43 protein-coding genes (1 of these 43 cut by a window edge) are annotated in these 41,807 nt (G+C 42.1%); 29 read left to right on the top strand and 14 right to left on the bottom strand.

The window, feature by feature from the left end; translation table 11 throughout:
• Positions 1-439 precede the first annotated feature (439 nt).
• The 11 genes from cccB to ACH0BF_RS12235 all read left to right on the top strand — a co-directional run bounded on the left by cccB (position 440) and on the right by ACH0BF_RS12235 (position 10,916).
• The gene (gene cccB / locus ACH0BF_RS12285) at positions 440-778 is read left to right on the top strand and encodes a cytochrome c551 (RefSeq protein WP_120034782.1); all 339 of its coding nucleotides are present in this window, start codon (positions 440-442) and stop codon (positions 776-778) included.
• A 520-nt stretch (positions 779-1,298) separates the two neighbouring features.
• Entirely contained in the window at positions 1,299-1,985 is a 687-nt protein-coding gene (gene ftsE / locus ACH0BF_RS12280; protein ID WP_406909422.1) for a cell division ATP-binding protein FtsE, read from the top strand.
• On the top strand, positions 1,975-2,859 hold the full coding sequence (gene ftsX / locus ACH0BF_RS12275; protein WP_120034778.1) for a permease-like cell division protein FtsX: 885 nt from the start codon (positions 1,975-1,977) through the stop codon (positions 2,857-2,859). Before ftsE ends, ftsX begins: the two co-directional genes overlap by 11 nt.
• Before the next feature lie 74 nt (positions 2,860-2,933).
• Complete coding sequence (locus ACH0BF_RS12270; protein WP_340852307.1) at positions 2,934-4,274, top strand: murein hydrolase activator EnvC family protein; 1,341 nt, start codon at positions 2,934-2,936, stop codon at positions 4,272-4,274.
• A gap of 153 nt (positions 4,275-4,427) precedes the next feature.
• Positions 4,428-4,532, top strand: coding sequence for a YjcZ family sporulation protein (locus ACH0BF_RS12265; protein ID WP_120034774.1), 105 nt, complete (start codon positions 4,428-4,430; stop codon positions 4,530-4,532).
• Between the two features lie 181 nt (positions 4,533-4,713).
• Complete coding sequence (locus ACH0BF_RS12260; protein ID WP_340852309.1) at positions 4,714-5,298, top strand: hypothetical protein; 585 nt, start codon at positions 4,714-4,716, stop codon at positions 5,296-5,298.
• Positions 5,291-5,872, top strand: coding sequence for a peroxiredoxin family protein (locus ACH0BF_RS12255; RefSeq protein ID WP_340852310.1), 582 nt, complete (start codon positions 5,291-5,293; stop codon positions 5,870-5,872). Before ACH0BF_RS12260 ends, ACH0BF_RS12255 begins: the two co-directional genes overlap by 8 nt.
• A 285-nt stretch (positions 5,873-6,157) precedes the next feature.
• The gene (locus tag ACH0BF_RS12250; RefSeq protein ID WP_340852312.1) at positions 6,158-7,306 is read left to right on the top strand and encodes a trans-sulfuration enzyme family protein; all 1,149 of its coding nucleotides are present in this window, start codon (positions 6,158-6,160) and stop codon (positions 7,304-7,306) included.
• A 157-nt stretch (positions 7,307-7,463) separates the two neighbouring features.
• Entirely contained in the window at positions 7,464-8,909 is a 1,446-nt protein-coding gene (locus ACH0BF_RS12245; protein WP_182917158.1) for a S41 family peptidase, read from the top strand.
• A gap of 159 nt (positions 8,910-9,068) precedes the next feature.
• Entirely contained in the window at positions 9,069-10,250 is a 1,182-nt protein-coding gene (locus ACH0BF_RS12240) for a PDZ domain-containing protein (RefSeq protein WP_340852313.1), read from the top strand.
• A gap of 120 nt (positions 10,251-10,370) precedes the next feature.
• The gene (locus ACH0BF_RS12235) at positions 10,371-10,916 is read left to right on the top strand and encodes a TVP38/TMEM64 family protein (RefSeq protein WP_340852315.1); all 546 of its coding nucleotides are present in this window, start codon (positions 10,371-10,373) and stop codon (positions 10,914-10,916) included.
• 128 nt (positions 10,917-11,044) lie between these two features.
• Here the strand turns inward: ACH0BF_RS12235 and ACH0BF_RS12230 are convergent, their stop codons facing one another.
• The 5 genes from ACH0BF_RS12230 to ACH0BF_RS12210 form a co-directional block, all read right to left on the bottom strand.
• The gene (locus tag ACH0BF_RS12230) at positions 11,045-11,665 is read right to left on the bottom strand and encodes a DUF2238 domain-containing protein (RefSeq protein ID WP_120034761.1); all 621 of its coding nucleotides are present in this window, start codon (positions 11,663-11,665) and stop codon (positions 11,045-11,047) included.
• Positions 11,666-11,894: 229 nt separating this feature from the next.
• Positions 11,895-12,110 carry a hypothetical protein gene (locus ACH0BF_RS12225; protein WP_120034759.1) on the bottom strand — a complete coding sequence of 72 codons (216 nt, stop codon included), beginning with the start codon at positions 12,108-12,110 and terminating at the stop codon, positions 11,895-11,897.
• Between the two features lie 197 nt (positions 12,111-12,307).
• On the bottom strand, positions 12,308-13,075 hold the full coding sequence (locus ACH0BF_RS12220; RefSeq protein WP_120034757.1) for a sulfite exporter TauE/SafE family protein: 768 nt from the start codon (positions 13,073-13,075) through the stop codon (positions 12,308-12,310).
• Between the two features lie 243 nt (positions 13,076-13,318).
• The gene (locus tag ACH0BF_RS12215; RefSeq protein WP_120034755.1) at positions 13,319-13,603 is read right to left on the bottom strand and encodes a hypothetical protein; all 285 of its coding nucleotides are present in this window, start codon (positions 13,601-13,603) and stop codon (positions 13,319-13,321) included.
• Positions 13,604-13,617: 14 nt separating this feature from the next.
• Positions 13,618-14,841, bottom strand: coding sequence for an MFS transporter (locus ACH0BF_RS12210; RefSeq protein WP_340856331.1), 1,224 nt, complete (start codon positions 14,839-14,841; stop codon positions 13,618-13,620).
• A 191-nt stretch (positions 14,842-15,032) separates the two neighbouring features.
• Between ACH0BF_RS12210 and ACH0BF_RS12205 the strand changes: the two genes are divergently transcribed.
• From ACH0BF_RS12205 to cysC, 5 genes are read left to right on the top strand one after another with little or no spacing between them, the layout of a single operon-like run.
• The gene (locus ACH0BF_RS12205) at positions 15,033-15,803 is read left to right on the top strand and encodes a phosphosulfolactate synthase (RefSeq protein WP_120034753.1); all 771 of its coding nucleotides are present in this window, start codon (positions 15,033-15,035) and stop codon (positions 15,801-15,803) included.
• The gene (locus ACH0BF_RS12200; RefSeq protein WP_406909421.1) at positions 15,785-16,318 is read left to right on the top strand and encodes a histidine phosphatase family protein; all 534 of its coding nucleotides are present in this window, start codon (positions 15,785-15,787) and stop codon (positions 16,316-16,318) included. Before ACH0BF_RS12205 ends, ACH0BF_RS12200 begins: the two co-directional genes overlap by 19 nt.
• Before the next feature lie 32 nt (positions 16,319-16,350).
• Positions 16,351-17,061 (top strand): phosphoadenylyl-sulfate reductase, encoded by a 711-nt coding sequence (locus ACH0BF_RS12195; protein WP_120034749.1) that lies wholly within the window; start codon positions 16,351-16,353, stop codon positions 17,059-17,061.
• A gap of 41 nt (positions 17,062-17,102) precedes the next feature.
• The gene (sat, locus tag ACH0BF_RS12190; RefSeq protein ID WP_340852320.1) at positions 17,103-18,251 is read left to right on the top strand and encodes a sulfate adenylyltransferase; all 1,149 of its coding nucleotides are present in this window, start codon (positions 17,103-17,105) and stop codon (positions 18,249-18,251) included.
• 12 nt (positions 18,252-18,263) lie between these two features.
• Complete coding sequence (gene cysC, locus ACH0BF_RS12185) at positions 18,264-18,863, top strand: adenylyl-sulfate kinase (RefSeq protein ID WP_120034745.1); 600 nt, start codon at positions 18,264-18,266, stop codon at positions 18,861-18,863.
• Between the two features lie 14 nt (positions 18,864-18,877).
• Here cysC and ACH0BF_RS12180 read toward each other — a convergent pair whose 3' ends face one another.
• The 5 genes from ACH0BF_RS12180 to ACH0BF_RS12160 form a co-directional block, all read right to left on the bottom strand.
• Positions 18,878-19,495, bottom strand: coding sequence for a YitT family protein (locus tag ACH0BF_RS12180; protein WP_120034743.1), 618 nt, complete (start codon positions 19,493-19,495; stop codon positions 18,878-18,880).
• Between the two features lie 228 nt (positions 19,496-19,723).
• Complete coding sequence (locus tag ACH0BF_RS12175) at positions 19,724-21,730, bottom strand: ABC transporter permease (protein WP_340852322.1); 2,007 nt, start codon at positions 21,728-21,730, stop codon at positions 19,724-19,726.
• Positions 21,720-22,487, bottom strand: coding sequence for an ABC transporter ATP-binding protein (locus ACH0BF_RS12170; protein ID WP_120034739.1), 768 nt, complete (start codon positions 22,485-22,487; stop codon positions 21,720-21,722). The genes ACH0BF_RS12175 and ACH0BF_RS12170 overlap by 11 nt, the downstream gene beginning before the upstream one ends.
• A 161-nt stretch (positions 22,488-22,648) precedes the next feature.
• Positions 22,649-23,665 (bottom strand): sensor histidine kinase, encoded by a 1,017-nt coding sequence (locus ACH0BF_RS12165; RefSeq protein ID WP_120034737.1) that lies wholly within the window; start codon positions 23,663-23,665, stop codon positions 22,649-22,651.
• Positions 23,662-24,327, bottom strand: coding sequence for a response regulator transcription factor (locus ACH0BF_RS12160; RefSeq protein WP_340856332.1), 666 nt, complete (start codon positions 24,325-24,327; stop codon positions 23,662-23,664). Before ACH0BF_RS12160 ends, ACH0BF_RS12165 begins: the two co-directional genes overlap by 4 nt.
• Before the next feature lie 230 nt (positions 24,328-24,557).
• Between ACH0BF_RS12160 and ACH0BF_RS12155 the strand changes: the two genes are divergently transcribed.
• The 4 genes from ACH0BF_RS12155 to ACH0BF_RS12140 all read left to right on the top strand — a co-directional run bounded on the left by ACH0BF_RS12155 (position 24,558) and on the right by ACH0BF_RS12140 (position 29,487).
• Positions 24,558-24,728, top strand: coding sequence for a hypothetical protein (locus ACH0BF_RS12155; RefSeq protein ID WP_182917022.1), 171 nt, complete (start codon positions 24,558-24,560; stop codon positions 24,726-24,728).
• A 398-nt stretch (positions 24,729-25,126) separates the two neighbouring features.
• Positions 25,127-26,470, top strand: coding sequence for a hemolysin family protein (locus ACH0BF_RS12150; protein WP_340852324.1), 1,344 nt, complete (start codon positions 25,127-25,129; stop codon positions 26,468-26,470).
• A 401-nt stretch (positions 26,471-26,871) separates the two neighbouring features.
• The gene (gene nhaC, locus ACH0BF_RS12145; RefSeq protein WP_340852325.1) at positions 26,872-28,308 is read left to right on the top strand and encodes a Na+/H+ antiporter NhaC; all 1,437 of its coding nucleotides are present in this window, start codon (positions 26,872-26,874) and stop codon (positions 28,306-28,308) included.
• 21 nt (positions 28,309-28,329) lie between these two features.
• Positions 28,330-29,487 carry a Glu/Leu/Phe/Val dehydrogenase dimerization domain-containing protein gene (locus ACH0BF_RS12140; RefSeq protein ID WP_340852326.1) on the top strand — a complete coding sequence of 386 codons (1,158 nt, stop codon included), beginning with the start codon at positions 28,330-28,332 and terminating at the stop codon, positions 29,485-29,487.
• A gap of 145 nt (positions 29,488-29,632) precedes the next feature.
• Here the strand turns inward: ACH0BF_RS12140 and ACH0BF_RS12135 are convergent, their stop codons facing one another.
• The 4 genes from ACH0BF_RS12135 to ACH0BF_RS12120 all read right to left on the bottom strand — a co-directional run bounded on the left by ACH0BF_RS12135 (position 29,633) and on the right by ACH0BF_RS12120 (position 34,074).
• Positions 29,633-30,889, bottom strand: coding sequence for a dihydrolipoamide acetyltransferase family protein (locus ACH0BF_RS12135; RefSeq protein ID WP_406909420.1), 1,257 nt, complete (start codon positions 30,887-30,889; stop codon positions 29,633-29,635).
• An 11-nt stretch (positions 30,890-30,900) separates the two neighbouring features.
• Entirely contained in the window at positions 30,901-31,896 is a 996-nt protein-coding gene (locus tag ACH0BF_RS12130) for an alpha-ketoacid dehydrogenase subunit beta (RefSeq protein WP_120034731.1), read from the bottom strand.
• Position 31,897: 1 nt separating this feature from the next.
• A complete protein-coding gene (pdhA, locus tag ACH0BF_RS12125) occupies positions 31,898-32,941 on the bottom strand; it encodes a pyruvate dehydrogenase (acetyl-transferring) E1 component subunit alpha (RefSeq protein WP_340856333.1) in 1,044 nt (347 codons plus the stop codon).
• Between the two features lie 302 nt (positions 32,942-33,243).
• On the bottom strand, positions 33,244-34,074 hold the full coding sequence (locus ACH0BF_RS12120) for an undecaprenyl-diphosphate phosphatase (protein WP_340852329.1): 831 nt from the start codon (positions 34,072-34,074) through the stop codon (positions 33,244-33,246).
• Between the two features lie 136 nt (positions 34,075-34,210).
• Between ACH0BF_RS12120 and ACH0BF_RS12115 the strand changes: the two genes are divergently transcribed.
• The 9 genes from ACH0BF_RS12115 to uvrA form a co-directional block, all read left to right on the top strand.
• A complete protein-coding gene (locus ACH0BF_RS12115) occupies positions 34,211-34,855 on the top strand; it encodes a YfbR-like 5'-deoxynucleotidase (protein ID WP_340852332.1) in 645 nt (214 codons plus the stop codon).
• 84 nt (positions 34,856-34,939) lie between these two features.
• Complete coding sequence (locus ACH0BF_RS12110; protein WP_120034724.1) at positions 34,940-35,173, top strand: CsbA family protein; 234 nt, start codon at positions 34,940-34,942, stop codon at positions 35,171-35,173.
• A 159-nt stretch (positions 35,174-35,332) separates the two neighbouring features.
• Entirely contained in the window at positions 35,333-36,745 is a 1,413-nt protein-coding gene (locus tag ACH0BF_RS12105; RefSeq protein ID WP_340852335.1) for a rhodanese-like domain-containing protein, read from the top strand.
• 15 nt (positions 36,746-36,760) lie between these two features.
• On the top strand, positions 36,761-36,991 hold the full coding sequence (locus ACH0BF_RS12100) for a glutaredoxin family protein (RefSeq protein WP_120034719.1): 231 nt from the start codon (positions 36,761-36,763) through the stop codon (positions 36,989-36,991).
• A gap of 155 nt (positions 36,992-37,146) precedes the next feature.
• On the top strand, positions 37,147-37,407 hold the full coding sequence (locus ACH0BF_RS12095; RefSeq protein ID WP_406909419.1) for a metal-sensitive transcriptional regulator: 261 nt from the start codon (positions 37,147-37,149) through the stop codon (positions 37,405-37,407).
• Positions 37,408-37,452: 45 nt separating this feature from the next.
• Positions 37,453-37,812, top strand: coding sequence for a rhodanese-like domain-containing protein (locus tag ACH0BF_RS12090; protein WP_340852340.1), 360 nt, complete (start codon positions 37,453-37,455; stop codon positions 37,810-37,812).
• A 26-nt stretch (positions 37,813-37,838) separates the two neighbouring features.
• On the top strand, positions 37,839-38,624 hold the full coding sequence (locus ACH0BF_RS12085) for a sulfite exporter TauE/SafE family protein (protein WP_120034713.1): 786 nt from the start codon (positions 37,839-37,841) through the stop codon (positions 38,622-38,624).
• A 201-nt stretch (positions 38,625-38,825) separates the two neighbouring features.
• Positions 38,826-40,805, top strand: coding sequence for an excinuclease ABC subunit UvrB (uvrB, locus tag ACH0BF_RS12080; protein ID WP_120034711.1), 1,980 nt, complete (start codon positions 38,826-38,828; stop codon positions 40,803-40,805).
• Between the two features lie 7 nt (positions 40,806-40,812).
• Positions 40,813-41,807 carry the 5' end (the start) of an excinuclease ABC subunit UvrA gene (gene uvrA / locus ACH0BF_RS12075; RefSeq protein ID WP_340852344.1) on the top strand. 1,858 nt of this gene lie beyond the right edge of the window, so only the first 995 of its 2,853 coding nucleotides appear in the window; its start codon is at positions 40,813-40,815; its stop codon lies beyond the right edge, outside the window.

Below are 41,807 nucleotides of genomic sequence, written 5' to 3'. Positions count from 1 at the left end.
CCAGCCACCGGTCAAATATCGGCAGCTGGCTGCTTAAAGGTGTTTTGATCCCTGTCTCAAAAATAGGGGTCAGTCCCGATCCCATATCAGTAAAGGGCTTTTTGAATCTCTTTCAAGCATAGGCTTCCAGCCTTAAAAAGGTTTAAAGAGACTAAAAACGGTTATCATAATAACTATATGCAGCTGGTTGGATACATAAAATTTGCTCCTATGCAGCAAAATAAATTCAATGCCAGATGGAGGAATACCGAGCAGCTTTCACTTGTGTAAACAGCCGGATGAATAAAGTTCAAAAAGTGTATACAATTGTCAAAAGTGATTGATCTGGCTGGATTGGCCGTTGCTTTTGTTCACCTTGCAGTGCTCGGCCTTGTTTCAAATTATAGCGGCTTTGGTATACTTAACATGCATTGTTTATTTTTTCCTAGGAGGAGAGAACATGGAATTTAAAAAATCATTAATGGCTTTGTTAATCGGTTCATCCGTAGCGCTTGCGGCATGCGGCGGCGGGAATGACAAATCAAACGAAGACAATAACGGCGGCGGGAAAGAAACAGCTAGCGCAGAAGGAGAGCAAGTGTACAAGCAGAACTGCCTTAGCTGTCACGGAGAAAACCTGGAAGGGCAAGTTGGACCGGCGTTAGACAAAATAGGAAGCAAGTATAGCAAGGACGAAATTTTAAATATCATTAAAAACGGTAAAGGGCAGATGCCTCCGAATGTTGTTCAAGGGGCCGATGCTGAAGCAGTCGCTGATTGGTTAGCTACAAAGAAATAAGTCAAAACAAGAATGTAGCCGTGTGCTGCATTCTTTTTAGAATGCCGGCGGTTTAGCACAACTGCTGCCAGATGGATGGCAAATAATTATTTTACGCTTTAAAAATTTTACTCGTAGGGAAGTAAAAGGAAAGGTGCCATGCCGTCTCGGCAAGCGAGCCATAGAGAAAGCAAGCCTCTTCAACAGGCTGTAAGAATGCAGTAGTATATACTACTGCATTCTTTATTTTTTCCCTTCTCATTTCCTCTCCTGTTAATCGACAAAATATTTTTGCTTGCTTGTTACAAAATATTTCATTTTTTTCACCTTGTGTATCAGCGAGTTTATGCAAAAAAAGCGATCATTTCTTTGAAAGCGCTATAAAAACCATCGGATATATTACGATATGAAACGAAAATGTAATTAAATTAACCATTAATAAGGGTTTAATCAGTGATATAATGAATCTGGATTTGAGGAGAAAAAGCTGAATTTTTTCAGCTTTTTCTTTTATAACTGACAAAAGATGACAGGTGATTCGATGATAGAAATGAAGGACGTGACAAAGAAATACCCGAATGGGGTCCTCGCTTTGCGAAACATTGACATTTCCATTAAACAAGGGGAATTTGTTTACGTTGTTGGGCCAAGTGGAGCAGGCAAATCAACTTTTATAAAGCTGATGTATAGGGAAGAAAAACCGACAGGCGGCCGTATTATCGTAAACGGAGTAAACTTGTCGACGTTAAAAGATAGATCTGTTCCATTGATTCGCCGGCAAATCGGTGTAGTATTTCAAGATTTCAAACTGCTGCCGACTCTTACAGTATATGAAAATGTGGCGTTTGCAATGGAAGTAATTGAAGAAAGTCCAGTTATTATTAAAAAACGGGTCATGGAAGTGCTGGATCTTGTTGGGTTGAAAAACAAAGCAAGAATGCTTCCAGAAGAATTATCTGGCGGAGAGCAGCAGCGTGTATCGATTGCTCGCTCTATTGTTAATCAGCCAAAGGTCGTTATTGCAGATGAACCAACAGGGAACCTTGATCCGGATACCGCATGGGATATTATGGACATATTTGAAAAAATTAATGCTCGGGGTACCACACTAGTGATGGCTACTCATAATAAGGAAATCGTGAATACGATCCGCCGCCGGGTAGTTGCGATTGAAGGCGGTCGAATCGTTCGAGATGAGCAGCGGGGGGATTACGGTTATGAAATCTAGAACATTCCGCCGCCACTTCAGAGAAAGCTTTAAAAATCTAAGCCGCAACGGGTGGATGACATTTGCGGCTGTTTCAGCTGTGACGGTAACTTTGTTATTAGTTGGAGTTTTTCTTACTGTTTTACTAAATTTAAACAAAGCCGCAACCGATATAGAAAATGATGTCGAAGTACGTGTGCTAATTAAACTGGATGCTACGGAAGCAGAGCAGCAAGAGCTGAAAGAGCAATTGCTCGATCTGCCTGAAGTAGCCAAGGTTACTTATTCTCCAAAAGAGAAAGAATTGCAGAATTTAATAAAGGATATGGGTGAGGACTTTGCTCTGTTTAAGCAAAACAATCCGCTTTATGACGTGTTCGTGGTGAAAACAAAGCATCCTACAGATACACCAAAAGCAGCGAAGAAAATTAAAAAGCTGGATTATACAGAGGATGCTGTTTACGGCGAGAAAAAAGTCGAAAGGCTGTTTAGCTTTTTAAAGACGAGCCGCAACGTTGGACTAGTTCTTAGTTTAGGCTTGCTGTTTACAGCTATGTTCCTTATTTCCAATACGATTAAAATGACTATTTTTGCTAGGCGAAAAGAAATTGAGATTATGAGATTAGTTGGGGCCACTAACTGGTTTATCCGCTGGCCGTTCTTATTAGAAGGGCTTTGGCTTGGACTGCTCGGTTCATTGCTGCCGGTTGCTGCGGTCGTGATCGGTTATTCCTATGTAGTCAAGGCAATCACCACTCATATGCAAGGCCACTTCATTCAGCCGCTCGCCTATTATCCATTTGCATGGCAAATCAGCGGAATTATTTTGCTAATTGGAGCATTTATCGGCATGTGGGGAAGCTTTATGGCTGTTCGCCGATTTTTGAAAGTGTAATCAACGATCATTTTATCTGGCTAATAGATAGGTAAACTGGAGATTTTCAGGGGAACAGAGAGGAGAATTGGAGTTTGAAGAAACGTATAGGACTTACAGTTGCTTTAACGGCATCTCTTGGCTTTGGGGGCACATTAGGAATGACAAAAGAAGCGTTTGCTTCCAAGTTATCCGACCTGGAGAGCCGCCAGCATCAAATTGAAAACAAACAATCAGATATCAAACAAAATATTAACGAGAAAAGCAAGAAAATTAACGAACTGCAAAGCAAGCAGGCAAAGCTCTCTTCAGAAATTGAACAGTTGGATCAGTCTATTACTAAAGCAGAAAAGCAAATCCGCGAAAAGCAAGCAGCAGTTGCGGAGACAAAGAAGGAAATAAAGAAGCTTCGAAAAGAAATAGAGGACTTGAAAAAGCGCATTGCTGAGAGAAATCTCGTTCTGCAAGATCGGGCCCGTTCTTTGCAACAAAGCGGCGGATCAGCAAGCTATATTGATGTGCTGCTTGGTTCAGAAAGCTTTACTGATTTTATTAATCGAGCCAGCGCTGTGACTACATTAGTAAATGCTGATAAAGATATTTTGCAGGAACAAGAGGCAGATAAAAATAAATTAGAAAAAAGCGAGCAGCAGCTAAAAACTAAATTAGCTAACTTAGAAAGCATGCTTGCTGATTTAAAAGAATTGAAAGCCGGCCTGGATAAGAAAAAAGCAGCAAAAGACAAAGTTATGCAGCAGCTTGCCAGTGAAGAAGATCACGCACACAATCAAAAACTAAGTTTAGAAGAAGAGCAGGAGTTGCTTTCTTCTCAAGAAAAAGCAATCAAAGCGGCTATTTCATCTGAACAATCCCGTCTTGCAAAGGAAGAACAAGCACGCAAGGAACAAGAAAAGCTTGCACGTGAAAGAGAGAAGCAAGCTGCAGAAAGTCAAAAGAGAAACAGCAGCAGTCGCCAGCCAGCAGCTCCTAAGGAAGAGTCCGTCTCAGCCGATCGTTCAAACGATACGCCAGCTGTTTCAGGCGGATCATTTATGCGCCCAGCTCAAGGGCATGTATCTTCTGGATTCGGGACAAGGAGCTTGGGAGACCATAAAGGTATCGACATTGCAAACAGCGCCAGCGTGCCGATTGTAGCGGCGGCGGACGGAGAAGTAATCCGTTCCTATTATTCAGCTTCCTATGGAAATTGCATCTTCATCTCTCACTCTATTAATGGGAAAGTGTTCACTACTGTTTATGCTCATATGTCAGAGCGTGTGGCCCAAGGCGGAAGCGTCTCAAAAGGGCAGGTTATTGGCTATATGGGTAATACAGGCCGTTCGTTTGGCCAGCATTTGCATTTTGAAATTCATGAAGGTCCTTGGACATTGTCTAAAGAAAATGCGGTTGATCCGCGTAAATATGTCAATTTTTAATAGAAAGCCATCCTTAAAAGCCTATATCAGGCATTCAAGGATGGCTTTTGTTTTTGCGGTTACTGGTCTAAAGCATCTATTCTGGGCGTTCGCCCGCGCAATCTTTCCCCTTTTGAATAGTCTGTAATTGTAAGTGAAGGGGAGGTGTAAAGTATGAGCGGTGGCGGATACGGATACGGAGGCGGCTTTGCTTTGATCGTTGTCTTGTTTATCCTCTTGATTATTGTTGGGGCAGCTTACATTGGCTGGGGTTACTAATAAATAAAAGAGGAGAAGAGGGCTGATCTATTAGGGCAGCCCTCTTTTGCTTATAATAAAAGAAGATGGACGGAGAAGGTATTTTTGTGTAGGCTTATACCTATGATAGTATATAAAAGAAATAGCCGTTTTTTAAAGAGAATACAAAAGCAATATTTTTGAGTAAAGGAATACAATAAAAATGAACTGGTTTACAATAGGCTCTTTGACTGTCCCGGCAGCCCAGCTGGCTATTCTAGCTGCTTTCATCATTGGCGCTTTAGTCATTTGGCTAAAAAAAGACAAGGTTTTTTTGGAACTTTATGTGAATGCTGTCTTTTTATTTGTTGCTGTGTGGAAGGTAAGTGTGCTTTTGTTCAGCTTTATGCTTGTAGTAAAGTCACCTTTGTCGCTGGTGTATTTTAATGGCGGCTGGAAAGGCATTTGGCTCGGCCTGATCGCTGTATGCATCTATCTGCTGTGGAAGACCCCTGCGGAAAAGCGGCCGCAAATTATTTGGACGTGGATGATAGTGATAATTTCTTTTGAATGGATGCTGTCCTTATTAAGAGGACAAGCTGGCTTGTTGGCATGGATTCAGCTTGCGGGAGGTGTAGCCCAGCTAGCTGTTCCTCTTAGACAAGCAGCCGGCACCATCTGGTTATTTACGTTATGGCAGTTGTTGTTTGAATCGCTCACTGCTGATTTATTCTCCCTGCATAGCTTGTTCTATATAGGGGCAGCGCTGTTCTTTACTTTCATTGTCAGGAGGGATCCGATTGAATAAAAAATGGTTTGGCATTTTGCTGCTCGTTTTACTAGCTGGAATTGCAGCAGTAAATGTAGTAAAAGATAAAAAGGAAATCACAAAAATTGAAAATCCCGGTATGGAAGTGGCTGATCAGGAAGCTGTTTCAGGAATGGCTTCTGGTATTGGCCTGGGCGATCAAGCGCCAGACTTTACTCTCCAAACATTAGATGGGAAAAAAGTGTCTTTGTCGGACTACCGGGGCAAGAAAGTAATGTTAAACTTTTGGGCCACCTGGTGCCCGCCTTGTAAAGCAGAGATGCCTCATATGCAAAGCTTTTACAAAAAAGAAGCAGAGAAAAGTAACATGGAAATTTTAGCAGTAAACTTAACAAGCGAGGATAGAGGAAAAGCAGCGGTTGTTGAATTTGCCAAACAATATGACTTAACTTTTCCGATCCTTCTTGATAAAGAAGGAACAATTGGGCCGCAATATCAGGTAGCTACAATCCCAACCACGTATGTTCTTAACACAGACGGGACCATTCATCAAAAAATTATTGGTCCAATGGATGAACAAATGATGAAAAAACTTGTTAGCGAGCTGAAATAGTGAATGTTTGTATGTGGATAGAGACAAGCAATAGTTTTTGCCAAGAGGTACTACCGATGCTTGTCTCTTTTATCCGCTAAATAATCATGCCTTCACACTTAAGACCTTTCTTTGCCTGTCGCTAAGCCTATCTGTTTTCTCCTGAACATTATATATTGAATATTCCGGATAAGCAGGTGTACAGTATGTATATAAAGGAATGAGCATGAATAGCCGGGAAAAGATTATCTGAAGCAACCAACAGCTCCTTAATAGGTGAGTTGGCAATGGAAGGAAGATGGGAACATGAAGGATCAGTCATTTAGAACGAAAGCCGTACACAGCGGATTATCAAAAACAGGGGATATTAAAAGTAAATCTACCCCTATTTATCAGACGTCCGTTTTTTCGTTTAATAGTTTAGAAGAGTTAGAAGGGTATTTTGAGGGCGAAACTCCCTATTTATACACGAGAAATGGCAACCCGAATACGGATGAGCTCGCGAAAGCAGTGGCAGCACTGGAAGGAGCTCCGGAGGGAGTAGCGGCTTCCTCAGGCCTTGGGGCTATTCTTGCGGGAATTTTGGCTGCGGCTCAAAGCGGAGATCATGTCGTGGCGGCGAGCGACCTTTATGGCGGTACTTATCATTTAATTAAGGAAGAGCTGCAGGCGTTTGGCATTGCTGCCTCATTTGTCGATTTTAGCGATCATCAGGCAGTTGAAGCAGCTATTCAGCCGAACACAAAGCTGTTGTACTCAGAAACAATTTCCAATCCTTTCTTGCGGGTAGAAAACATAGAGAAGCTGACGGAAATAGCTAAAAAGCATGGTCTTTCTGTGATGATGGATAATACATTTGCTACGCCTTATTTGCTGCAGCCGTTTGCACAAGGTGTGGATCTAGTCGTTCACAGTGCGACCAAGTACATCGGCGGGCATAGCGACGTTACAGCCGGAGTGCTGGTCGGCAGCAAGGAGCTCATTGAAAAGAGCCGAAGCCGGATCGTTAACATGGGAATGAATCTAAGTCCATTTGAATCGTGGCTTGCTTACCGCGGATTAAAAACATTAGCGATTCGCATGGAATGTCAGACGAAAAATGCCCAGGAGCTCGCTGATTTTCTTCAAGCGCACAGGGGAGTCAAAAAAACATATTACCCTAAATATGTGTCAGAGCAAGGTAACGGGGCTATGGTTAGCATTGAATTAAATGAAGGGGTGGATATGAATCGCTTTTTCTCCTCACTCGGATGGATTAAGATTGTTCCTTCTCTTGCAGGGGTTGAAACGACTGTTTCATATCCGCTTGGCACTTCTCACCGCTCGTTAACAGAAGACGAAAAAAGTGCCCTTGGCATTAATGAGCGGGTTGTTCGTATTTCTGTTGGCATTGAAGAACCAGCTGATATTATTAATCAGATCGAACAGGCCATTCATACAGCATTCGTGCGTTAATATTACAATAGGCAGCTCCTTGGCAAAAGGGCTGCCTATTTTTTCAAAGAGCTATTCATAACTTGTCCATTCCTTTCATAAAGTGGGAGAAAGGGCTGTCCGTGCGGTAGTGAGCCGGGCGGCTTTTTTAGCTTTCCAAATTGGAGGGGGCGGAATGGTGAAAAGAAAATGGGTGGCGGTGCTGACGGTGTCTTCTTTTATAATAGGGGCCGGAGGAATGTATGGGGGGCTGACAGTGATGGATGAAGAAGAGAATACGGCCCAGCCACCGCAGACAGCACCGGAACAAACGAATCTGCCGGACGAGCTTCATAAAGTGCAGACCGTATATGAAGTGATTGCCAATCAATATGTGGAAAAGGTGAACCGGACCGAGCTTGTAGAAGGAGCAATTGATGGAATGGTTAGTTCTTTAAAGGATCCCTATTCCGTATATATGGATGCTGAAACGGCCAAACAATTCGAAGAGTCGTTGGACTCCTCTTTTGAAGGCATCGGTGCGGAGATCACTGTTGTAGAGGGAAAACTGACTATTGTTGCTCCATTTAAAGATTCGCCGGCAGAAAAAGCCGGATTAAAGCCGAAGGACCAGATTGTTACAATTAATGGAAAAACGGTAGATGGACTGACGATTTATGAAGCGACGAAGAAAATTCGCGGCAAAAAAGGAACGACGGTGACAATGGGAATTATCCGTCCAGGCATGACGAAACCGCTTGATGTTAAAGTAAAGCGAGATAATATTCCGATTGAAACTGTCTTTGCAAAGGTAAAGGGAAAACAAGGAAAACGGATTGGCGTTATTGAAATGACTTCATTTTCTGAAGAAACGGCAAAAGATTTTAAATCAGAACTAAAGAAGATGGAGAAAAAAGAACTGGATGGCCTCATCATCGATGTGCGTGGGAATCCAGGCGGCTTCTTGACCAGCGTAGAGGAAATCTTGAAAGAGCTTGTGACAGAGAATAAACCGTATATGCAGATTGAAGAAAAGTCAGGGCGCAAAGTACCTTATTTCTCAGAAACGAAAAAAGTGAAGCCTTATCCGATTGCTGTGCTTACAGATGAGGGAAGTGCGTCTGCCTCTGAAATATTGGCGGGAGCGCTGAAGGAAGCAGAGGGTTATCCTATCATCGGTGAAACAAGTTTTGGAAAGGGAACCGTTCAGCAGCCAGTGCCGCTTGGAGACGGCAGCAATTTGAAACTAACCACTCATAAATGGCTGACGCCAAACGGCAATTGGATTCACAAAAAAGGAATTCGTCCCGATATTGAAGTGAGACAGCCTGACTACTTTTATGCTCACCCACTTCAAGTGAGCCAGCCGCTCATTCGTGAAATGAACAATGATAATGTAAAGAGTGCCCAAATGATGCTTGCCGGTCTTGGATATGCACCTGGAAGAACAGACGGCTATTTTAGTGTCGAAACAGAGAAAGCGGTTCGTGCCCTGCAAGTACAGGCCGGAATGAAAGCGACCGGAAAGATTGATAAGAAAACAGCAAGTGAGCTCGAACAGAGATGGATAAAGGAAATGAAAGAGGAAAAGAATGACCTCCAGCTGCAGGCAGCCCTCTCGTATATAAAAAATTTAGATAAGTAATAAAATGACGAATGAACGGTTGCCTCAACGAAGGGGCAGCTGTTCTTTTTTGTAGTGAAATACTTCTTTCACAAATGAAACGTGATATATACTCACGCACGGTCACTTTTTTTGCTACAATATTGAGTAGAATGCAATTAACGTAAGGTGGGGAACGCCATGCTACAAGAATGGTTGTTGGGGCTCTTAGGCGGCTTCGGAAAGTTATTTATCCATCCAATTTTTTATTTTTCGTTCTTGCTTGCTTTTGTCGTCGGCATGTTCCGAGTGTCAAGAGAACGGAAAGACTTTCACACGCGAGTGTATGATATTTATCAGGAAGTTCGTTACATACTGCCCTCCAGCTTATTAATCGGGCTGCTTTTATCAATCGTGTCAATTGGTTTTGGACTTACGCTTCCGCTTGAACTGCTAAATTTCATTGCCGCTGTCACGATTATCTTAAGTGCAGGTGGTTTCCGGCTGCTGTCACCTGCATGGACAATTAGCCTCGCTTTGCTTATCTTTGCGGTGACGGAAAAAACAGGTTACTCATTTATTCCGCATGAAGGGTTTTCCTTTAGCAAAATATTGATGACGATGGCGATTGTTTTAGCGCTTCTATTCATTACAGAGGGATTGCTGATGCTAAAGCGAGGGTGGCAAGGAACGTCACCGCGACTTGTGGAGAGTCCGCGCGGATTAAAAGTAGGTGTTCAGTTTGCTCAGCGCCTATGGCTTGTGCCGGTATTCTTGGTGCTGCCAACCGGAGAGCTTACATCGCCATGGCCTTGGTGGCCGGTTATATCAATTGGCTCAGAGACATACTCATTTATTTGGTTTCCTTTTTTGGTCGGCTTTGCCCAGCTGATCAAAAGCACATTGCCGGAGCTCGCCGTAAAGGCGACTGGAAAAAATATTATTGCTGCGGGTGTAGTTACATTATTGTTGGCCATTGCCGCTTATTGGGTGCCGGTGCTGGCAGTTATTAGCGCCGTGTTTGCTTTTATAAGCCGCATTTGGATTTCTTGGCGTCATTATGCATACGAAAGAGATCGTCACTATTTCTTTACACCGCAGCCGAAAGGTGTCATGGTTCTTGGCATTTTGCCCTATACACCTGCAAAGAAAATGGATTTGAAGATTGGAGAAATTATTTACAAGGTAAATGGCACTGAAGTGAATACAGAAAGCGAATTTTATGAAGCGCTGCAAAAAAATGCTGCTTATTGCAAGCTGGAAGTAGTGGATGTAAACGGGCAAAACCGTTTTGCACAAGGCTCGCTTTACGAAGGACAACACTATGAGCTTGGTTTAATTTTAGTCGATGAAGAGAAGGAGTTTGCCGCAGAAGAAAATTAATCTGATCATTTTGGAGGCGTTCTGAATTTAGAGGCATGAAAGGGCCAATAAAGGACTTGCAGGCCAAGGTGAACAGTCGAGAAAAAAGTTAATGACATTTTGTAGAAAGGAATTGAAGGCATGGAGAATGAATTTATTCAAGGAATGCCGGATAATCCGATTTTAACATTTTTAGTCAGTATCCTCCTCAGCATGATAGTGGCAATCTCAGGCGTGCTCCCCAGCGCTTTTATAACGGGAGTAAACATTGCTGTTTTCGGTTTTAAAGCAGGACTGATTGTATCTATTATTGGAGAGGCAGCTGGAGCTGTAGTTAGTTTTCTCCTTTACCGTCAAGGAGTCAAAAAACTAGACAGGCCGTTGAAAAGCCGGCTTCTGAAGAAACTAAAGGATACAGGAGGTCTGGAAGCTGCCTCTCTGGTGATCCTATTAAGAATTGTACCTTTTATACCTTCTGGGGCCGTTACACTAACAGCTGCCTTTAGCAAAATGGGTTTACTTTCCTTCAGCGTAGTAAGCACTCTGGGGAAAATCCCCTCTTTGTTCATCGAAGCATATTCAGTAAAATGGACTCTGGGACTAACAGCCAACTGGCAGCTCATCATCCTTTTTTTTATTGTTTTGGGACTCGTTTTTTACGGTGTTTTGAAAAGAAAGCGTCATTAAATTGAATAGGAGGAAGAGGCTGAATGCTTCCTCTAAAACTAATCGGGTAAAGAGCACGGATTCACGGCACTGAAGGCTGTCCAAATCGGTGCTCTTTTGTTTGTATAAATAAAGTGTGTTGCGGTTGTTTACAGTTTATTTTTTAATAGCCGGTTATGCAATGCCGAAAGAAGGAGAAGGAAAAGGATGGAACCAATGAAGGTGAGTGCCATATCCCATTGCGCATCCCACATGTCTCCCTGCATGCCGAGAAAGCTTTTAGAGGTCTTTTTCCCTTTAGATATGAGAACAGATAGCCACTCAATAATTTCATACAGCGCCGAAATAGCAAGCGTCATACTTACGCTAATAACAGATAACCAAAAACCTTTGAAGAGCGGCGATGTCCGAATTAATATTTCTCTGATCACAATGACAGCCATTCCTTTTAAAAAGTGTCCAAACCGATCATAATGGTTTCTGCTTAAATCAAAATGGTCCTTGATCCAATTAAAGAGCGGAACATTTCCATAAGTGTAATGACCACCGATGAACATTGTTGCCGCTAAGATAGTAATGATGACATAAGAAAGGGTAGTAAAGCGAAATTTCTTATAGGTAATCAGTAAAATGATTAGTCCAGCCACAGCAGGAAGGGATTCCATTGTCCATGTTGGGAAATCCGCCGGCTTTATAACTGACCAGATAAGAACTGCAAGAATAATAAATAAGAGCGCCAGATGAACCTTATTGACTTTATTTTCTGCCATTTTTCCCTCCTGCTAAGAGACCTTCTGCCTTTAGTATTCAGAAAAATACGGTTTTCTATACAGTGTATTTAAGGGTGCTCATAACCGGACTGAGTTATCCAAGCAGCTCTGCTCAGAAAATAAAAAGCTCTTTTTGAACGCTTAACGTTCAAAAAGAGCTCCTAATACGAGGAAGGAAGCAGGATCTTAATGATCAGCCTCATTATGCACTTTGCTTTTTCAGGGAGAGTTACTGGTTATTCTGATTTTTGGCGTTTTGATTATTTGTCATACCAAGCACAGAGTTTGCCAATTGTTCAACCGACTGGTTATTGAAGGTGTTCGATACCGTTTGGGAAAGCTGTTGGAACGTTCCGTTTCTTATCCCTCTTGATATCCCGTAAATAGCAGCTCCGGCAGCTCCCACAGCTAGCAACGAGGTCATCATACCACCTTGATTGTTCATAACAACCCATCCTTCCTTTATTAGATTGTTCGAATCACGGCCTCCAAAAGCACGATGTTTTAGAGCCATGTTTAGTTTTATAAATTTGGCGGCAAATTATGCTGGTAACTATTTACCTGCGAGCCAGACATTTCGGTAAATAAAAAAGAGGAGGGGCGATGGGCCTGTTTCCCTCCTCAATGCATGTTTGTTATTTGTTAAACAATTAACTTGAAGCCGCTCATCAGAATAATGAGTGACATGATGGCTCTTAAAGGTTTAGCAGGGAATTTAGCTGACAAACTGCTTCCTAAAATTACACCCGGTATAGAACCGAGCAACAGATTGATCATTAATAAATAATCAACATTTCCTATTCCAGCGTGCATGATCCCTGCGGCAGTAACTAATAAAAAAGCATGGGCAATATCTGTTCCCACTAACTCTGAAGGACGCATTTTGTACAAATAAAGCATAGCTAAAGCGAACAATGAACCAGATCCTATTGATGTCAATCCTACAATGAATCCTAATATTGCTCCAATCGCGATCGTTAACCCTCTTTTTTCTTCAAGCGGCTTTACCTGGAAATAGTTTGATTCGAATTTATCCTTCATGAAGGTTTTAACGAGTGTAGTTAAAGCTACTAAGATAAGAACATATCCTAGGGCATGTTTGATAATTTCCTCTTGATTATTAAAGAAGGAATCAAACAGGTGAAGGAGTCCGACTGCACAGATCGCACTTGGAATACTGCCGATTGCCAGATATTTCACTAATTGCAGGTCAATGGTCTTTTGTTTCCAATGCTGAATAGAGCCGAAAAGCTTTGTGACGGAGTTGTATACAAGATCTGTTCCCACAGCGATGGAGGGACTAATTCCCATTAACACTAAAACAGGTGTTAACAAGGCGGCCCCTCCAACCCCTGTTAACCCAACCAGAAGACCAACAAGAAGCCCCATTACAATAATCCCCATGCTCATTAGACGCACACTCCCGTCTGCCTTTAATCAATATAAAAATAATTTTTATATCTCACTTTATGAAATGGCTGTGCGCCTTGCTACCAGGCATTTTAATAAGAAGAGTATAGAAAAGAGGAATAAGGAAGAATAATCCAAATAAAATAAGGGAGAGAGGGCAAAGGGGAAATATAAAAATTTTAATTGGGCGGTTCAATATTTAAGCCCAGCCGATTGTGGCTGGGCTTCCTAGTTGGAAGATTTTCAACTTTCTCCTTCTTTGCCGTTCAGATCTATTTTTTTGCAGCCCACATAGAGACAGGAAAGAACATCCAGATCTGGCTTGGCTTTTGTCAGTCCTTTTATATAAGGGGTAACCAAGTCTTTAAAATCTGCTCCTACTTCTTCTTCTTCCAATATTCCGTAAATGTATAACTTTTTCTCATCAAATAAAAAGGCTACATTTCCAACCGCTTTATTATTAGTGTCCACGACGTTTAGCACTTGAAATTGAGGAGTCATAACCTCAGGTGAAAAGTATATTTGCAATTTTACCTGCTCCTTTACGTAAATTGAAGTTTTTCGAACAGTGTATCGCTTTTTTCTTCAGACGGTTCTTTTTTGCTTACATGAATGAGCACAAGGCATAACAAAGCAGCAAGGAGTGTTAAGCCGGCAGTTGTTAGGAACATTCCGGTACGGGACCAGGCCATTAAGGCACCATAAACGGGTGGTCCAATCGCCACGCCCAAAAATCGAACAGAACCGTATAACGAAGTGACGAACCCCCTGCGATCAGAAGGAACGGAACCTGTAATAAAGCTGTTTATACAAGGCAGAACAAGTCCAGTGCCAATACTGCTAATGACGAGAACTGAAAAAAAAGGAATGAGGCGTTCAAAGAACACCAAAGCTGCAAAAGAGGCAGTCATCAATAGCAGTCCCAATATGATTAACCCCTTCATTAGCCGCATCCTTTTTCCAATCTTGCTCCCGGTTATATAGGAGGTGGTCGTCATAAACAACAAAGGAATAGCTAAAATGCCTCCTTTTAATACTCCGTCGATCTTGTGGTCTTTCTCCAGGATATCGGAGATGTAAAATAAGATACCAAATAAGGTGAATAAACAAATAGCACCTGTTAAGTAAGCGGCAAATAGCCAGCGTCCCTCAGTTTTAAAAACAGAGGCCAGTCCTTTTATATATTTGCCGACTGGAGGCGGCTCCTTTTTCGTTTTCTTTTCTTTAATAAAGAACATAGTTAACAGTATGGAGACTAGACAAAAAACCGGGAAAACAAAAAATGCTGCGTACCAAAAGAGCAGCGCTACGAGGGAACCGATAATCGGGCTAATAACCTTTCCGAATCCGTTGGAAGCTTCAACTAATCCTAATACTTTACTTTGTTCGCCTCCCTTAAATAAATCCCCTGTCAGTGCCATAGCGATTGGTGCAGTCCCGGCGGCCCCTATCCCCTGCATGACTCGTCCGGCAAGAATCCATGTATACGCATTAGAAAACCATGCCGCCGCAAATCCTGCCAAAAGCCCTCCGGCCCCGTATAGGATGAGAGCAGGAATGATGATGGCTTTTCGTGAAAACCGGTCGGACAAATATCCCAATACGGGAATTGACACAGCGGCGGCAATCGAAAACACAGAAATAATCAAACTTACCTTAAATTGAGTTATATCTAGTTCTGTTTTCATTTTTGGCAGAACTGGTATAAGCATTGAGTTTCCCAAGACAAGAATGAGCGGTATGGATCCGATCGCAAAAATTGTCATGCCTTTTCGTTTCTGCTTTGGCAATGATGTACACCCCTGACTGTTAAGAATATATGCTTTCCTATTGTTTGAAGGGGACCTCTCCTTTATACAGGGGAACGGTCTAATTTCTATGGGCAAAAGCCCATTATCTACACATTTACCCAGTTTTTGAATAGTCTATCTTAGAAAAATAGAGGAGGCCATTCCCTATGGAATTTTTAGACTTACCGAAGAGGACAACTGGAAAGAGAACTCACGGATTAACTTCGATTATTGATCTGGGGACCCCATTAGAAGAATTGAAGTACATTTTACATGATTACAGTTCCATTATTGACATTGCTAAAATGGGGTTCGGTTCTGCTTATGTAACACCAAATTTAAAGAAGAAGGTGGACCTTTATAAGCAATATGGCATTCGTCCTTATTTTGGAGGCACCTTATTTGAGAAATGCTATTACCAAAATAAGATTCCCGAATACTTGGCAAGCTTGCGCAATTTAGAAATTAACTGTATTGAAGTTTCAAGCGGAACGATAAATATTCCATTGCAAGAGCGCCTCGATCTTATTTCTCAAATAAAAAAAGAGTTCTGTGTAATTGCAGAAGTTGGCTCAAAAGATTCCAACCAGGAAATGGCCGTCTCCCAATGGAAGAATGAGATGAAGCAATTGCTTGAAGCGGGCTGCCAGTATGTAATTACTGAAGGAAGAGATTCTGGCACGGCTGGAATTTACGAGAAGAATGGCAACATTAAATGCAACTTGATTAATGAATTAGTCAAGGATATTGATAGCCGGAAAATTATTTTTGAAGCCCCTACTCCAAAAAACCAAATGTATTTTATTAAAGAAATTGGAGCAAATGTGAATTTAGGAAACGTAAAAATCCATGATGTATTAGTTCTGGAAGCTCAGCGATGCGGGCTAAGAAGCGAAACATTTTATTTGGAGGACAGTGAATGCAAATTACCTTTATAAGACATCTCCCAACAGATTGGAATAAAACACAAAGGTTACAGGGAAGAAGAGACATCGGAATTTCCCCCCTAGCGGAGCCTTTCCGGCAGGGTATTATCCGTAATAAGAAGCTTCTTAAAGAACTGTCGCCATTTGATATCGTATTGACCAGTACATTAAAGAGAACGCAGCAAACAGCACAACTCTATGGTTATTCGTTTGAGACGGAACCGTTGTTGGATGAATTAGATTTTGGTCCCTTTGAGGGGCTTCCAAAAGAAAAACTTTACGAAAAGCATCGTGAGCAGTGGATGGAACAGCCGAAAGAGTTAGTTTTAGGAGAAAGCATAAAGGACTTAGAAAACAGGATCATTTTATTTTTAAACAAATATAAGGAATGGGACAATGTATTGGTGTTCGGCCATGGGTCGTGGATGAGAGCCATTGTGTCTTATTTTCAATATGGTCATATAAACAATATGAATAAAATGACTGTAGAAAATAATGAATGCATCACATTGACGTTCCATTTCTAAAGGCAACGGGGAGAGAAACGGGGGAGTAGCTATTGGCTGACTTACTAACATACGAAAATTGGGATGAAAAGAAACTGAAAGATATCTTGGAAGCCCAATCTGACTATTTGGACGTGTTAAAATGGGCGTTTTGTGAATATAAAAACGACGTGGTATATGCGTGCAGCTTTGGAGCCGAGGGAATCGTCTTAATCGACTTGATTTCAAAGGTAAATAAGCAAGCGGAAATTATTTTTCTTGATACGGGGCTTCACTTTTCAGAGACCTATGAATTAATTGAAAAAGTGAAGGAGCGCTACCCTTCTCTGCAAATTAAGAAAGTGCGTCCCGCTATTACGTTGGAAGCCCAGGCTGAGCAGCACGGGAAAGAACTTTGGAAACGCGATCCGAACCTTTGCTGCTATCTAAGAAAAGTAGCCCCTCTTGAGGAGGCATTGAAGGGAGCAAAAGCATGGATTTCAGGTTTAAGGAGAGAACAATCTCCGACAAGAAGACATGTTCAGTACATCAATAAAGATGAAAAATTCCACAAGGTGAAAGTGTGCCCTCTAATTCATTGGACATGGGAGGACATTATGACATATCTCCATGTCAATAAGCTGCCCTACAACCCGCTCCATGACAAAGGATTTCCGAGTATTGGGTGCGCCCCATGCACTGAGCCAGTTTTGGGAAATGAAGAACTCCGGGCAGGCCGATGGGCAGGCCGTTCAAAATCTGAATGCGGGCTTCATCAAGATTAGCAAGAGTGGTATAAGCGACAACGACGCCAAGGGGGAAGAACATGGAGAAAAACACACCGCATGGCGGTAAGCTAATTAACCGAGTGGATTTGCTATTGTCCGCTGATTTATCACGTAGCTGCATAGAACTTGACACATTGGAGTTGAGCGATTTAGAGCTGATCGCTAATGGAGGCTATAGTCCCCTTCAAGGATTTATGGGGAAAGCAGATTATGATTGTGTTGTGCAAAACATGAGACTGGCGAATGGGTTGCCCTGGTCGTTGCCGATTACATTGGCGGTGGAGAAAGAGAAAGCAGAGAGAATTAAAAAGGGAGAAACCGTCAACCTTGCGTATGATGGAACCATCTATGGCGTCATGAACGTAGAGGAAATATTTTTCCCCGATAAAAAATTAGAAGCGGAAAAGGTCTATCAAACAGCAGACCTAAATCATCCAGGTGTAAGAAAGCTCTTTGCACGGCCGGAAATGTATGTGGCCGGGCCGATTACTCTTGTAAAGAGGCCTGAGAAAAGTAAATTCAGCCGCTATTATTTAGATCCTATCGATACGAGAAAAAAATTTAATGAATTGGGCTGGAAAACCATTGTTGGCTTCCAAACGCGTAACCCGGTGCATCGAGCCCATGAATACATTCAAAAAACAGCACTCGAAACGGTAGATGGGCTGTTCTTAAACCCACTCGTCGGTGAAACGAAAGCAGATGACATTCCAAGTGAAATACGCATGGAAAGCTACGAAGTATTGCTGAAGAATTATTATCCGAAAGACCGGGTGTTTTTATCTGTTTTCCCAGCTGCTATGCGCTATGCCGGACCGAGAGAGGCTATTTTTCATGCCATCGTCCGAAAAAACTTTGGTTGTACACATTTTATTGTAGGCAGGGATCACGCGGGAGTAGGAAGCTACTATGGAACGTATGATGCCCAGAAAATCTTTAGTCATTTTGAAGAAGGGGAGCTGGGGATTAAAACGTTATTTTTTGAACATAGCTTTTATTGTAAACAGTGTGCAAATATGGCTTCCAAAAAAACATGTCCTCACGAGCAGAAAGAGCACATCATTTTGTCGGGTACGGCTGTTAGACAAATGTTAAAGGATGGAGTGCATCCGCCAGAGGAATTCAGCCGGCCGGAAGTAGTGGACATTCTTATCAAGGGAATGAAAAAAGCATATACAAAAATATAAAGGATGTAGAATATGGGAACAGCTGATAATATCACTTGGCATCATACAGCCATTACAAAGGAAAATCGCCATCTTTTGAATGGGCATAAAAGTTGTGTGTTATGGTTCACTGGATTATCAGGATCTGGAAAATCCACCTTGGCAAATGCGGTAGATGAAGCGTTGTTTCAACAGCAATGCAGAAGTTATGTTTTGGACGGGGATAACATCCGTCACGGCCTAAATAAGGATCTCAGCTTTCAAGAAGAAGATCGGAGAGAGAACATCCGCAGAATAGGAGAAGTGGCTAAATTATTTGTTGACAGCGGCCAAATTGTTTCTTCTGCCTTTATCTCTCCTTTCCGTGAAGACCGGCAGCTAGTAAGAGAGATGTTTAAACCAGAGGAGTTTATTGAGGTTTTCGTGAATTGCCCCATCCAGGTGTGCGAAGAGCGGGACCCAAAAGGTTTATATAAAAAAGCGAGAAAAGGCATGATCCCAGAGTTTACTGGAATCACATCCCCTTATCAAGTTCCCTATCATCCTGAAATCGTTATCGAGACCGATCAAATGACGATTGAACAATCTGTTGAAAAGATAGTTGCTTACTTAACCGCGAAGAAGATCCTGTAACCAGGATCTTCTGTTTATTTTCTCCTCCAATTAGGGGAGAGAACATTGACCTTTTGAAATCTAAATTCATAAATATAATCGATAAGGCTCGTGGAGAGAAACTGGCAAACAACAGCGTAAATAACAATTTTATAATCAATAATGAGAGAGGTTAGTAAAAAGATAAAAAGGTTAATTCCCATCATCACTTTTCCAGGGCTCCAGTTTTTATAGGAGGCAATCATCAATGCCGGGATGACCATTCCCCCGCTGGAAGCGCCAACTCGAATTAAGATCCCGACTCCGATACCGAAAAAGATGCTTCCTGCTAACATATCGAAAAAAATATGTACATGCATATGAGGAATTTGATAAGTCAGAATGCTAATAGTCGTAGAGGTAGCCGCAACGGAAGTGATTGTCCGAAATGTCCAGGTGAAGCCGAAGTAATTTAGGGCAAAGAGCAGAAAGGCAGCATTTGCCAGCCATAAGGAAAAGCCGAGAGGCAAGTGAAACCAATGATTCATCAGGAGGGCTAAGCCTGCCGCTCCGCCAGAGGGGATGGAGTGTGGAAATAAAAATAAAGACATGGCCATTCCTTGCAAGAACGCTCCAATGAGCAGATAGAAATAGGTTAGCAGGAGTCTCCTCATAACTATTTGAACAGATCCTTCAAATTGATCTTTATATCCTCCATATTTATTCCCCCTTAAAGACTGTCTCTCCTTGTCCATTTTATGAGGGAAACACGAGAATATGTGTGATTTTGATGGAGGTTACTTATTAAAATAAGCCTGAGCAATAGGGAGAACAAAGTCTGGTTGCAAGTAAAGCGCCTAAATTAGAGGAAAGCTTAATTCACTCCAACTTAGGCGCAATATTTATCGTACGATTCTTTTGTATCCGGAATAAGTAGCCAGGAAATAGCCGCCGTACACAGTAATGATAATCAGTCCGGTCAACAGGGAAGGGAGCAGTACATTCCCGCCGCCCGCTACCATGATGGCTTTGTTCACAACTTGCACACCAAAGACAGAGTGGAAGATTGCCAAGGAAAGAGGCATCATGAAATAAATAAAAATTTGTCTGAAGATGGCTTTGTTGATTCCTCTTTTTGTTACGCCGATTTTCTTTAAAACGGTGTACCTTTCCACGTTATCACTTGCTTCTGACAGCTGCTGCAAAGCGAGTACGGCAGCGCTGGAAATCAAGAAGACAATGCCAAGATAGATCCCGATGAACACGGTAATAGCTGATGTGCCAGTGTATGATTCGTAAACCATTGATTTCGTTGCTCCTCCTAAAACGAAGCCATACTCCTTTTGGGAAGGTCCTGTCATAAAGGGATAAAGTAATTTGTACAACGCTTCATCCTTTGCTTTTTGACCGCCCTTGTACTGGATATTAACAATGGAGTTGGCCGGTTTCATATGAGCAACTGCTGCATCCGGTACGACCGCTGTTAAGTATTCCATCCCTTTGAAATCGGTTGAAGGGGAAAAGTTGACGACTTTACCGGCAATTCGGTATGTTTGGCCGTTCAGCTTTATAGTCTTATGTTCTTTCGTAAATCGTTTGAAAGTATCTTTAAAAGTACCAGCGCTAGAGACAAGCAGAATTTCATCCTTTTTAGGCGCTGCTGGCTCTTTTCCTTGCATTTTTGCAATGGCTTTATAATCAGATCGGGTGATAGCCATTACATAAACATCATCGAATTTTTTCTGAATAAGCTGTTCTGTACTTTTATCCTTGTACGGAAGCAGCAGCGGCTTTAGCATTTGGTCGGTCTGATAGCGGTTAAAGCGGTACGTCTTTCCGTAAGCATCCAGGTCCAGTTCGAGCTGCTTCTCTGCTTCACGGATGTCTTTTGCTTTGCCTTCTTCCTGTATAAGGAGGCTTAAGCTGGCGTCAAAAGGTGTAGACGTATCCAGGTCTTTATTCATGGCATCTTTCAAGCTGAAGCCGGTGGAAAGGACACCGATTGTAAAAAACAGCATTAAACAAATAATTGTCATCGATAAAAACGTCGTATTTACTTTGCTGTTGATTTGTCGCAGCACAAAGATGTTAATATCGTTGAAGTAAATCTTCTTTGACTGCTGGATGATGTTCAGGGCGAACCCGGACAGTGACATGAAAAACAGCAGAGTTCCAAAGGCTCCAAGGCCAACACACGTCCAAACGATTTTCATGCTTTCCATTAATCCGTACTTAAGCATGACTCCATAAGAAACAGCTAAAATAATGAGCGATAAAATAAACAAGGCAACAGAGACGGAGGTTTTTCGCACCTTTAGCTGCTCATTCTTTTTGGCTGCTGTTAATAAATCAATCAGTTTGTATCTTGAAACAACGATACTGTTAAAAAGCATCACTAATAAATAAATAATCCCAAAGTAAAGAATGGTTTTTACCATGGCATCATTGGAAAAGACAAATGTATAGCCCGTAAAATCAACATTAAACAATGAAGCAGCCAAAAGTGAGAGGCCTTGAGAAATAAATACCCCGGCCGCCAAACCAGCTGCTAATGAAAGAATGCCGACAGCGAGTGTTTCGGTAACGAGAAGCTGGGAAATTTTATACTTCCCCATCCCAAGTGTCATATATAAACCGAGTTCCTTCTTCCGCCGCTTGATCAGGAAGTTATTAGCAAAGATGATAAGAAAGCCAAGAACAGCAGAAACAAAAACTGAAATAAAGGAAAGAAGTTGCTTGAGCCTATTTATCATTTCTGACTGGCTGGCAGACAGGTCTTGCATGGCTTCTTGATCAGCTATCGAGTTAAAGCTGTAAAAAATACAAACGGCAAAGGTCAAGGTCAGAAAGTAAATGAAATAATCTTTAAAGCTGCGTTTCACATTGCGCATAGATAGCTTAAAAAACATTGTTCGTGTCGCCTCCCAAAAGAGTCACCACTTCGATAATGCGGTTAAAAAATTCCTTTCGCGAATCTCCGCCCCTTATTAGTTCGTTAAAGACTTTGCCGTCTTTAATAAATAAAATGCGTTTCGCATAGCTGGCGGTGAATGCATCATGGGTGACCATTAAGATCGTTGCCTTCATTTCGTCATTCAGCTTCTCAAACGCATCGAGCAGCAGCCTGGAGGATTTTGAGTCCAGCGCTCCCGTAGGCTCATCTGCCAAAATGATGGAAGGATTTGTTACGATAGCTCTGGCGGAAGCGACACGCTGCTTCTGGCCGCCGGACATTTGATAAGGAAATTTATTTAATACGGAGCTGATCTCTAATTTTGATGCTGCTTCCTCCACTGTTTGCGCAATTTCTTTTGGATTGCGTCCTTGAATGGTTAACGCAATCGCAATATTTTCAAAGCCCGTTAGTGTATCGAGCAGGTTAAAGTCTTGAAAGATAAAGCCAAGTTCATCGCGCCGGAATTTCTCAAGTTTTCCGCCTTTCAATTTAGTAATATCAGTACCGTTAATCTGAATATGGCCTGTTGTGACATGATCTATCGTGGAAATGCAGTTCAATAGGGTCGTTTTTCCGCTTCCGGATGGTCCCATGATGCCAACAAATTCTCCTTTTTCCACCGTAAAACTAATATTGTCAATGGCTTTCGTTACATTGCCTTTATTGCCAAAATATTTTTCAATCTGTTCTACTTTTAATACGGAATTCAATTTTGCCACGCTCCTTTATCTGGTACGTTCAGTGTACCGCTGTTAAAAGAAAACACATATTGCTTTTGTTTGCAGAAGACTTACATTTTTGTAAGATTAAAAAAGAGCCGTTGGTTACGGCTCTGAGGCTGCGGAGGAACGATCCCTTTCGCTGTTATTAGTTACTGCTCTAGCAGAGTCACTTTGCTTTTTGGAAAGATAATTCGTGCTTCTGTGCCGGCGTTTTTTTGTGATTGAATATCCAGTCCAAGATGGAGTTTATCAGCGAGTTTTTTACAAAGATACAATCCAATGCCTGTGGAGCTTCCAAAGGCCCGGCCATTTTCTCCGGTAAATCCTTTGTCGAAGACCCGCCGGATGTCTTTTTCACCAATGCCAACACCATTATCAACAATATGCAAGATAAGATTATGTTCATGCATGGTCGTAAAGATGCGAATCTTTTTCTCCTTTTTTTGGCTGTACTTAATGCTGTTGCTAATAAGCTGATTGATAATAAATTCGACCCATTTTTCATCAGAATAGACGACTTCATTAAAATCCGCTAAGTCCAATTGGATTTTATTATGGATAAATGCCTTCGCATTCTTTTTAAGCACATTGGTTACGCAGGGCTTCAAGCTGAATTCTTTCACGAGATAATCATTGCTTGTACTGCTGCTGCGCGCATAGTACAGCGCCTGCTCGACGAACCCTTCAACTTTTTCGAATTCTTCATAGACTCCTTTTACATCGGAGCTCTTATGATTATCAAGAATTAATTTGCCTGCAGCGATAGGGGTTTTAATTTCATGAACCCATGTTTCGATATATTCCCGATATTCTGTCTGCATCTGTTTGTACTTATTCACATGTTCATGCATCTGCTTGTTTGTTGACTGTAAGATATCATGAACAATCTTGCCTTCTAAGAAATCCGGTCTTTCTACCACTTCTGAAAGCAGGTATTGCTGATCCAGCAGCTGTGCATTCATAATCAGCGGCTCATAATAATTTTTTCGCTGCCAGAACTCAAGTAAATATGAAGTGAGGAGGGGAATGAACCAACAAATAAAAACGAGAATAATCAGCCAGCCTGGGACATGGACAAACCATAAAAAAAGCGCGATCGAAGCGAACAGAAGCACGTTAATAAATAAAAAAGCAGACCTTTCTTTTATATACGTGAGCATCCTCATGACAAGATATACCCAAGACCGCGTCGCGTTTCGATCGGATTTTTCATGCCCAGACTCTCAATTTTTCTACGTAAGCGGGTCATGTTGACAGATAGGGTATTGTCATCAACGAACAGATCGGAGGACCATAAATGCTCCATTAGTTCTTCTCTGGAAACGATGCTGCCTTTTTTCGTCATTAAGTAATGTAGAATTCTCAATTCGTTTTTTGTTAAATCCTGCTGCTCGCCCTTATAAGAGACCGTTCCATTAGATAAGTGGAGCTTCAATTCTTCAAATGTCAGCACGGACGTTTCTAATTGTTTATAGGTTCGTTTAAGCACGGCATCAATCCGTGCAAGCAAAATCTGTGTATTGTAAGGCTTCGTAATAAAATCATCAGCTCCAAGGTTCATGCTCATTAATTCGTCCATTTCATTATCTCTGCTTGTCACAATAATAATTGGCACTTGGGATGTTTTGCGAATCTCACGGCAAATGAAGTAACCGTCAAATACAGGTAAATTAATATCGAGCAATATTAAATGGATATCCTCCTTATTTACATAAGAAAGAATATGCTCAAAATCATCCGGTGCCTCAACTTCATATCCATAAGCGGTCAAAAAATGCTTGAGCTCATGGCGAACAGTTTCGGCATCTTCTATGATTAAAATGTTCATTTTTTGCAAAGCAATCACTCCTTTAAATGCTGCAATGGCCTCTAGAAAGCCTAAAATGAGGCTGCCTATATTTTACTTTTTCGGCCTCGAAAATGAAAGCAGTGGTTGGAAAAAATGAAAGTGTGTGGCAAAGATTTCTTTGTTAAAAACTACTTGAGTGTTTTAAGCACCAGTAACAAAAACTATATGTGCTTGAAAAAGCAATCTAACAGAGGGCAGGTGGAAGGACGATGAGAAATAACATTCAATTATTGCCTATCGTTGCTTCAATCGGCATTGGAGCAGTTGCTTACAGCATGATGACTGGCCGGAGCGGACAACTTCCCAATGTCATTCCCCAGCTGACGAATATGGGTGGACAGGGAATGAATACCCGATCAAGAAAGACACCTATACAGTAAAAGCAAAAGGGCGCCCGAACATTTAATTTGGGCGCCTTCTTTTTTGCTTAAATAAATATAATAAATATAAGCTCGTTTATCAAGGATTGGCAATTAACTATCTGGCATCATTGTCTGAAATTTGTTTTCTAAATATTGACTGAAAAAGACCGATGTCTTAAAGTAGAAGTATGTAAAAGTGAGGTGAGGATGTTGGGAAGGCAGTAGAAAGAAATGTAAACATGTTTGCAGGCAGTGTAGCTCGGTTTATGGACAGAAGCAACCAGACTGATTTTTGTGAGCAAACAGGCCGGATCAAGCCTCAGCGCGCGAAAAAAAGGACGGTTGAATAGAGATATTCATTTTAATTTAACGGAGGTGTAATTCCTTACGGCACAATGTAGCCGCAAGGATCTTATTTGGACATATTAAACTTAATCATGGTTGCCTTTTTGATTGCATTAACCGGTTTCTTTGTAGCGACCGAGTTTGCAATCGTAAAGGTAAGAAGCACAAGAATCGATCAGCTGGCAGCTGAAGGACGGGCGAATACGGAAGCTGCAAAGAAAGTGATCTCGAATCTTGATGAGTATTTATCCGCATGTCAGTTAGGAATTACGGTAACAGCTCTCGGACTCGGATGGCTCGGTGAACCAACTGTAGAACACTTGCTGCATCCGCTGTTCGTGCGCTTAGAATTAGCTGAGTCTGTTGTCAGTGTCTTATCATTCTTGATTGCTTTTTCCACGGTTACTTTTTTGCATGTCGTTGTGGGCGAATTAGCGCCAAAAACGATAGCGATTCAAAAGGCAGAACAAGTTACGTTGCTGGCTGCCAAACCAATGATTATTTTTTATCGTCTTATGTATCCATTTATTAAGATACTGAATGGATCATCTACGCTGTTAATCAAATTATTCGGCTTTAAGCCGGTTTCAGAGAGTGAAATGGCTCATACAGAAGAAGAATTGCGTATGATCTTATCAGAAAGCTTAAAGAGCGGAGAAATTAACCAGTCAGAATATAAATATGTAAACAATATTTTTGAGTTTGATGACCGTGTTGCTAAAGAAATTATGGTACCCCGTACGGAAGTGACGGCGTTTGATAAGTCGCACACCGTTGAACAGTGTATTGAAATAGCAATGGAAGAAAACTATACCCGATATCCGATCGCTGACGGCGATAAAGACCGGATTATCGGTATGGTGAACATGAAAGAAGTTCTGACAGATTACATCAAAGATGAAAAGAAGAAAAATGTAACAATTGATCATTATATTCGTCCTGTTATTCAAGTAATTGAATCGATTGCCATTCATGACTTGCTTGTAAAAATGCAAAAAGAACGCATTCAGATGGCCATCCTAATTGACGAATATGGCGGTACGGCTGGACTTGTTACAACAGAAGATATTCTTGAAGAAATCGTTGGCGAAATTCGTGATGAATTTGACCAAGATGAAACCCCAATGATTAAAAGAATTAATGATCAGCAGCTGATACTTGACGGTAAAGTATTGCTCACTGAAGTAAATGATTTGTTCGGTTTGGACATCGACGAAGAAGATGTTGATACGGTCGGCGGCTGGATTCTAACTGAGAAATTTGAAGTTCAGGAAGGCGATACAATCGAACGAGGAGGCTGCACGTTTAAGGTCATCGAATTGGATGGCTATCACATTAAGTTTGTCGAAGTAACGAAAGCAGCTCCTGCGCTTTCACCGGTGATTGGAGAAATAGAAGTGATAAAAGAAGCCTGATTCGCTTAATGCGAATCAGGTTTTTTTATGAACCTACCCGGGCGTTGTCTTTAAGGGAGTGAAGAGCAGCTATTTTATTCGTTTACATGCTTTAACGTATCAATACTTTAATGTTTTTTTACTTTAACGGATGTTTTTGCAAGATAGTATTTTTTGCTTTATAATGACACCGTTATCAGAAAGTTTTAAATAGTCTTAAGTGTGAAGGCAACTGAGATAACAAAGGAGGAAGAGGAGATAAAAGAATAATATATTGAGAATGAAGTTTTGTAGGATTCAGTCAATGGGTGTGTCAACAGATTAGGCTTTGCTAGGAAAATTCTAATTTCCTATTTTGCAAACGCTTTCTTTAAGGTAGAACTGTTATATGTTCTCTTATAAAAAAGTAAAGGAGACTATGCATGAAAAAACCCTCATTTTTAGCCTCGATGATCGTAGTATTGATCGTTATTGCCATACTTGGAATAAGTATTCTTCATTATGGTGTTGCACCTCAGATTCCAATTGTTATTTCAGCAATTTTTGTTGCCTGTTACGGCCTTGTATTAGGTGCTAAGTGGAAAGAACTCGAGAATGCTATGGCGAAAGGGATTTTTTATGGAATCCCCTCTATCCTCATTCTTTGTTTAATTGGGATACTGATAGGTGTATGGGTGCTGAACGGAACAGTCCCAACGATTACTTATTATGGCTTGCACATCTTGTCTCCCGACTTTTTCCTCATGTCAGCTGTACTGATTTGTGCAGTTGTCTCTGTTGTCTGTGGAAGTTCATGGAGTACGATGGGAACGATTGGCGTTTCCTTGATGGGGGTTGCCTACGCTTTAGACATTTCTCCGGCAATGACAGCCGGTGCCATTGTTTCCGGTGCTATTTTTGGTGACAAAATTTCTCCTCTTTCAGATACGACTAATCTTGCAGCTGCAACAGCAAAGGTGAATATTTATGAACACATCAAACATATGTTATGGACGACCATTCCAAGTCTTATTATTACACTAGCTATATTTACTGTGATTGGATTGCTTACGGATAGAGGGCCTGTAGACAGCGAACAGATCAGCACTATTGTTCGCGTGCTGGACCGTGAATTTATGATTACACCATTGACACTGCTCTCGCCTTTATTAATCATTTTTTTGGCTATAAAGCGGATGAGCCCTATTCCATCGCTGGTCATTGGCTTAGTAGCAGCAGTTTTAACTGCATTCTATACTGTTCCCAATGTATCGTTTGGGACGATCATGTCGACAGCTCACAATGGGTATGCTGCGGATACAGGAGTAGAGGCGATTGATAATCTGCTTTCAATTGGAGGGCTAAGCAGCATGTTATTTGGCGTTTCGTTGATCCTAATATCACTTGCTTTTGGAGGGGTCATTCAGCAGGTGGGGATTGCCCATTCCATTATTGAGGGGATTAAAAAAGTATTAAGAAGCAGGGGAAATGTCATTACCTCAACTGTTTTGTCATGTCTGGGAATTAACCTGACCGTTGGCGAACAATACTTATCTATCATTTTGCCTGGACAGCTGCTGGAATCAGCTTATGCAAAAGTGAAGCTTCATCCTAAAAACTTGTCGCGAACACTAGAGGACGCAGGAACCATTATCCATCCGATAGTCCCCTGGGGAGTAACTGGAGCCTTTATTATGTCCACTTTAAATATAGGAATGGAATATGCTCCCTACGTTTTTATTAGTATGATTACACCGATTATTGCCATTGTTTATGGTTACACGGGAATTGGGTTAGCACCTTTGCAGGAAGAAGAAAAAGAAACAGTAAAACCAGTTGAAAACAATAGTCAATCGATAAGAAAGATAATGGAAGGTTAATAAAGGTTAGGAGGAATAGAAATGAAGTCAACGATAACAGCAGAAAATATAAATAGTCAGTGTACAGGCTCATTTGATCTATTTGCAAAAATTCAAGGCCATGAACAGGTACTGTTTTGTAACGATCCAGCTACAGGGCTGAAAGCCATTATTGCGATTCATGATACGACACTCGGTCCAGCGCTGGGCGGCACAAGAATGAAGCCTTACCGTACATTTGAGGAGGCTCTGGAGGATGCCCTGCGGTTATCTCGGGGGATGACTTATAAAAATGCAGCGGCTGACAATGATTTTGGCGGGGGGAAAGGGGTAATTATTGGCGACCCGGCAAAGGATAAAACACCAGAACTGTTTCGTGCATATGGACAATTTATTGATTCCTTAAATGGCCGGTTTTATACAGGAACAGACATGGGAACCGTTCTGGATGATTTCGTTCATGCGTATAAGGAAACAAGCTGTATTGCTGGTTTGCCTGAAGAGTACGGCGGAGGAGGCGAGACATCCATTCCTACAGCTTTAGGAGTGTTGTATAGCATTCAGGCGGTTGCCAATACGCTATGGGGGAACGAAGATTTAGCAGGCAAAAAATTTGCTGTTCAAGGATTAGGGAAAGTCGGTTTTAAAGTAGCAGAACACTTGCTGGAGCAGGGGGCTGATTTATATGTGACAGATGTTTCGGAAGAAGCGGTGCAGGCCTTGCTGCAGAAAGCCAAGCAAAAGGGAGGAAAAGCAGCTGCTGTTAAGGGAGAGGATATTTATGGAGTGGAGGCTGATATGTTTGTTCCATGTGCGATCGGTGGCATCATTAATGATCGGACCATTGAGCAGTTGAAAGTGAAAGGAATTGCCGGTGCAGCGAATAACCAGCTTCTACATGAAGGGCATGCGAGGGTATTAAGGGATAAGGGCATTCTTTATGCCCCTGATTACATTGTCAACAGCGGCGGTGTGATCCAAGTAGCGGACGAGCTATATGGACCGAATAAAAAACGGGTATTAAGCAAAACAAAAAATATCTATTATTCTATTCTTGAAGTGCTCCAGCAAGCAGAAAATGAAAATGTGACAACAGTAGAAGCTGCTAACTTGATCTGCGAAAAAAGGTTGGAGGCAGGAAAGAATAGAGATCACTTTTTTTCACCGAATAAGCGTCCGAAATGGCAAATTCGCCGTTAAAAGAAATCCTCTTCCCTCCCAAGGGCTGTCCTGCTTTTAAATGGTCATTTGCTGGCAGGGCAACCGATCTTTGTATCGAGAGAGCAAAAGGTGATGAAAGATAAAGCCTCTTGGAAACAACTCCAAGAGGCTTTGCTGCTATTGTTTATACGAGTTCAAGCGTAAGCAATGGAGGATTTTCAATGAGGGCCTTAAAGCGGTTTGTAAAAGCGACAGCTGCTCCTCCATCAGCGACCCGATGATCGAAGGCCAGTGTGACATTCATCATCGATCGGATAACAATCTCATCCTGTTCATTGACAATCGGCATTTTCTTCGTTTTATGAAAAGCCATTAGTCCAGTTTCCGGAAAATTGATAATCGGTGTTGCTCCAATACTGCCCATCGGGCCAACATTACTAATAGTAAAAGTGCTTCCGGTCATTTCTTTTACAGTTAGCTTATTTTCCTGTGCCTTTTTCGTTAAGTCTTTCATCTCAGCATGAATCGCACGCAATGATTTTTTCTCAGCATTTCGTAAAACTGGAACGATTAATCCTTCTTCCGTGTTAGTCGCCAGTCCTATATGAACTTCTTTTTCAAGCTTAATTACTTCTTTCCCTTCATCTAACTTGGCGTTAAAAATAGGATACTCTTTTAATGAGATGGCTAGAGCCTTTATGAAAAAGGCCACAACAGATATATTTACATCCAGTGCTTTCAATTTTTTACGATAGTTCAGCAGAGCTGTCATATCGATTTCTTCAAAGTGAGATACATGCGGAATCGTATAAAGAGACTTTGTCATCTTCAGGGCAATCTGTTTCCGACGACCTGTAAATGGAATCGTTTCAGTCTGCTTTACTTCGCATCTTCCATCTGTTGATGAGGGAGTACTCACTTCTACATTGGATGCTAGGGAAGCATCAGGTTTCCTATTTTCAATAAAACGATAAACATCTTCCACTGTAATCCGTCCAGCTCGCCCTGTGCCTTGAACTAGCTTCAAATCTACTTGATGCTGTCTAGCAACTTTTCTAGTATAAGGAGCGGCTTTTACTCGATCGGCCAGCTTGTTTTTTGCAGGAAGGGCTCCCGATATTGCTCCGCCCTGTGGTGCTGACTTTTCGGCAGGGGACGGGAGCTCCTCCTTTATAGAGCTGCTATTTTTTGGGGCAGGTGGGTTTTCACTGGCTTCTACTGTCAAGACTGTAGTGCCGACAGCGATGGTGTTTCCCGTTTCAATAAGAATATCTTTCACAATGCCTGAAACAGGGGAAGTCAATTCTGCTACCATTTTTGCTGTTTGAACTTCCACCAATGGCTGATCAGCACGGACGCGGTCGCCTTTTTTTACAAGGTAGGTAAGAATATCCCCTTCGGCCAGTCCCTCGCCAATATCGTGTAATTTTACTTCAATCATTTCTTAACCTCCTAAAAATGAACGACCGTATGAATGGCTTCTTTCACGCGAGCAGGGGTCGGCAGATAGTGTTTTTCCAATGCCCAAAATGGGACGTGGACGTCAGCTCCCGTAACACGTTCAATCGGAGCTTTCATATATAAAAAGGATGTATCATTAATAATGGAAATAATATCGTTGCCGACACCACCTGTTGCATGGGCTTCATGTACAATCACACAGCGGCCTGTTTTTTGTACAGATTCCGCAATGATGTCTTTATCAATAGGATAAAGGGTTCGCAAGTCAATAACGTCGCAGGTTATGCCGTCTTTCTCTGCTTCTTCTGCGGCTTTTATCGCCACTGGCATCATCGCTCCCCAAGCAATGATGGTTACGTCTTCTCCTTCATGCACTTTTCGCCCTTTTCCGATTTCAATGCTATATTTCTCTTCAGGAACTTCTTCGCGGACGGAACGGTATAAATGCAACGGCTCTAAAAATAGAACGGGATCGGGGTCTTCAACTGCTGAAATAAGCAAACCCTTTGCGTCACACGGGGTGGAAGGACAGACTACTTTGATCCCAGGCATATGGGTAAATAATGCTTCCACGCTGTCTGAATGGATCTCCGGTGCGCGTACACCTGCTCCATATGGGGCCCGAATGACTAATGGCACTGTAAAGGCTCCTTTTGAACGGTAGCGCATGCGTGTCGCATGTGTCATGATTTGTTCGTAAGCAGGATAAACAAAGCCTAAAAACTGAATTTCAGCAATGGGCAGCAGTCCGTTTAGTGCCATCCCAATAGAAGCGCCCATCAGACCCGATTCACTCAGTGGAGTGTCAAAAACACGCTTTTCACCAAATTCTTCCTGAAGCCCGTCAGTCGCACGGAACACTCCACCATTTTTTCCCACGTCTTCTCCGAGTATCACCACTTGATCCTTTTCTTTGAGAACAGTACGTAGTCCATCGGTAATGGCCTGAATAAATGTCAGTTCTTTCGTTTTCGCTGCCGTTAACATTTTACGATTCCCCCCGCAAGTGTTTCAGATATTGTTTCTTTTGCTCTTCAATCGTCCATGTAGGTGTTTCGAATATATAATCATAAATATCGTTTACATCTGGAGGAGGCATGGACTCCATTTCTTTCACTGCTTCTTCGATTTCTTCTGCAGCTTCGTCATGCACACGTTGAACCCATTCATCGTCCCAATAGCTGTTATTTTTCATAAACCGTTCAAGACGGATCACAGGATCGTATTCACGCCGTTCTTCACTTTCTTTCTGATCGCGATATTTGCTTGGGTCATCAGCTGTTGTATGAGCGCCATATCGCCACGTAACAGCTTCAATTAGCGTCGGCCCTCCGCCACTGCGAGCACGTTCAAGTGCGGTCGCCGTCTCAAAGTAAACGGCGAAGATGTCATTTCCATCTAAGCGGACACCGGGTATATCATAAGCGATCGCTTTTTGAGCAATCGTCTTCGAATTCATTTGTTTTGAAATAGGAAGTGAAATAGCATAGCCATTGTTTTGATTAAAGAAAACGACCGGCGCCTGATAAACGCTAGCGAAATTCAAGCCTTCATGAAAATCCCCTTCAGACGTAGCACCGTCACCAAAATAAGCGATTACTGCTTCCGACGTGCCTTTAAATTTGGCCGCCATTGCGGCTCCAGCAGCAAGAGGAAGCTGAGTGGCAATAGGTACAGATGGCGGCAATATTTTTTTCCCTTCTGGAGGAAGGTTGCCTTCTACTCTTCCATTCCACGAGGATAAAATGGCATAGGACTTTCCAAACGTAATGCTAGCCGCATGGTCACGGTAGGTTGGAAACATCCAGTCATCTTCAGCAAGGGCAAATGCACTGCCAACCTGTGCGGCTTCCTGGCCTTCAAATGGTGGATATGTACCTAGCCGGCCCTGGCGTTGCAGGCTCTTAGCTTTGCGGTCCAATGTTCTCATACAGATTAGCTGTCGATAAAACTTCTTTACTAATCCTTCATTGATAACGCTTTCATAGGAGGGGTCTGTTATCTCTCCTTTATGGTTGAGGATTTGCCGCATAGGAAAATGAGTATTGACTTCTTTTTCATACAAGTTGGGAGGAAGTATTGTTTTCTCAGCCACTCTCTACACTCCTTTTTAATTTCTTAATAAAATGAATTTTATAAATTATCTGTGATGATGTTCTACATCTTAATACATAAAAAAATATCGCGCAAATACCTACTTTAACGCGTTTTTTCTTTATGGTATCAGCCTTTTACTCTATTAAAGGACGAATATAAGAAACGGAGAGAGTGTGTTTAATAAAGAAAAAAGCCGGCAACTCCTATAGTAGGAAACTGTCGGCTTTACTTATTTTTTTACAAGAATACAAAATAAATAACAGCTGCAATAACAATCCGGTAGATGGCGAACGGCGTCAATTTGATTTTATTAATAAGTGCCAGGAAGAAGCGGATGGATAGCAGGGCAAAGATAAAGGCACTGATAAAACCGACGATAAAAAACGGAAGAACATCGATCGTAAAGTATTCCCAATTTTTAATGAGAGACACAGCGCTCGCTCCTGCCATGATCGGCATGGCCATAATAAATGTAAAGTCCGCCGCTGCTCGGTAGCTCATGCCAAGCAAGACGCCCCCGGAAATAGTAGAACCAGAGCGGGAGAAGCCGGGCCATAAGGCTATACATTGGAATAAGCCCATGAGAAAAGCCTGCTTGTACGTAATATCGTCCACCGTTTCTGCTTTCACCCGTCCCGGCGCAAGCCAGTCCGCTGCAAGCATGAGCAGGGCACCGGCAACGAGCCCGATTAATACGGTGTTTATGCTAAACAGATGTTCATCGATATAATCTTCAAATGCTAGTCCGAGTACCATTGCAGGGATTAGTCCGATAAAAATGTGCACCAATGTCAGCCTTGAGCCGGTTCGGTTAGCTGTCCCGCTGCTTTTTTGTAATCCAAGCAGATTAAGGATGCGGTCTTTAAAGACAAAGACAACAGCTAAGATGGAGCCAAGCTGGATGACTACTTTAAATGTATTAGCCACCGGCTCTGAAAACAAGTCCTTCGATTTCAGCAAAATATCATCTACAATAATCATATGCCCTGTAGAAGACACAGGAGCAAATTCGGTTGCCCCCTCCACAAGTCCGAGGATTAGAGCAACAAATAGTTCCCACAAATTCATTTTTTCACCTCAAAGAGTAAAATAAATAGCCACTTAACGATTGTAGGGCTACAATGAAAATATGTCTAGGAATTCGAATAAATGTCCTTATTTTTTTCTAATGCTTATCACAGTTATGGAAAGGAAGGATCAGTTTATGGGGATACATAATTATTTTAAGAGTTTGTCGGACCTGGAGCAGCTGTTTAGGCTGCCGGGAAAGTTTAAATATCAATCGCATAACGTAGCAGCACATTCATTTAAGGTAACAAAGATTGCTCAGTTTTTAGCAACGATTGAAGAATTAGAGGGAATGGAGGTAAATTGGCGGGCCCTGTACGAGAAAGCTTTGAACCATGACTATGCAGAGTTGTTCACAGGAGATATTAAAACGCCTGTGAAATATGCTACCAAGGAATTAAAGGATTTGTTTTCACAAGTAGAAGAGCAAATGGCAAAAAAGTTTGTTGAGCAGGAGTTTCCAGAAGAATTGCAAGGCATTTATCTAGAACGATTTAAAGAAGGAAAAGACGATACACTGGAAGGGCGAATTTTGTCAGTAGCAGATAAAATTGATCTGCTGTATGAATCTTTTGGGGAAATTTTAAAGCGCAATCCGGAACCGCTTTTTTTGGAGATTTACAAAGAAGCCCTATCCACGATTATGGAATTTTCCGATTTGAATTGTGTAAAGTATTTTATCAAGCATATCTTACCAGATATGCTTTCTGAAGAATTTATTCCGTACAATGAATTGAATTACATGACAGAAATGATTGTTAAAAAATATGAAAAAAAGTAACTTGTTTTTCGGAAAAGGGCTTTCTAAACCGATCGTATTTCAGTATGATGTAGGGAGTAAAAGCTGCTTGCTGGGAGTGAAAACATGGTAGGTAAAATGATAATGGCAATGTTTTTGCCCGGCTTTCTCGTTGTTTTTTTTACGAGAGTAACATTTAACCATTTTTTAGGCCTGGGCTTAACTGTTGCTTTAATTGCAGCCTCTGCTTATAAAGGATACACACACACATGGCCACTCATTATTATTGATGCTGCTTCATTGACGATAGGTTTTTGGCTGTCCAATCTGATGATGAAAAAAAGAAAACAACCTAAATAACAGATTCCGGTACCATCAATGGTAGCCGGAATTTTTTATGGAGAAAAATAGAATATTGAACGTGTGACTTGTTTTAAAATTCATGCTTGCTTTTTTATACCCCATAGGGTAATATGAAATTACAATAACATACCCAGTAGGGTAAAGGAGGGTCAAGTAATGTTTTTTCGCTCTTATTTTGATGAAAAATTAGCTCAATATTCTTATATGGTCGCTTGCCAGAAAACAGGAGAAGCCATCGTGATTGACCCAGCGCGTGATATTACGCCTTACGTAGAAACAGCAAAAAAAGAGGGCTTCCGGTTAACAGCAGCAACTGAAACGCATATCCATGCTGACTTTGTTTCCGGAGCGCGCCAGCTGGCAAATGATTATGGTGTGACATTATATCTATCAGATGAAGGGGATGAAAATTGGAAATACCAGTACACTGATCACCTTTCTGCTAAGCTTGTAAAAGATGGCGATGTTTTCATGATTGGAAACGTGGAATTTAAAGTAATGCATACTCCTGGACATACGCCAGAAAGTATTTCTTTTATTTTGACAGACAGAGGCGGCGGTTCAGCTGAGCCAATGGGTATTTTCACAGGAGATTTTGTCTTTGTTGGTGATGTTGGCCGTCCGGACTTATTGGAAAAAGCAGCTGGAGTAAAAGGAACAGCTCATTCCGGAGCCGCACAAATGTATGAATCCATTCAAAAGTTTAAGCAGCTGCCGGATTATTTAGTTGTCTGGCCGGGGCATGGTGCCGGAAGTGCCTGCGGCAAATCGCTTGGTGCAGTTCCGCTCTCAACGGTTGGCTATGAAAAGGCGAACAACTGGGCCTTGCAGGAAATGGATAAAGAACAATTTCAAAAAGAACTGCTGAAAGATCAGCCAGAGCCTCCAAAGTATTTTGCGGTCATGAAAAAAGTTAATAAAGTCGGCCCTGCTGTGCTAACGAATGAAACAATTCCGTATGTAGAAAGCTACGAAAGCTTGGAGCAATATTTAAGTCAGGAAGATATCATTGTCATTGACACCAGACTCGGCAATGAGTTTGCTCAAGGACACATTGAAGGTACGATCAACTTGCCGTATACAAAAATCTTCACAAACTGGGCCGGCTGGATTCTTGACTATGATAAAAAGCTTGTCGTCATTGCAGCAAGAGAACAAACAACTGAAATTCAGCATTCTCTTGAGTCCATTGGGCTTGATAAAATTGTGGCATTTGCCAGCCCAAGAACAGTAAGTGAAGCACCTGATCTCGAAAAGTATATAAACATTGATGTTGACCAGTTAAAAGCTCAATATGAAAAGGATGATGTCTACGTAGTGGATATTCGTCAACAGGGAGAATGGGAAGCCGGACATATTCCAACCGCCCATCATTATATGCTTGGCTATTTGGAAGAGGAGGCAGCCAACCTGCCGAAAGATAAGAAGATTATTGTTCATTGCCAATCCGGGGCCCGTTCTGCAATCGGCACAAGCTTGCTCCAGGCAAAGGGATTTAAAAACGTCGAAAACATGGCAAGCGGTTTTGCCGGCTGGAAAAAAGAAAACGGCCCGATTGTACAACTATAACGAGGAGGAGTTTAAATGAACAAAGTAACCGTCTATTCAACAAATACTTGTCCATATTGCACGATGATGAAAAACTTTCTAAAGGAACAAGGTATCCCGTTTACTGAGGTGAATGTTCAGCAAGATCGGCAAGCTGCACAGAGACTTGTAGAAACGACAGGACAAATGGGAGTACCACAGACAGAAATAAACGGTCAGTGGATTCTTGGTTATGATCCAGATGCCGTGATGGAGCTGCTTAAATAATTGATTTAATCTGGGTGTCCAACAAGTATTGATATGCGGACACCCTCTGCTTTTTTAAGAACGGCCCAGAAATGTGCTGTTTCACGGAGATAATAGGAAGATACACTGCGTATTTTGATAAAATCTATTGTTATAATGTGTGGAGGTGATTCTCTGTGGAGTACGGCAAAGACTTGAAAAACCGATTGAAACGCATTGAAGGACAAGTGCGCGGGGTCATGGGCATGATGGAAGAGGGAGTAGACTGTACAGCCGTTGTTACGCAGCTAAGCGCAATAGAGAGTGCAATCAGCCGTGCAATGGGCCTCATTGTCAGCCGGAATTTAGAGCAGTGCGTACGTGCGAATATCGAGCAGGGAGAACCGACAGATTCTCTTGTAAAAGAGGCAGTTAGCCTGCTTGTAAAGAGCCGTTAATTTTTTGATTGAAAAAATACCCCCATATGTAAAGGGAGAGCGAAGATGACGCTTATTTTTTATCTTATATTAGCTATCTTTATTTTTATAGCCATTAAAAATATGATGCCGGCTGCAGGAGTGCGCAATGCCGCTGCTGACGAGTTAAAGAAGGAGATAAGAAAGAAAGATAAACAATGGATTGATGTCCGGACACCTGGAGAATTTAAAGCCAGTCATATCAAAGGCTTTAAAAACCTTCCGCTGCAGCAGCTATCTGCGCGCATAAAAGAACTAGACCCTGAAAGAGAAGTTGTTGTTATGTGCCAAAGCGGTATGCGCAGTCGGAAGGCAGCCCGCCTACTAAAGAAAAAAGGATTTAAGAAGATTACGAACATAGCAGGTGGTATTACCACGTGGAAATAGAGGGACAGGAAAGGGGAGACAAATGAATGGATTGGTCATTCGGATGGCTGGCAGCTCTTTTTTTTATTGGCTTTATTGGTTCTTTCCTGTCAGGGATGGTTGGAATTGGCGGCGCTATAATTAAATATCCAATGCTTTTATACCTCCCGCCCATGCTTGGCTTTGGCGCTTTCACTGCTCATGAAGTGGCGGGTATCAGTGCAGTGGAAGTGCTTTTCGCTTCGCTGACCGGTGTGTGGGCCTATCGGAAAAGCGATTATTTAAACAAAAAATTAATTATGTATATGGGGATTGCCGTGCTCGCCGGAAGTTTTGTCGGAGGATTTGGTTCGGAACATCTGGCGGAATCGACGGTCAACGTTATATATGGCTTACTGGCAGCCCTTGCTGCAATCATGATGTTTATTCCGCGGAAAAATGTGGATAATCGGTCGATGGAGGAAGTAGAGTTTAATAAATGGCTTGCTTCTTTCTCTGCTCTTATCATAGGGATCGGTGCCGGGATTGTCGGAGCGGCCGGCTCCTTTTTACTTGTGCCGATCATGCTCGTAGTTTTAAAAATCCCGACAAGAATGACGATTGCCAGCTCACTCGCAATCACATTTATTTCGTCGATTGGTTCGGCGGGTGGGAAGCTGATGACCGGACAAGTGATGTTTGTCCCGGCGCTTGTGATGATTGTTGCTAGCGTGATCGCCTCGCCGCTCGGCGCCAAAGCGGGACAAAAAATGAATATCAAAGTGTTGCAGTGGCTGCTGGCAATCTTAATAGCAGCTACGGCTATTAAAATATGGATGGATATCTTAATGTAAAAAAGCCTCTCTGCTTAAAGGAGAGGCTTTTTTTACGATGGAAAAATACAGGAACATACGTACGCTTATTAATAGCCATTCAGGTTTTATTTATGCTAAAATGGGGATTATGATTACTAACCTTAGAAAATTGCACAGACTTTAAGAGGATGTTTTAGATAAAAGAATCAATATATTTACCAGAAGTCAGGGGGTTGAAAGGTGAAAAACCAATTTGAAATTGTGTCTAAATACAGTCCGCAAGGGGACCAGCCAGGAGCTATCGCCGAGCTTGTTTCAGGGATAAAAGAAGGAAAAAAACATCAAACGCTGCTTGGAGCGACAGGAACCGGGAAAACTTTTACGATCTCTAATGTAATCAAAGAAGTAAATAAGCCGACACTTGTCATTGCCCACAATAAAACACTTGCCGGCCAGTTGTATAGTGAATTCAAGGAATTTTTTCCGAATAATGCTGTTGAATATTTTGTCAGCTACTATGATTATTACCAGCCGGAAGCCTATGTTCCGCAGACGGATACGTTTATTGAAAAGGATGCGAGCATCAATGACGAGATTGATAAGCTTCGCCACTCAGCAACTTCGTCATTATTTGAACGGAATGATGTCATCATCATTGCCAGTGTATCATGCATTTACGGTTTGGGTTCTCCAGAAGAGTATCGGGATCTTGTCATTTCGTTGCGTAATGGAATGGAGATTGAACGCAATCAGCTGCTGCGCAAGCTCGTTGATGTGCAGTATGAACGGAATGACATTGATTTCAAGCGCGGAACATTCCGCGTTCGCGGAGATGTTGTGGAAATTTTTCCTGCCTCCCGAGATGAGCATTGTATCCGCGTGGAATTTTTTGGAGATGAAATTGACCGAATTCGTGAAGTGGATGCATTGACAGGAGAAATCATGGGTGACCGTGAACATGTAGCCATTTTTCCGGCGTCTCACTTCGTTACGCGGGAAGAAAAAATGAAAATAGCGATTGGCAATATCGAAAAAGAGTTGGAAGAGCAACTCGCTATTTTGCGTTCAGAAAATAAATTGCTTGAAGCACAGCGGCTTGAGCAGCGCACACGCTATGATTTGGAAATGATGCGCGAGATGGGTTTTTGCTCGGGGATTGAGAATTATTCCCGCCACTTAACTTTGCGGCCCCCTGGTTCTACGCCTTATACGCTTCTTGATTACTTTCCAGATGACTTTTTAATTGTTGTCGATGAGTCGCACGTTACTCTTCCGCAAATCCGCGGTATGTTCAATGGTGACCAGGCGCGTAAGCAGGTGCTTGTCGATCACGGTTTTCGTCTGCCATCCGCCAAAGACAACCGTCCGTTAAAATTTGAAGAGTTTGAGGATCATGTAAATCAAATCGTCTATGTATCAGCAACGCCAGGACCTTACGAGATCGAACACACGCCGCATATGACAGAACAAATTATCCGCCCGACCGGCCTGCTTGATCCGACAGTGGATGTCCGCCCGATTGAAGGACAGATCGATGATTTATTGAATGAAATTAACGAACGAACTGCTCGGAACGAGCGGGTGCTTGTGACTACATTGACGAAGAAAATGTCCGAGGATTTAACAGATTATTTAAAGGAGATTGGTATAAAAGTTCAATACTTGCATTCGGAAATTAAGACGCTTGAACGGATAGAGATCATTCGTGATCTCCGACTTGGCAAATTTGATGTGCTTGTTGGCATTAACTTGCTGAGAGAGGGACTGGATATTCCTGAAGTATCACTTGTAGCTATATTGGATGCTGATAAAGAAGGTTTCCTTCGCTCTGAGCGTTCACTTATCCAGACGATGGGTCGGGCAGCTCGCAATGCTGGCGGGCACGTCATTATGTACGCAGATAAAGTAACGGACTCGATGGCTAAAGCCATAGAAGAAACAAAACGGCGCCGGGAGATTCAGCAAACATATAACGAAGAGCATGGCATTACACCGCAGACCATTCAAAAAGATATTCGTGATGTTATTCGGGCCACCCACGCTGCTGAAGAAGTGGAGAGCTATGAAACAGCAGCTTCTAAGAAAAAACTTACACCTCAAGAGAGAAATCGCCTAATTGCCAACATGGAAAGCGAGATGAAAGCAGCAGCCAAAGCGCTTGATTTCGAATTGGCTGCCCAGCTGCGCGACGCATTGCTAGAGTTGAAATCGGAAGGATGACTTTGATATGGGAATAGATAAAATTACTGTAAAAGGGGCAAGAGCGCATAACTTAAAAAATATTGATATTACCATCCCGCGGGACAAGCTCGTCGTTTTGACGGGCCTGTCTGGATCGGGGAAATCATCGCTGGCGTTCGACACAATTTATGCGGAGGGACAGCGCCGCTATGTGGAATCTTTATCTGCGTACGCCCGCCAATTTCTTGGACAAATGGATAAGCCAGATGTTGATGCTATTGAAGGGCTGTCCCCGGCTATTTCTATTGATCAAAAGACGACAAGCCGGAATCCCCGTTCAACGGTTGGAACTGTTACGGAAATCTATGATTATTTACGTCTATTGTTTGCTCGTATTGGCCATCCGTTTTGTCCAGTTCATGGGATCGAAATTACCTCTCAGACGATCGAGCAGATGGTAGACCGCATTATGCAATATGAAGACCGGACGAAACTGCAGGTGCTGGCTCCTATTGTTTCCGGCCGTAAAGGCACACACGTGAAAGTGTTTGAGGACATTAAACGGCAAGGATATGTCCGTGTGCGTGTAGACGGAGAAATGCGAGAAGTAGAGGAAGAGATTGAACTTGAAAAAAATAAAAAGCATTCTATTGAAGTAGTTATTGACCGTGTTGTTGTTAAAGAAGGCATTGAATCAAGGTTGGCTGATTCTCTTGAGGCCGCTTTAAAGCTTGGTGAGGGCAATGTAATTATCGATGTTATTGGCCGCGAGGAATTATTGTTCTCAGAGCATCACGCCTGTCCGCATTGCGGATTTTCCATTGGAGAACTGGAACCGCGCATGTTTTCTTTTAACAGTCCATTCGGGGCTTGCCCGACGTGTGATGGACTTGGGTCTAAATTAAAAGTAGATGTTGATCTTGTCATTCCTAATCCTGATTTGAGTTTAAAAGAACATGCGATTGCCCCATGGGAACCGACAAGTTCTCAATATTATCCACAACTGCTGGAAGCGGTCTGCCGCCATTATGGCATCCCTAT

The sequence above is a fragment of the Pseudobacillus sp. 179-B 2D1 NHS genome, assembly GCF_045370945.1.
Taxonomy (GTDB): domain Bacteria; phylum Bacillota; class Bacilli; order Bacillales; family Domibacillaceae; genus Pseudobacillus.
Note: the sequence above shows the minus strand (reverse complement) of the source record. Positions and strands in the feature narration are given on the sequence as shown.

Bases quoted from the DNA above. Each gene is read 5' to 3' on its own strand.
- ACH0BF_RS12225 (WP_120034759.1), bottom strand. From the start codon at position 12,110: ATGAACAATCAAGGTGGTATGATGACCTCGTTGCTAGCTGTGGGAGCT.
- ACH0BF_RS12175 (WP_340852322.1), bottom strand. From the start codon at position 21,730: ATGTTTTTTAAGCTATCTATGCGCAATGTGAAACGCAGCTTTAAAGAT.
- ACH0BF_RS12200 (WP_406909421.1), top strand. From the start codon at position 15,785: ATGCAAATTACCTTTATAAGACATCTCCCAACAGATTGGAATAAAACA.
- cccB (WP_120034782.1), top strand. From the start codon at position 440: ATGGAATTTAAAAAATCATTAATGGCTTTGTTAATCGGTTCATCCGTA.
- pdhA (WP_340856333.1), bottom strand. From the start codon at position 32,941: ATGCGGCAAATCCTCAACCATAAAGGAGAGATAACAGACCCCTCCTAT.
- ACH0BF_RS12085 (WP_120034713.1), top strand. From the start codon at position 37,839: ATGGATTGGTCATTCGGATGGCTGGCAGCTCTTTTTTTTATTGGCTTT.
- ftsX (WP_120034778.1), top strand. From the start codon at position 1,975: ATGAAATCTAGAACATTCCGCCGCCACTTCAGAGAAAGCTTTAAAAAT.
- ACH0BF_RS12260 (WP_340852309.1), top strand. From the start codon at position 4,714: ATGAACTGGTTTACAATAGGCTCTTTGACTGTCCCGGCAGCCCAGCTG.
- ACH0BF_RS12235 (WP_340852315.1), top strand. From the start codon at position 10,371: ATGGAGAATGAATTTATTCAAGGAATGCCGGATAATCCGATTTTAACA.
- ACH0BF_RS12265 (WP_120034774.1), top strand. From the start codon at position 4,428: ATGAGCGGTGGCGGATACGGATACGGAGGCGGCTTTGCTTTGATCGTT.
- ACH0BF_RS12165 (WP_120034737.1), bottom strand. From the start codon at position 23,665: ATGAGGATGCTCACGTATATAAAAGAAAGGTCTGCTTTTTTATTTATT.
- ACH0BF_RS12120 (WP_340852329.1), bottom strand. From the start codon at position 34,074: ATGAATTTGTGGGAACTATTTGTTGCTCTAATCCTCGGACTTGTGGAG.
- cysC (WP_120034745.1), top strand. From the start codon at position 18,264: ATGGGAACAGCTGATAATATCACTTGGCATCATACAGCCATTACAAAG.
- ACH0BF_RS12130 (WP_120034731.1), bottom strand. From the start codon at position 31,896: ATGTTAACGGCAGCGAAAACGAAAGAACTGACATTTATTCAGGCCATT.
- ACH0BF_RS12220 (WP_120034757.1), bottom strand. From the start codon at position 13,075: ATGAGCATGGGGATTATTGTAATGGGGCTTCTTGTTGGTCTTCTGGTT.
- ftsE (WP_406909422.1), top strand. From the start codon at position 1,299: ATGATAGAAATGAAGGACGTGACAAAGAAATACCCGAATGGGGTCCTC.
- ACH0BF_RS12135 (WP_406909420.1), bottom strand. From the start codon at position 30,889: ATGATTGAAGTAAAATTACACGATATTGGCGAGGGACTGGCCGAAGGG.
- ACH0BF_RS12210 (WP_340856331.1), bottom strand. From the start codon at position 14,841: ATGACAATTTTTGCGATCGGATCCATACCGCTCATTCTTGTCTTGGGA.
- ACH0BF_RS12100 (WP_120034719.1), top strand. From the start codon at position 36,761: ATGAACAAAGTAACCGTCTATTCAACAAATACTTGTCCATATTGCACG.
- sat (WP_340852320.1), top strand. From the start codon at position 17,103: ATGGAGAAAAACACACCGCATGGCGGTAAGCTAATTAACCGAGTGGAT.
- ACH0BF_RS12105 (WP_340852335.1), top strand. From the start codon at position 35,333: ATGTTTTTTCGCTCTTATTTTGATGAAAAATTAGCTCAATATTCTTAT.
- ACH0BF_RS12250 (WP_340852312.1), top strand. From the start codon at position 6,158: ATGAAGGATCAGTCATTTAGAACGAAAGCCGTACACAGCGGATTATCA.
- ACH0BF_RS12140 (WP_340852326.1), top strand. From the start codon at position 28,330: ATGAAGTCAACGATAACAGCAGAAAATATAAATAGTCAGTGTACAGGC.
- ACH0BF_RS12155 (WP_182917022.1), top strand. From the start codon at position 24,558: ATGAGAAATAACATTCAATTATTGCCTATCGTTGCTTCAATCGGCATT.
- ACH0BF_RS12180 (WP_120034743.1), bottom strand. From the start codon at position 19,495: ATGAGGAGACTCCTGCTAACCTATTTCTATCTGCTCATTGGAGCGTTC.
- nhaC (WP_340852325.1), top strand. From the start codon at position 26,872: ATGAAAAAACCCTCATTTTTAGCCTCGATGATCGTAGTATTGATCGTT.
- ACH0BF_RS12115 (WP_340852332.1), top strand. From the start codon at position 34,211: ATGGGGATACATAATTATTTTAAGAGTTTGTCGGACCTGGAGCAGCTG.
- ACH0BF_RS12240 (WP_340852313.1), top strand. From the start codon at position 9,069: ATGCTACAAGAATGGTTGTTGGGGCTCTTAGGCGGCTTCGGAAAGTTA.
- ACH0BF_RS12090 (WP_340852340.1), top strand. From the start codon at position 37,453: ATGACGCTTATTTTTTATCTTATATTAGCTATCTTTATTTTTATAGCC.
- ACH0BF_RS12110 (WP_120034724.1), top strand. From the start codon at position 34,940: ATGGTAGGTAAAATGATAATGGCAATGTTTTTGCCCGGCTTTCTCGTT.
- ACH0BF_RS12230 (WP_120034761.1), bottom strand. From the start codon at position 11,665: ATGGCAGAAAATAAAGTCAATAAGGTTCATCTGGCGCTCTTATTTATT.
- ACH0BF_RS12205 (WP_120034753.1), top strand. From the start codon at position 15,033: ATGGAATTTTTAGACTTACCGAAGAGGACAACTGGAAAGAGAACTCAC.
- ACH0BF_RS12160 (WP_340856332.1), bottom strand. From the start codon at position 24,327: ATGAACATTTTAATCATAGAAGATGCCGAAACTGTTCGCCATGAGCTC.